Source organism: Arenimonas sp., from assembly GCF_044353605.1.
Classification (GTDB): Bacteria; Pseudomonadota; Gammaproteobacteria; order Xanthomonadales; family Xanthomonadaceae; genus Arenimonas.
In genome coordinates, this window is record NZ_JBILBO010000036.1 from 1 (window position 1) to 55776 (window position 55776).

Annotated in this window: 47 protein-coding genes, 1 tRNA gene and 1 pseudogene; 30 read left to right on the forward strand and 19 right to left on the reverse strand. The window is 50.4% G+C overall.

Annotation, left to right across the window (positions count from 1 at the left end; genetic code table 11):
• Positions 1-1560, reverse strand: a 1560-nt coding sequence (locus tag ACIQ1A_RS09650; protein WP_395770860.1) for a M14 family metallopeptidase, incomplete at its 3' end; no start/stop codon positions are given.
• Between the two features lie 75 nt (positions 1561-1635).
• On the opposite strand from ACIQ1A_RS09650, the gene ACIQ1A_RS09655 reads away from it, so the two are divergent.
• The 4 genes from ACIQ1A_RS09655 (at position 1636) to ACIQ1A_RS09670 (ending at position 5216) form a co-directional block, all read left to right on the forward strand.
• Positions 1636-2529: an acyltransferase gene (locus ACIQ1A_RS09655; RefSeq protein WP_395770861.1), complete on the forward strand. Its 894-nt coding sequence runs from the start codon at positions 1636-1638 to the stop codon at positions 2527-2529.
• A 98-nt stretch (positions 2530-2627) separates the two neighbouring features.
• The gene (gene dbpA, locus ACIQ1A_RS09660) at positions 2628-4007 is read left to right on the forward strand and encodes an ATP-dependent RNA helicase DbpA (RefSeq protein ID WP_395770862.1); all 1380 of its coding nucleotides are present in this window, start codon (positions 2628-2630) and stop codon (positions 4005-4007) included.
• Positions 4008-4016: 9 nt separating this feature from the next.
• The gene (locus tag ACIQ1A_RS09665) at positions 4017-4493 is read left to right on the forward strand and encodes an FKBP-type peptidyl-prolyl cis-trans isomerase (RefSeq protein WP_395770863.1); all 477 of its coding nucleotides are present in this window, start codon (positions 4017-4019) and stop codon (positions 4491-4493) included.
• A 3-nt stretch (positions 4494-4496) separates the two neighbouring features.
• Positions 4497-5216 (forward strand): pseudouridine synthase, encoded by a 720-nt coding sequence (locus ACIQ1A_RS09670; RefSeq protein ID WP_395770864.1) that lies wholly within the window; start codon positions 4497-4499, stop codon positions 5214-5216.
• 16 nt (positions 5217-5232) lie between these two features.
• Here the strand turns inward: ACIQ1A_RS09670 and ACIQ1A_RS09675 are convergent, their stop codons facing one another.
• Both ACIQ1A_RS09675 and ACIQ1A_RS09680 read right to left on the reverse strand, forming a co-directional pair.
• Positions 5233-5871 carry a hypothetical protein gene (locus tag ACIQ1A_RS09675; RefSeq protein ID WP_395770865.1) on the reverse strand — a complete coding sequence of 213 codons (639 nt, stop codon included), beginning with the start codon at positions 5869-5871 and terminating at the stop codon, positions 5233-5235.
• 90 nt (positions 5872-5961) lie between these two features.
• The gene (locus tag ACIQ1A_RS09680) at positions 5962-7194 is read right to left on the reverse strand and encodes a TIGR03862 family flavoprotein (RefSeq protein ID WP_395770866.1); all 1233 of its coding nucleotides are present in this window, start codon (positions 7192-7194) and stop codon (positions 5962-5964) included.
• 49 nt (positions 7195-7243) lie between these two features.
• On the opposite strand from ACIQ1A_RS09680, the gene ACIQ1A_RS09685 reads away from it, so the two are divergent.
• Positions 7244-7732 (forward strand): NUDIX hydrolase, encoded by a 489-nt coding sequence (locus tag ACIQ1A_RS09685; protein ID WP_395770867.1) that lies wholly within the window; start codon positions 7244-7246, stop codon positions 7730-7732.
• 121 nt (positions 7733-7853) lie between these two features.
• A complete protein-coding gene (locus tag ACIQ1A_RS09690) occupies positions 7854-8339 on the forward strand; it encodes a glutathione peroxidase (protein WP_395770868.1) in 486 nt (161 codons plus the stop codon).
• Here the strand turns inward: ACIQ1A_RS09690 and hflD are convergent.
• The 3 genes from hflD to ACIQ1A_RS09705 are packed head-to-tail and all read right to left on the reverse strand — an operon-like array spanning position 8336 to position 10522.
• Positions 8336-8944 (reverse strand): high frequency lysogenization protein HflD, encoded by a 609-nt coding sequence (gene hflD / locus ACIQ1A_RS09695; RefSeq protein WP_395770869.1) that lies wholly within the window; start codon positions 8942-8944, stop codon positions 8336-8338. The two genes, ACIQ1A_RS09690 and hflD, sit on opposite strands and share 4 nt — an antisense overlap.
• The gene (mnmA, locus tag ACIQ1A_RS09700) at positions 8941-10053 is read right to left on the reverse strand and encodes a tRNA 2-thiouridine(34) synthase MnmA (RefSeq protein ID WP_395770870.1); all 1113 of its coding nucleotides are present in this window, start codon (positions 10051-10053) and stop codon (positions 8941-8943) included. The genes hflD and mnmA overlap by 4 nt, the downstream gene beginning before the upstream one ends.
• Before the next feature lie 7 nt (positions 10054-10060).
• Positions 10061-10522, reverse strand: coding sequence for an NUDIX hydrolase (locus ACIQ1A_RS09705; RefSeq protein ID WP_395770871.1), 462 nt, complete (start codon positions 10520-10522; stop codon positions 10061-10063).
• Positions 10523-10621: 99 nt separating this feature from the next.
• Here ACIQ1A_RS09705 and clpS point away from each other — a divergent pair, with 99 nt between their 5' ends.
• Together clpS and clpA are read left to right on the forward strand one after the other, a co-directional pair.
• Positions 10622-10948 (forward strand): ATP-dependent Clp protease adapter ClpS, encoded by a 327-nt coding sequence (gene clpS / locus ACIQ1A_RS09710; protein WP_395770872.1) that lies wholly within the window; start codon positions 10622-10624, stop codon positions 10946-10948.
• Positions 10949-10969: 21 nt separating this feature from the next.
• A complete protein-coding gene (clpA, locus tag ACIQ1A_RS09715; protein ID WP_395770873.1) occupies positions 10970-13246 on the forward strand; it encodes an ATP-dependent Clp protease ATP-binding subunit ClpA in 2277 nt (758 codons plus the stop codon).
• A 3-nt stretch (positions 13247-13249) separates the two neighbouring features.
• On the opposite strand, the gene infA is transcribed toward clpA, so the two are convergent.
• From infA to trxB, 4 genes are all read right to left on the reverse strand, one after another.
• Complete coding sequence (gene infA, locus ACIQ1A_RS09720) at positions 13250-13468, reverse strand: translation initiation factor IF-1 (RefSeq protein ID WP_297799638.1); 219 nt, start codon at positions 13466-13468, stop codon at positions 13250-13252.
• Between the two features lie 70 nt (positions 13469-13538).
• Positions 13539-14291, reverse strand: coding sequence for a leucyl/phenylalanyl-tRNA--protein transferase (aat, locus tag ACIQ1A_RS09725; protein WP_395770874.1), 753 nt, complete (start codon positions 14289-14291; stop codon positions 13539-13541).
• The gene (locus ACIQ1A_RS09730; protein ID WP_395770875.1) at positions 14288-15403 is read right to left on the reverse strand and encodes a GNAT family N-acetyltransferase; all 1116 of its coding nucleotides are present in this window, start codon (positions 15401-15403) and stop codon (positions 14288-14290) included. The genes aat and ACIQ1A_RS09730 overlap by 4 nt, the downstream gene beginning before the upstream one ends.
• A gap of 26 nt (positions 15404-15429) precedes the next feature.
• Positions 15430-16383, reverse strand: a complete 954-nt coding sequence (gene trxB, locus ACIQ1A_RS09735) for a thioredoxin-disulfide reductase (RefSeq protein ID WP_395770876.1) — start codon at positions 16381-16383, stop codon at positions 15430-15432.
• A 152-nt stretch (positions 16384-16535) separates the two neighbouring features.
• Between trxB and ACIQ1A_RS09740 the strand changes: the two genes are divergently transcribed.
• The 5 genes from ACIQ1A_RS09740 (at position 16536) to serS (ending at position 23725) form a co-directional block, all read left to right on the forward strand.
• Complete coding sequence (locus ACIQ1A_RS09740) at positions 16536-18863, forward strand: DNA translocase FtsK (protein ID WP_395770904.1); 2328 nt, start codon at positions 16536-16538, stop codon at positions 18861-18863.
• Position 18864: 1 nt separating this feature from the next.
• Positions 18865-19479 carry an outer membrane lipoprotein chaperone LolA gene (lolA, locus tag ACIQ1A_RS09745; protein WP_395770877.1) on the forward strand — a complete coding sequence of 205 codons (615 nt, stop codon included), beginning with the start codon at positions 18865-18867 and terminating at the stop codon, positions 19477-19479.
• A gap of 15 nt (positions 19480-19494) precedes the next feature.
• Positions 19495-21033, forward strand: a complete 1539-nt coding sequence (locus ACIQ1A_RS09750) for an AbgT family transporter (protein ID WP_395770878.1) — start codon at positions 19495-19497, stop codon at positions 21031-21033.
• The gene (locus tag ACIQ1A_RS09755) at positions 21030-22343 is read left to right on the forward strand and encodes a replication-associated recombination protein A (RefSeq protein ID WP_395770879.1); all 1314 of its coding nucleotides are present in this window, start codon (positions 21030-21032) and stop codon (positions 22341-22343) included. Before ACIQ1A_RS09750 ends, ACIQ1A_RS09755 begins: the two co-directional genes overlap by 4 nt.
• A gap of 101 nt (positions 22344-22444) precedes the next feature.
• Positions 22445-23725, forward strand: coding sequence for a serine--tRNA ligase (gene serS, locus ACIQ1A_RS09760; RefSeq protein ID WP_395770880.1), 1281 nt, complete (start codon positions 22445-22447; stop codon positions 23723-23725).
• A gap of 297 nt (positions 23726-24022) precedes the next feature.
• Here the strand turns inward: serS and ACIQ1A_RS09765 are convergent, their stop codons facing one another.
• The 3 genes from ACIQ1A_RS09765 to ACIQ1A_RS09775 all read right to left on the reverse strand — a co-directional run bounded on the left by ACIQ1A_RS09765 (position 24023) and on the right by ACIQ1A_RS09775 (position 27326).
• Positions 24023-24481 carry a hypothetical protein gene (locus tag ACIQ1A_RS09765; protein WP_395770881.1) on the reverse strand — a complete coding sequence of 153 codons (459 nt, stop codon included), beginning with the start codon at positions 24479-24481 and terminating at the stop codon, positions 24023-24025.
• Positions 24482-24529: 48 nt separating this feature from the next.
• Complete coding sequence (locus ACIQ1A_RS09770; RefSeq protein WP_395770882.1) at positions 24530-25339, reverse strand: hypothetical protein; 810 nt, start codon at positions 25337-25339, stop codon at positions 24530-24532.
• Positions 25340-25685: 346 nt separating this feature from the next.
• Positions 25686-27326: an energy transducer TonB gene (locus tag ACIQ1A_RS09775; RefSeq protein WP_395770883.1), complete on the reverse strand. Its 1641-nt coding sequence runs from the start codon at positions 27324-27326 to the stop codon at positions 25686-25688.
• 387 nt (positions 27327-27713) lie between these two features.
• Between ACIQ1A_RS09775 and ACIQ1A_RS09780 the strand changes: the two genes are divergently transcribed.
• The 3 genes from ACIQ1A_RS09780 (at position 27714) to ACIQ1A_RS09790 (ending at position 34106) form a co-directional block, all read left to right on the forward strand.
• Positions 27714-28823: a DUF6538 domain-containing protein gene (locus ACIQ1A_RS09780; protein WP_395770884.1), complete on the forward strand. Its 1110-nt coding sequence runs from the start codon at positions 27714-27716 to the stop codon at positions 28821-28823.
• A gap of 65 nt (positions 28824-28888) precedes the next feature.
• On the forward strand, positions 28889-32881 hold the full coding sequence (locus ACIQ1A_RS09785) for a CHAT domain-containing protein (RefSeq protein ID WP_395770885.1): 3993 nt from the start codon (positions 28889-28891) through the stop codon (positions 32879-32881).
• 19 nt (positions 32882-32900) lie between these two features.
• Complete coding sequence (locus ACIQ1A_RS09790) at positions 32901-34106, forward strand: S1C family serine protease (protein WP_395770886.1); 1206 nt, start codon at positions 32901-32903, stop codon at positions 34104-34106.
• An 11-nt stretch (positions 34107-34117) separates the two neighbouring features.
• On the opposite strand, the gene ACIQ1A_RS09795 is transcribed toward ACIQ1A_RS09790, so the two are convergent.
• Both ACIQ1A_RS09795 and ACIQ1A_RS09800 read right to left on the reverse strand, forming a co-directional pair.
• Positions 34118-34540, reverse strand: a complete 423-nt coding sequence (locus ACIQ1A_RS09795; RefSeq protein WP_395770905.1) for a DUF4113 domain-containing protein — start codon at positions 34538-34540, stop codon at positions 34118-34120.
• Between the two features lie 50 nt (positions 34541-34590).
• Positions 34591-36528, reverse strand: coding sequence for a DUF2779 domain-containing protein (locus ACIQ1A_RS09800; RefSeq protein ID WP_395770887.1), 1938 nt, complete (start codon positions 36526-36528; stop codon positions 34591-34593).
• A 231-nt stretch (positions 36529-36759) separates the two neighbouring features.
• Between ACIQ1A_RS09800 and ACIQ1A_RS09805 the strand changes: the two genes are divergently transcribed.
• From ACIQ1A_RS09805 to ACIQ1A_RS09860, 12 genes are all read left to right on the forward strand, one after another.
• Complete coding sequence (locus ACIQ1A_RS09805; RefSeq protein ID WP_395770888.1) at positions 36760-36954, forward strand: hypothetical protein; 195 nt, start codon at positions 36760-36762, stop codon at positions 36952-36954.
• 82 nt (positions 36955-37036) lie between these two features.
• On the forward strand, positions 37037-37543 hold the full coding sequence (locus ACIQ1A_RS09810; RefSeq protein ID WP_395770889.1) for a hypothetical protein: 507 nt from the start codon (positions 37037-37039) through the stop codon (positions 37541-37543).
• A gap of 302 nt (positions 37544-37845) precedes the next feature.
• A complete protein-coding gene (locus tag ACIQ1A_RS09815; protein ID WP_395770890.1) occupies positions 37846-38667 on the forward strand; it encodes a GIY-YIG nuclease family protein in 822 nt (273 codons plus the stop codon).
• A gap of 395 nt (positions 38668-39062) precedes the next feature.
• Positions 39063-40766: a hypothetical protein gene (locus tag ACIQ1A_RS09820; RefSeq protein ID WP_395770891.1), complete on the forward strand. Its 1704-nt coding sequence runs from the start codon at positions 39063-39065 to the stop codon at positions 40764-40766.
• 6 nt (positions 40767-40772) lie between these two features.
• The gene (locus ACIQ1A_RS09825; RefSeq protein WP_395770892.1) at positions 40773-43079 is read left to right on the forward strand and encodes a hypothetical protein; all 2307 of its coding nucleotides are present in this window, start codon (positions 40773-40775) and stop codon (positions 43077-43079) included.
• A 19-nt stretch (positions 43080-43098) separates the two neighbouring features.
• The gene (locus ACIQ1A_RS09830; RefSeq protein WP_395770893.1) at positions 43099-44775 is read left to right on the forward strand and encodes a hypothetical protein; all 1677 of its coding nucleotides are present in this window, start codon (positions 43099-43101) and stop codon (positions 44773-44775) included.
• A gap of 9 nt (positions 44776-44784) precedes the next feature.
• Positions 44785-45879 carry a ribosomal protein L7/L12 gene (locus ACIQ1A_RS09835; RefSeq protein WP_395770894.1) on the forward strand — a complete coding sequence of 365 codons (1095 nt, stop codon included), beginning with the start codon at positions 44785-44787 and terminating at the stop codon, positions 45877-45879.
• A gap of 26 nt (positions 45880-45905) precedes the next feature.
• Positions 45906-46541 carry a TM2 domain-containing protein gene (locus ACIQ1A_RS09840; RefSeq protein WP_395770895.1) on the forward strand — a complete coding sequence of 212 codons (636 nt, stop codon included), beginning with the start codon at positions 45906-45908 and terminating at the stop codon, positions 46539-46541.
• Positions 46542-46578: 37 nt separating this feature from the next.
• Positions 46579-47493 carry a zinc ribbon domain-containing protein gene (locus ACIQ1A_RS09845; protein ID WP_395770896.1) on the forward strand — a complete coding sequence of 305 codons (915 nt, stop codon included), beginning with the start codon at positions 46579-46581 and terminating at the stop codon, positions 47491-47493.
• 153 nt (positions 47494-47646) lie between these two features.
• Complete coding sequence (locus tag ACIQ1A_RS09850; protein WP_395770897.1) at positions 47647-48549, forward strand: SH3 domain-containing protein; 903 nt, start codon at positions 47647-47649, stop codon at positions 48547-48549.
• A 32-nt stretch (positions 48550-48581) separates the two neighbouring features.
• Complete coding sequence (locus ACIQ1A_RS09855; protein ID WP_395770898.1) at positions 48582-48776, forward strand: hypothetical protein; 195 nt, start codon at positions 48582-48584, stop codon at positions 48774-48776.
• 12 nt (positions 48777-48788) lie between these two features.
• Positions 48789-49175 carry a hypothetical protein gene (locus tag ACIQ1A_RS09860; protein ID WP_395770899.1) on the forward strand — a complete coding sequence of 129 codons (387 nt, stop codon included), beginning with the start codon at positions 48789-48791 and terminating at the stop codon, positions 49173-49175.
• Positions 49176-49186: 11 nt separating this feature from the next.
• Here ACIQ1A_RS09860 and ACIQ1A_RS09865 read toward each other — a convergent pair.
• The 3 genes and pseudogenes from ACIQ1A_RS09865 to ACIQ1A_RS09875 form a co-directional block, all read right to left on the reverse strand.
• Positions 49187-49309, reverse strand: a pseudogene (locus ACIQ1A_RS09865) (DUF4113 domain-containing protein); the annotation flags it as partial.
• Between the two features lie 1513 nt (positions 49310-50822).
• Positions 50823-50912: transfer RNA gene (locus tag ACIQ1A_RS09870), tRNA-Ser, on the reverse strand.
• Positions 50913-50949: 37 nt separating this feature from the next.
• On the reverse strand, positions 50950-51612 hold the full coding sequence (locus tag ACIQ1A_RS09875) for an energy transducer TonB (RefSeq protein ID WP_395770900.1): 663 nt from the start codon (positions 51610-51612) through the stop codon (positions 50950-50952).
• Between the two features lie 129 nt (positions 51613-51741).
• Here ACIQ1A_RS09875 and ACIQ1A_RS09880 point away from each other — a divergent pair, with 129 nt between their 5' ends.
• Positions 51742-52380, forward strand: a complete 639-nt coding sequence (locus ACIQ1A_RS09880; RefSeq protein ID WP_395770901.1) for a response regulator — start codon at positions 51742-51744, stop codon at positions 52378-52380.
• Here the strand turns inward: ACIQ1A_RS09880 and ACIQ1A_RS09885 are convergent.
• Complete coding sequence (locus ACIQ1A_RS09885; RefSeq protein WP_395770902.1) at positions 52377-55082, reverse strand: Rne/Rng family ribonuclease; 2706 nt, start codon at positions 55080-55082, stop codon at positions 52377-52379. The genes ACIQ1A_RS09880 and ACIQ1A_RS09885 overlap by 4 nt on opposite strands.
• 315 nt (positions 55083-55397) lie before the next feature.
• On the opposite strand from ACIQ1A_RS09885, the gene ACIQ1A_RS09890 reads away from it, so the two are divergent.
• The coding region (locus tag ACIQ1A_RS09890; RefSeq protein ID WP_395770903.1) for a S4 domain-containing protein at positions 55398-55776 on the forward strand (379 nt) is incomplete at its 3' end.

Sequence of the window (55776 nt, forward strand, 5' to 3'; positions counted from 1 at the left end):
CACGTAATCTTCCATGTATTCCTTACGCTCGAAGTGGTTGTTGAACAGGCCCCAGGACAGATAGGAATCGGGTGCCTGCGGTTCCAGCAGCGCCATCACCAACCGCGCCTTCGGCTGGGCGATCGGCACGAACAGCGTACCGGAGGGGATTTCGGCACGTGCGGCCTGCCATTGCCCGGTGACGCTCAGCGTCTGACGGCTTTCGAACGAGGCTTTACTGAAGCTCGCGCTCTCGGCGCGGAATTCGGCAACGGCCGCGGTCTGCGGGGTTTTCATCGGCGTGAACGCGATGCCATGCCGGGCTAATTGCGGCCCGAGTTTCGCCGCGTACATCGGCGGAATCAGGTAGCCGCCTCGCGGCGCGGTCACGGTCAGTTTCGGCTGGATGTCATCGAACAGCGGCAGCTTCCAGATGGCCGGCGTCGTTTCATCGTAGCGCGTCATTACGCTGCCGGACACTTCGGAGGGCGTGCGCGTGTAGGCGTAACCGAGAAAGTCGATGCGGCGCGCCTTTTCGCTATGGGTGTAATCCAGCGCCACCGGCTGTCCGCCCAGTTTCATCGCGGCGGCATCGGCGGCCAGTACACGCTGGCGCCATTGTCCACCGTTGCGAGCGACCTCGCGCATCATGGCGCGGATACTGCGTGCGGTGGCATCCACCCGTTGCGGGTAGGTTTTCCAGGAATGGGTTTCCACCAGTACGCCGAAGCGGTTGCGCAGCAGGAAATAGCCGGTCGAGAAACGCGGTGTGGAGACACCGTCGGCGAAACCGGAAGCCGGGTTGTCGTTTTCGATGAATGAGGGGTAGTAGGGCAGCGGCAAAGAGCCACCCTGGCGTAAATCTTCCAGCACACCGTCCTGGAATTTCCGGCCGATGGCCTGCAGATCGGCATCGCCGGCGAATTTCGGTTCCACCTGTACGGAAATGTCATGCCGGAACTGGGCACCGTCGGTCACATGCAAATCCACGTAGAACAGCGGATCCCATGCATTGACCAGGTCGAGCATGTGCTGCATTTCCGGGGCATCGGCTTTCAAGTAATCCCGGTTGAGGTTGAAGTTCTGGCCGGTGGTGCGCCAGCCCATTTCCGCCGGACCGCGCTGGTTCGGCCGGTTCCAGGCCGCGAAGCGTTCATGGCCGTCAACGTTGAATACCGGCACGAACAGCATGACCTGGCTGCGCAGGAGATTCGGTTTTTTGGGTTCCTGCAGAAGTTCGCGCAGCACCCGGAAGCCGGCGTCCTTGCCGTCGATTTCACCGGCGTGGATACCGCCCTGGAACAGCACCACCGGCAGGTCGGCGCGCTGCGCCTGTTCCGGCGTCACTACGCCATCGGCATTGGCGGCCAGCGCCCACATCGGGCGGCCTTCGGGGCTGGTGCCGAAAGAAAAACACCGGACCTGCTCCGGATAATCGCTTTCGAATTGCTTGCACAGGTTCTCGACTTCGGCATAGCGCCCGGTTTCCCGGTACTCGCTGCGTTCGGCATGCGTGCGCAGATCGGCAGCGGGCAGGGTGGATGTGGCCAACAGAGCCAGAACGAGCGCGGAAACTCTCATGATAAAATGCCGGTTACAGGGTGCTGTCAGTATAGCCAACTCGGCGCCCGTACCCCATATCCGCCAAGGCCTGCCATGCTTGCCCGAATTCCGTTGCTGCTTCGCGTTCCGTTGATTTACCTGTTGATCATCGCCAACACCGTGATCCGGGTGTCGCTGCTTCTGCTGTGCGCGCTGCTTAAGGCCCTGCTGCCGATCAAATCCCTGCAAGTCCTGTTGGATCGCTGGATCATCGGTTTGGCTGAAGCCTGGATCGGCTTCAACAGCTGGATGATGGATCATATGACCACCTTGCAGGTGCATTACCGCGAAGACAGTGCGCTTGCGACTGACGGCCATTATCTGGTGCTCTCCAACCATCAGAGCTGGGTCGATATCCTGGTGCTGCAGAAGGTGTTCAACAAACGCATTCCGTTCATGCGCTTTTTCCTGAAGAAAGAACTGTTCTGGGTGCCGATGTTGGGGCTGGCTTGGTGGGCGCTGGATTTCCCGTTCATGCAGCGCCACACAAAATCGCAGTTGCAGAAGCGCCCGGAACTGGCGGGAATGGACATTGCCGCGACCCGCAAGGCCTGTGAGAAATTTCTCGGCAAGCCGGTGTCGATCATGATTTTTCCCGAAGGCACCCGCTTCACACCAGCCAAACACGCCCAGCAGCAGTCGCCCTTGCCGGCTTTACTGAAACCGAAATCGGGCGGCATGGCTTATGCGCTGGACGCCATGGGCAAGGGCCTGCATGCCATTTTGGACGTGACCCTGCATTATCCGAACGGTATTCCGGGCATGGCCGATCTGATCGCCGACCGCATCAAACACGTGCATGTCGAAGTCCGCCTGCGCCCGATACCGGACGCGCTGCGTGCCGGCGATTATGAAAACGACCGCGCATTCCGGGCGCAGTTCCAGCAATGGATGAACGGCCTGTGGCAGGACAAGCAAGCAATTTTGAACGGGTACGCGAAACCCTGAACGGCTAGGGAAGTGTCTGCCAAAAACAATGGGAAGCCGGCGGCAAACCCGTCATACTATGCACATTGCGCCGAATCGGCGTTTTCTGGATTGAGTACATGTCCGATTTTAGCCAATGGTCACTTCGATCAGAATTAGTAGAAGCCATCGCCAGCCAAGGCATCACCGAACCGACGCCGATCCAGCAGGCCAGTTTGGCCGATATTCTGGCCGGTGCCGATGTATTGGCGCAGGCAAAGACCGGCAGTGGCAAGACGCTGGCCTTTGCCTTGGGCATTCTTTCCGGTTTGGATGCGCCCAGTGGCGTGCAGGCGCTGGTGCTGTGCCCAACCCGGGAACTGGCGGATCAGGTCACCCAGGCCATTCGCAAGGTCGCCGTGCGCCTTCCCAACGTGAAAGTCTCGGCGTTCTATGGCGGCATACCGGTGCGGGTGCATGTCGAATCACTGGTGCATGAGCCGGCCATCGTGGTCGGCACACCGGGCCGGATTCTGGAATTGATTGAAACCGGCGCATTGAAGCTGGATGCCATGAAAACCCTGGTGTTGGACGAAGCCGATCGCATGCTTGATATGGGTTTCGAGCCGGCCATTCAGACCATTCAGAAGGCTCTGCCGAAAAAGCGGCAGACCTTGCTGTTTTCGGCCACTTTCCCGGACGCCGTGCGGGCACTTTCGAAGAGCTATCAGCGCGATCCGAAAGAAATCCTGCTCGATACCGATACCCGTTCAGAACATATCGAACAATTGTTTTTCGAAGTGCCGATCAGCCGTAAAGCCGATGCCTTGCTGCACTTGCTCGGTCAGCTGCAGCCGGCACAGGCATTGGTGTTCTGCAACACCAAAATCGATTGCCAACAGGTCGAGCAGCATTTGGCCAAAGCCGGTTTCGATGTCTGCGCCTTGCATGGCGATCTGGAGCAGCGCGACCGTGACGAGGCCATGGTGCGTTTCCAGAATGGCAGTGTGCGCGTGCTGGTGGCTACCGATGTCGCGGCGCGCGGGCTGGATGTCTCCGATCTGCCACTGGTGATCAGTTATGAGTTGGCGCATCAAGCCGATGTGCATGTGCATCGGGTCGGCCGTACCGGACGAGCCGGCAAGGACGGGCGCGCACTGGCGCTGGTGGCTTCCTCGGAAATCGGCCGGGTCAAGGCGGTGGAAGAACAGATGAGCCTGACGGCACAATGGCAGCGGATTGATTTAAGCGCCATCAAACTCGCTCCCTTGAAGGCGGATTGGAAAACCCTGGTGATCGATGCCGGCCGCAAGGATAAACTGCGTCCCGGCGATATTCTTGGCGCATTGACCGGCAAACAGCAGATCGCAGCCACACAAGTCGGTAAAATCGCCTTGTTCGATACCCGCGCCTATGTCGCTCTGCACAAAAACGTGGCCGACAAGGCGCTGCAGTTACTCAGACAGGATAAAATCAAAGGCCGGAGTTTCCGCGTGCGTTTGTTGTCCCCGGCCGTTTAGAGGATTGCCATGTTCAAATCGTTCCTTATCAGTTTTGCTTTTTTGTTTTTGACATCAACCGAGTCTGCCGCTCAGGAAAAAATGGATGCCGCGGCGCTTGCGCAACGTCTCGCGCCACCGGATAACCTGCGCCTGCCGCCGGCCAATGCCATCCGCACCGCCAGCGGTTTACGCTACGTGATTCTGCAACGCGGCAAAGACGGACCGAGCCCGTCGCCTGAAAGTGCCATCGAAATCGACTACATCGGCTGGGACTTCCAAGGCCGCATGTTCGACAGCTCCCTGCCACGCGGGGCCCCTTCGCGGTTTCCGCTGCGCGGCCTGATCCAAGGCTGGCAGGAGGGTGTTCTGTTGATGCGTCCCGGAGACACCTTCCGTTTCTGGATACCGGGCAATCTCGCCTATGACGCGATTCCCGGTGGTGATACCCCCAAGGGCAAGTTGGTTTTCGACATCACCCTGCATTCCTTTGACAGCGGCAATTGACCGGTGACGGTGCGTGTCAACAAATTCATCTCCGACACCGGCTTCTGTTCCCGGCGCGAGGCCGATGCGCTGATCAAGGAAGGTCGGGTTACAGTCAATGGCACCAAGCCGTCGCTGACCACACGGGTGGAAGATGGGGATAGTGTTTTGGTCGACGGCCAGACCTTGCGAATCCGTAAAGCCAAACCCGGTACACGCAAACATGTCTATATCGCCTTGAACAAACCGGTCGGCATCACCTGCACGACCGATCAGAGCGTCAAGGGCAATATCGTCGATTTTGTCGATCATGAGCAACGTATCTTTCCGATCGGCCGTCTGGACAAGGATTCCGAGGGGCTGATCCTGCTGACCAGCAACGGTGACATCGTCAATGAATTGCTGCGTGCGGAGAACCGCAAGGAGAAGGAATATCTGGTCGCAGTCAATAAAGCGGTGACCGAAGAATTCCTGCGCGGTATGGCCAAAGGCGTCCGTATTCACCGTGACATGACATTACCCTGCAAGACCCGGAAAATCGCGCCCTACGGTTTCGCCATTACCCTGACCCAGGGCCTGAACCGGCAGATCCGACTGATGGTGGCGGCTTTCGGCTACCGCGTCACCCAGTTGCGGCGCGTCCGCATCATCAATGTAAAGCTCGGCGCCTTGAAAGTGGGGCAGTGGCGTAATCTAACCGATGCCGAACTGAAAGGACTTTTGCCGGAGCGCAGCGACTGGTAATTCCGGTTCGCGAATCTTACAGTTTGCGCGGGTCCCGGAAATCTTCAATCTGGCGTGGATTGGGTACGATGTCGAAGCTCATGCGGAATTCGCCCGGTATGGCCTGGCCATTGAGTGTTTGCGGCGCGAATTTCCATTTGGTGATGGAGTCCTTGGCAAATCGACGGGCATCTTCCGGCAAACTGCCATTGTCCGCGGTCATGACTGGATTCAGACATTGTCCGCTAGTATCAATCTCGCATCGAATATCGATTCGACCCTGCCAGCTGTCTTCTCGATTCAGCGATTTCGGAAACGCCGCGTAGATTTCACGTACTGGCAATGGAGCCAACAATGTCTCCTGCAGACTGACGCTGGCCCCGGAAGCGGAGGGGGTAATCAAATAGGTTACGCGCACGCCACTGCGCAATGCCGCCGGTTTGCCATCCTGTTCTGGTGGGGTAATGCGCATGGCGGCAATCTTGGTCTTGACCGCATCAACGAATTTTGCAGGGTAATCGGTTTCCTTGATGATTTGGCTTTCAGCCACGCCGCCCTCAGTTGTGAATGACACATCGCTCCACACCGCAATGGTGTAGGGCGCTGCCGGTTTATCGGCGGCGCTGGCCGGCAGCGCGTTAAACAGAACAAGGACGAGAACGGCACGCAGGGTCATGGGGTGGGCTCGATTCGGTAATGGAACTTCATGATAACCCGTGTCCGTTGGGATTTCAGTCAGAATGTATTGCAATTCATGGGTTACGTATTATTCGACAGGTATACCGAGTGCGCCCAAGGCCGCACATCGCCCGCTGGCCATGCTGGCAGTCAACAGATACCCGCCAGTCGGCGCTTCCCAATCCAGCATTTCACCGGCGAAGAACAGAGCCGGATAACGACGCCACATCAAGTGTGTGTCCAGTTGTGCCAGCGCCACCCCTCCGGCAGTGCTGATCGCCTCGGCAATCGGTCGAGGCGCAGTGACGGTCAAGGGCAGAGCCTTGAGCAGTTCTGCAAGATGCATGGGTTCCGCAAATCGGCTCTTATCGCCCAACTCGTAAAGCAAAGCGGTTTTTACTCCTGAGATTCGGAAATGACGGCGCAGGAAATCGCTGAGACTCCGTCCATTGCGGGGTTTGCCGGCGGCTGCGGTGATGCGGGCCAGATCATGATCCGGCAGAAGATCCAGCAGCAAGGTGCACTTTCCGTCCCGTGCGATGGTTTCGCGGATATCGGCGCTGAGTGCGTAAATGAGACTGCCTTCTATGCCGTACTCGCTGATTACGCACTCCCCCTGCAGTCCGAGAGCATCGCCTTTGGCAAGACGGATTCGCAGGGGTTTCAGTGGCTCGCCGGAAAATTTACGTTTGAAGAAATCCGACCAGCCGGTTTCGAAGCCGCAGTTGGCCGGTTCCAGCGGGGTGATGTCCAATCCGTCCGGCATCAGGCCATGCTGCCAGCTGCCATCCGAACCCAGTTGCGGCCAGCTGGCACCGCCGAGTGCCAGAATGAATGCGTCTGCCGAAATCCGCACTTCACCATCCGGCGATTGCAGGCGCAGTTGTCGTTCGCCTTCAAAGGCGAGGGCTTGGTGATTGACGTGGAATTGTACGCCCAAGGCGCGCAGGTGTTTCAGCCAGGCCCGCAGCAAGGGGGCCGCCTTCATGTCGGTTGGGAATACCCGGCCGGAGCTGCCGACAAAGGTGGCGATGCCGAGTTGTTCCGCCCAATGACGCATGGCGGCATTATCAAACGACGCCAACCAAGTCGCTACCTCGGCGCTTTGGCTGCGAAAACGCATGCTGAAATCTTTCATCGGTTCGGCATGGGTCAGGTTCAGGCCGCCACGGCCGGCAATCAGGAATTTCCGTCCGACCGAGGCTTTGCGTTCATACAGATGGACTTCTGCGCCGCCTTCAGCAGCAGTCTGCGCTGCCATCAAGCCCGCCGGCCCGCCGCCGATGACGGCAATTTTTTTCGGTGCGGTGGCGGTGCTCATAGGGAATCCGGCGATAATGTACTTTCAGTTTAGAGGAATTGCCGTCCCCATGCCCTATTGCCCCATTCTCGCCACGCTGGCCTATGTGCTCTCACCCGATGGTCGACAGGTGTTGCTGATCCATCGCAATGCCCGTGATACCGACGAGCATCTGGGCAAGTACAACGGGCTCGGCGGTAAGGTCGAGGACGATGAGGACGTGGTCGCCAGCGTGCGCCGGGAAGTGATGGAGGAGGCCGGTATCGTCTGCGAAGATATTTGCCTACGCGGCAGTATTTCCTGGCCGTTTTTCGGCAAGAACGGCGAGCATTGGTATGGTCTGATTTTTCTGGTCAAGCGCTTCAGTGGTGCGCCGTTCAGCGCCAATCCCGAAGGTGATCTGTGTTGGGTCGATGTCGACAAGATCATGGATCTACCGATGTGGGACGGGGATCGCCAGTTCTTGCCTTTGGTCTTCGATGATGATCCGCGCCAATTCCATGGCGTCATGCCCTATGAAAACGGCAAAATGAAGTCATGGTCTTATTCAAGAATATAAAATATCCGCTTGATTTTTTATCTTTCATGGCGGTGATTTCCGTGTGAAAAACCTGAAGGGCCGGGAAACCGGCCCTTTTCTTTTGCGTTATCCTAGTTTCCTACCCGCTAAGGAGTCCGTCATGACCACTGCCTATGAGTTTTCCGCCACCGACATCGATGGCAAGGATGTTTCCCTCTCCGATTACAAGGGTAAGGTGCTGTTGGTGGTCAATACCGCCTCCAAATGCGGCTTCACCCCGCAGTACACCGGTTTGGAAGCGCTCTGGCGCAAGCACCGGGATGCGGGTTTTGCCGTGCTCGGATTTCCCTGCGACCAATTCGGTCACCAGGAACCCGGGGATGCCGAAGAAATCAAGAATTTCTGCTCACTCAGCTACGATGTGAGTTTTCCGATGTTTGGAAAAATCGAAGTCAACGGCGGCGGCGCGCATCCGTTCTACCAGTGGCTGAAAAAGGAAAAGAGCGGACTGCTTGGCATCGGTGCCATCAAATGGAATTTCACCAAATTCCTGATTGGTCGTGACGGTTCCGTTCTGAAACGCTATGCGCCGACGGACAAGCCGGAAGACATCGAAGCCGATATCCTTGCCGCGCTCAAATCCTAAACCTGACCGAGCAGGCCCCGCGTCGCTTCGTTGAGCTGGCGTCGTGACAGGAAGAAATCCCAGTAGCTGCCTCCAAGCTGCCGCCAGAGCACGGCGGCACGAACGGCGGCAAGCAGTGCGGCACGTACTTCAGAAACCACCTGCGCCTGGGCCAGATATACCGGATTGCCCTGCACCATGATTTTCGGCCCGAGCGGGCTTACTTTTTCGGCATACAAAGCCCCGAGTGCTGCCAGGATGTCCGGGTGGGTCGCCCCGGAGTTTTCGGCCTGTATTTTGATGTCCAGAAGTTTCGCATGTACTGCCTGCATTGCCTGCGGATTTCGGTTGAACTGGCGTTCGAGATGCAGCACGTTCAGGGCGATGCGGGTAATGGTATTGTCACGGGCGGCTTCGCCGTGCAGCTGATTGGAAAGACACTTCAGGCCGGCCTTGAGTTGGTGACGGTTGCCGTAAATTTGTTCCGTCTGGTCTGCATCGAAAACAAACAGGCTGTTGATGCAGGTTGCCAGCGGCTCGGTCTGGGCCTGGCCTTGATTGGCCATCAGGTTGACCTGTTCAACGGCCTGCAACAGGGCGGCAAGGGCGAGTGCGCGGTCTTTCATGCGGTGGTTTCCTGGCGAAGTCGGATTTCCATGGGGGCATCGGTTTCGGCGATGATGGCGCCGCCGAGGCAAACCTCGTCAGCATACAGTACCAGCGATTGTCCGGGTGTCACGGCGCGTTGCGGCTCATCAAAAAGCACATCCAAAGTGCCATCGGAAAGAACCTGTACGGTGCAGTAGACATCCTGCTGGCGGTAGCGGGTTTTGGCGGTGCAGCGGAACTCGGCTGCCGGCGCCGCACCGGCTACCCAGTGTGCCGTTTCGCTTCGCAGTGTGCGGGAGTGGAGCCACAGCGATTCGATGCCTTGATCGACGTAAAGGATATTCCGATGGATGTCCTTGCCGACCACGAACCAGGGCGCCGGCGGTCGGCCTTTGATGCCGCCGATATGCAGGCCTTCACGCTGGCCGAGCGTGTAATAGAAAACACCGGCATGTTCACCCACGTGTTGCCCATCGATACTTCGTATTTCACCGGCTTTGGCCGGGATGTACTGACCGAGGAAATCACGGAAATCCCGTTCACCGATGAAGCAGATGCCGGTGGAGTCCTTCTTGGCGGCTGTACCGAAACCGGCGCCGGCAGCCAGCGCACGCACCTCGGATTTCGGCAGATGGCCGATCGGGAACAGCGTGGCGGCCAGTTGCGCCTGTCCGAGTTGGTGCAGAAAGTAAGTCTGGTCCTTGCCGGTATCGGCGCCGCGCACCAGTTGGAAGAGGCCATCACGCTCGCGCACCTGCGCATAATGGCCTGTCGCGATTTTATCCGACCCCAGCGTTTTGGCTTCGTCGAGAAAGGTCTTGAATTTGATTTCGCGGTTGCATAGCACGTCCGGATTCGGCGTGCGTCCGGCTTTGTATTCCGACAGAAAATAGGTGAATACTTCCGACCAGTAGGTTTTCGCGAAATTGCGCGAATAAAACGGGATGCCCAGTTTTCCGCATACAGCAAGGGCATCCTTGCGGTCTTCTTCGGCCCGGCATTCGCCATCGTCCTCTTCGTCCCAGTTCTGCATGAACAGGCCGCTGACATCATGCCCTTGCTGTTTCAGCAGCAGCGCGGCCACCGAAGAATCGACGCCGCCTGAAACGCCCAACATGATCTTCATGCTGCGCTCACAGGCTCTGCAACAGGTTAAGCGGATGCCGCGAGCCGTTCAGGTAGTCGGCGATGACCCGGGCCACCAGCGGACTGCGGTGGCGGTCGGTCAAAGCGTCGATCTCGGATGGCAACATCCAGTGCGCCGCAACGATGCCTTCATCCAGTGTGCGTCCGGCATCATGCTGCAGTGGATCGGCGGCAAATGCCATGCGAAGATACTGCCGGCCGGTCTCGGGTGCTTTCCATTGGTAGGCGCCGATGAATGCGGTGAGACTGACTTGCCAGCCTGTTTCCTCAAGGGTTTCGCGGATGGCCGCCTGCAGGATCGATTCATCCGGCTCCAGATGCCCGGCGGGCTGGTTGTAAACCACACGACCGCTGACGCGCTCCTCGACCATCAAGAACTGTCCCGCGCGCACGACGACGGTCGCGACGGTGACGTCCGGTTGCCAGAATGTGCCGGTTCGGTAGCTCATGGGGAAGAGATGGGGCTTAAATCCTTGTTTATCAATAGTGCCATTATCGCCGATTTGCCACCCCTTGTATTTTGATGGGGGATGCCCTATTTATAAGACATGAGCGGAAACAAAACCCCAGACCAGCGCCAAGACGGCGATGCCCTGCTTGAAGCGGTACGCGCCGAAGTCGGGCCTCCGGGCCGTTTCCAAGTGATTCTGCTCAACGATGATTTCACCCCGATGGATTTCGTCGTGTTCGTATTGCAGGAATTCTTCGCGATGAATCAGGAAAAGGCCACCCAGGTCATGTTGCAGATCCATACCCGTGGCCGCGGAACCGGCGGCGTGTACTCGCGTGAAGTGGCTGAATCGAAAGTAAACCAAGTTAATGAATTTTCACGCCAGAACCACCATCCTCTGTTAAGTATGATGGAACCGCTGTAATCAAGGCAACAGGAGCAGACTATGTTCAGTAAAGAACTCGAAGTATCCATCGGTCAATGCTACAAGGATGCCCGTGAGTCGCGTCATGAATTCATGACCGTCGATCATCTGTTGCTGGCGCTGCTTGAAAACGCCTCCGCGCTTGGCGTACTCCGCGCCTGTGGCGCAGAAATCGACGAGCTCGCCAAGGGCTTGCGTCAGGCCGTCAGCGACAATGTTTCGATTCTTCCCGAGGACGACAACCGTGATACCCAGCCGACGCTCGGATTCCAGCGCGTGTTGCAGCGGGCGGTCTACCATGTGCAGTCCTCGGGCAAAAAGGAAGTGACTGGCGCAAACGTGCTGGTCGCCATATTCAGCGAAAAAGACTCGCATGCCGTCTATCTGATGCAGAAGCAGGACATCACCCGGCTTGATGTGGTGAACTACCTTTCCCATGGTGTAGCGCGCAGCGGAGAGCCGCCCGAAGAGCAGAATGAAGAAAGCCGCGGTCCCGAGGCTGCGGAGGAAGCCAAGGGAAATGCCTTGGCCGAATTCGCCGTCAATCTCAACGAGCTTGCCATTGAAGGCAAGATCGACCCATTGATCGGCCGTGAAGAAGAAGTTGAGCGGACCATCCAGGTCCTGTGTCGCCGCCGCAAGAACAATCCGCTTTACGTCGGTGATCCCGGCGTGGGGAAAACCGCGCTCGCCGAGGGCCTGGCCTGGCGCATTGTGGAAGGGCGGGTGCCTGAAGTGCTGCGCACCGCCGTGATCTGGGCGCTGGATCTCGGTTCCCTGGTTGCAGGCACCAAATACCGCGGTGATTTCGAGAAGCGCTTGAAGGCAGTGCTGGCCCAATTGAAAAAGGAGCCGAACGCTGTTCTTTTCATCGATGAAATCCATACCATCATCGGCGCCGGTTCCGCCTCCGGCGGCACCATGGATGCCTCCAATCTGATCAAACCGGTGCTGCAGAACGGCGAATTGCGTTGCATCGGCTCAACGACCTTCCAGGAATACCGCGGCGTGTTCGAGAAAGACCGCGCCTTGGCGCGGCGTTTCCAGAAAATCGACATCAGTGAGCCGACGCTGAGCGAGGCGGTGGCCATCCTCAATGGCCTGAAGCCGCGTTTCGAAGCCCATCATGAGGTGACCTACAGCAGCGATGCCATCCAGGCCGCCGTTGATCTTTCGGTCAAGCACATCAACGACCGTCTGTTGCCGGACAAGGCCATTGATGTCATCGATGAAGCCGGTGCACGCCAGCGTCTACTGCCGCCGGATATCCGCAAATCCATCATCGACCTCGAGGAAATCGAACTGATCGTTTCCAAGATGGCGCGCATTCCTGCCAAGCAGGTGTCCGCCTCCGATAAGGATGTGCTGCGCAATCTCGACCGTAATCTGAAAATGCTGATTTTCGGCCAGGATCCGGCCATCGAAACCCTGGTGTCCGCCATCAAGCTGGCACGCTCCGGGCTGGGCCATCCCGACCGTCCGATCGGCAGTTTCCTGTTCGCCGGTCCAACTGGCGTTGGCAAGACCGAAGTTACCAAGCAACTGGCGATGCAACTGGGCGTTGAGCTGGTCCGCTTCGATATGTCGGAATACATGGAAGCGCATTCCGTCAGCCGTTTGGTCGGTGCGCCTCCGGGATACGTCGGTTTTGATCAGGGCGGCCTGCTCACCGAGAAAATCGTCAAAACTCCGCATTGCGTACTGCTTCTCGATGAAATCGAGAAAGCGCATCCGGACGTCTACAACATCCTGTTGCAGATCATGGACCGTGGCGTGTTGACCGACACCAACGGCCGTGAAGCCAATTTCAAGAATGTCGTCATCGTCCTGACCACCAACGCCGGCGCCCAGATTGCCGCACGCCGTTCCATGGGCTTCGTCGAACAGAACCATACCACCGATGCCATGGAGGCCATCCGCAAGCAGTTCACCCCGGAATTCCGCAACCGCTTGGATGCCATCGTACAGTTCCAGGCACTAGGCATGGACCACATCCTGCGCGTGGTCGACAAGTTCCTGATTGAGCTGGAAGCGCTATTGCACGAAAAGCATGTGGTGCTGAGCGTCAGTCCGGATGCCCGTCAGTGGCTTGCCGAAAACGGTTTCGATGCCCAAATGGGAGCGCGACCGATGGCACGCCTGATCCAGGATCGCATCAAGCGGCCCTTGGCGGATGAGCTGTTGTTCGGTGCACTGGTCAACGGCGGTCGTGCCAGCGTCACGGTCGGCGAGGGTGGTCTGCAGGTGAACGCCTTGCCCGAACCCGAACGGCTGCTGCCGGCGTCGGTTGAGCCCTGAGGCTTATTTGGCGCGGTAGGTAATGCGACCTTTGCTGAGGTCGTACGGGGTCATCTCGACCTTGACCTTGTCGCCGGTGAGGATGCGGATGTAGTTTTTACGCATTCTGCCGGAAATGTGTGCCGTGATGACATGTCCGTTTTCCAGTTTGACGCGGAACATGGTGTTGGGCAGGGTTTCCAGAACGGTGCCGTCGAATTCAATTGAATCGTCTTTGGACATGCAGAATGGGTGCTTCGGTTGAGTAAGGCACTATTTTGACAGGTTTGGCCATGAAGTGCAAAGAAAAGCCCTATGCCAAGCGGGTTTTGGCCAGATAATCGTTGATTTCCAGACCCGGAAAATGGGCGGTCCAGCCTGCTGTGACCCCGTTTTCTGCGGCATCACGGGCCAGCAGTCCGAGATAGTCCGTCCGATCCAAGCGTTGTCCGCCCAGAAGCCTTAGATGCGGGTTTTCCATCTGCGCATCAAGCCATGACCATCGCCATCCACTCAGGGTTTCACTCAGTGCAAACAGGGCGGCCGCCGATGCCTGACTGCAGTGGCTGAACATGCTTTCGGCAAAGAAGACACGCCCCAGCGTCAAGCCATATAGCCCGCCAATCAAGGTCTCGCCATCAAAGACCTCGATGCTGTGACCGATGCCCAAGGCGTGCAACTGGCTGTAGGCCGCGATCATGTCATCGCCAATCCACGTGCCCGATTGACCGGCGCGCGGTGCATCTGCACAGGCCCGGATGACGTCCCCAAACGCCGTGTCGGCGCGAATTGACCAGCTCGTTTTCCGCAATTGCCGACGACGACTGTGGCCGAGATGGACGGAGCCGGGTGCGAATCCGTAGCGCATTTCTGGAGACCACCACAGAATCGGCTCGCCGGGATTGTACCAGGGAAAAATCCCTTGCCGGTAGGCCGGAATCAGCCATTCCGGACCCAATCCGCCGCCCCAGGCCAACAGCCCATCGGGATTGCTCAGTGCTCGGCTTACCGGTGGAAAACACCCGGGCGCATGTTCCGAAAGCTGTGGTATGCGGATAGGGCTCATGCGTAGGGGGATGCTTGTTGCAACTGCAGCGCATACTCCGCCTGTGCGTTCTTTTCAGCGGCGCACCAGGCCTGCAGGGCAGGGCGAAAGCGTGTGTCGGCGATCCAATGCCGGCTATGGGTCGGTGTCGGCAGAAAGCCGCGGGCGATCTTGTGTTCACCCTGTGCGCCGGGCTCGAAAGAGGTCAGTCCTTCGCGCAGACAATAATCAATGCCTTGGTAATAACAGGTTTCAAAATGCAGACCAGGGCTCTGCTCATCGCTGCCCCAATAGCGTCCGTAAAGCGTATCGCCGCCGCGCAGAAAAAGCGCGCCAGCACGGATGCTGCCCTCGCGTTCGGCCAGTACGAACATGATTTGTCTCGGCATGGTGTTGGCGAGATGCCGGAAAAAATCCAGGGTCAGCGCCGCGGCATTGCCGTAGGCATCGAAAGTACGTGCATAGAAGGCATACATGGCCTCAAGTTCGCTTTTGCCCAGTTCATCGCCATGCAACTGTCGGAAACGATAACCCGCATCTTGGACTTTCGCGCGTTCCTGGCGGATGTTCTTGCGCTTTTTCGGCTGCAAGGCCCCGAGGAATTCCGGAAAGTCCTTCCATCCCCGGTTGCGCCAGTGGAATTGAATATCGCCGCGCGCCAGCCATTCCGGGGAAAATGCGCCGACCTCCCTTTCCGGTAAGAAATTCACATGCAATGAAGACCAGCCGCTGCGCTCGGTTTCGGCAATCATTTCATCGAGCAGAAGACGGCGTATGTCGTCATCCGGCGCCATCATGCGGGGTCCGGTGACCGGGCTGTAGGGAATGCCAATAAGCCATTTCGGATAATAATCGAGGCCATAGCGCGCATAGGCGTTCGCCCAGGCGTGATCAAAAACGAATTCGCCGTGTGAGTTGTCCTTCAGGTAGCCCGGAGCCGCGGCCACCAAGGTGTTACCGCGCCACAGTGTCGGGTGTTGCGGCCGCCAACCCCAGTCCGCACGGAGGCAGCCGGTGCTTTCAAGCCCTTCCAGAAAGGCGTGCCGCAGAAACGGATTGCTGCCGTCATGCAGGGCATCCCACTGTGTGGATGGGATTCCGGAAAGCGCCGAACATATGCGGAATCCGGTCATCGTCGCCGCCTCTCCAGCGGCCCGGATCAGGCTTCTTTGTCGAGGAATTTCTCGGCATCAAGCGCCGCCATGCAGCCAAATCCTGCCGAGGTGATGGCTTGCCGGTAGACCTGATCGGCGACATCGCCGGCAGCGAATACGCCGGGTACCGAGGTTGCGGTGGCCCCGCCTTCCAGTCCGGATTTGATGCTCAGGTAGCCGTTGCGCATATCCATTTGGCCTTCGAACAGGGAGGTGTTCGGGGTGTGGCCAATGGCCACAAAAAAGCCTTGCAGGTCGATTTCGCGCAATTCGCCGCTATGCACATCCTTGATGCGCATTCCGGTAACGCCCGTCTCGTCGCCGAGCACTTCATCCACGGCATGGTTCCATATGATTTCGACTTTGCCGGCCTGGGCCTTGGCGAACAATTTATCCTGCAGGATTTTTTCCGAGCGCAGGCGGTCGCGACGGTGAACCAGATAGACCTTACGCGCGATGTTCGACAGGTAAAGCGCTTCTTCCACGGCGGTATTACCACCGCCGATGACCGCCACATCCTGGTCGCGGAAGAAGAATCCGTCGCAGGTGGCGCAGGCCGAGACACCTTTACCCATGAATTTCTGTTCGGAGGGGATGCCGAGGTACTTGGCGCTGGCGCCGGTGGTAATAATCAGGGCATCGCAATGGTATTCCCCCGAGTCGCCCTTGAGCTTGAAAGGCCGTTCGGACAGGTCGGCGGTATGAATGTGATCGAAGATGATTTCGGTTTCGAAGCGTTCGGCATGCGCCTGCATGCGCGTCATCAGGTCCGGGCCCATCAGGCCGTGGGCATCACCGGGCCAGTTATCCACTTCGGTGGTGGTCATCAATTGGCCGCCTTGCTGCAGCCCCGTCACCAGCACGGGTTTCAGATTGGCCCGCGCTGCATAGACGGCGGCGGTATAGCCGGCTGGACCGGATCCGAGAATGAGCAGTTGGCAGTGTTTGGGGGAGGACATGGCAAAAACCGATTTGGACAGACTCATAGCTTGGGGCTTGCACCGCGATTTATCAAGCCTGTACCGGATGCAAAAAAGCCTCCGGTCCGGCTCGAAAGCCGCGCAATCCTATGTTTTAACCGTTAAACTAGAGTCAATTGCATTCGGGTAATCTGCCTGTGGCCAGAACCACCGTTAAAAACGCATCATCGCCGGACCAGCAGCGCCAGAAGTTGTGGAAAGAACTGGCACTGGTCGCCATTGCTCCGATTCTGCTTTACCTGTTGGCCAGTCTGGTCACCTATTCCACGCAGGATCCGGGCTGGTCGCGCACCGGTAGCTTGGACGGTTCTGTGCATAACATCGGCGGATTGGTCGGAGCCTATCTGGCCGATATCAGCTTCTGGTTGTTCGGATATATGGCCTACACCGTACCCTTGGTACTGACCGGTGTCGCTTATATCGGACTGTTCGGTATGGACAGTGACGGCGATGGAAGGGTCGATTTCGGGCCGGCGCTTCGGTTGCTCGGTATTGTCGGTTTTCTGGTCAGCGGCACCGGCCTGTGCCATCTCATCGGCGGTCCGGCACCGGCCCTGCCGGCACAGTCCGGCGGCTTTATCGGCGATATGGTCGGCAGAAGCATGGGCATGCTGTTCGGTGGCATGGGCGGAAATCTATTCCTTCTGACCGTATTCCTGCTGTCGGTCACGCTGGCAACGGGTCTGTCCTGGTTCGTGGTCATGGATTGGATCGGTGCCGGTGTGTTGGCTTTGATCGGCCGTTTCTCGGCAAAGACCGATCAGGCGGCGGAATGGAGCCGCACCCGCGCCATCCGCTCCGAGCGCGAAGAGGTCCGTAAAAACGAGAGCGAACGCCGCGCCAAACGCGAACCGATCAAAATCGCCGCGCCGGCGCCGACGCTGGTCGAAAAAAGCGATCGTGCCGAACGCGAACAGCAAATTCCCCTGTTCAATGCCGGTGGCGTCAGCGAGATTCCGCCACTGTCGCTGCTGGATGATCCCAGGCCGCAGGCCAAAGGCTATTCCGAAGAAACGCTGGAAACCCTTTCACGTCAGATTGAATTCAAGCTCAAGGATTTCCGGATCGATGTTCAGGTGGTCGGTGCCTATCCGGGACCGGTGGTCACCCGTTTCGAAATGGAGCCGGCGCCGGGGGTGAAGGGCAGCCAGATTTCTTCGCTCGACAAGGACATCGCGCGCGGACTTTCAGTGAAATCGGTACGTGTGGTCGATGTCATTCCCGGAAAATCGGTGGTCGGCCTGGAAATCCCGAATACCCAGCGTGAAATGATCTATCTTTCAGAACTGCTGCGCTCGAAGGAATACGATAAATCCAACAGCCCGCTGACCATCGCACTCGGCAAGGATATCGGTGGCCGTCCGAGCGTTGCCGATCTGGCGCGCATGCCGCATTTACTTGTAGCCGGTACCACAGGCTCCGGTAAGTCCGTGGCAGTCAATGCCATGGTGCTCAGCCTGCTTTACAAGGCCAGCGCCAAGGACGTGCGCATGCTGATGATCGATCCGAAAATGCTCGAACTGTCGGTTTACCAGGGCATCCCGCATCTGCTGGCGCCGGTGGTGACCGACATGAAGGAGGCTGCCAACGGCCTGCGCTGGTGCGTGGCCGAAATGGAACGCCGTTACAAGCTGATGAGCGCGGTCGGGGTCCGTAATCTAGCCGGTTTCAACCGCAAGGTACAGGATGCCATCGATGCCGGACAGCCGATTATGGATCCGCTGTTCAAACCCAATCCTGAGCTTGGCATCGAGGCGCGTCCACTCGAGGCCTTGCCCTACATCGTGGTCATCATCGATGAATTTGCCGACATGATGATGATCGTCGGCAAGAAAGTCGAAGAATTGATTGCCCGCCTTGCACAGAAGGCGCGTGCCTCGGGTATTCATCTGATTCTGGCAACGCAGCGGCCTTCCGTGGATGTCATCACCGGTCTGATCAAGGCCAACATCCCGACCCGCATCGCCTTCCAGGTGTCCAGCAAGATCGACTCCAGAACCATTCTGGATCAATCCGGTGCCGAGACCCTGCTCGGTCATGGCGATATGCTGTACATGCCGCCTGGCACGTCGCTGCCGGAGCGCATCCACGGGGCCTTCGTCAGTGATGAGGAAGTGCACCGGGTGGTCGAGCATCTCAAGCAGCATGGCAGCGGCACAGAGTACATTCCGGGAGTTCTCGAAGAAGTGCAGATGATGGGCGATGGTGTGGTGGTCGGTGCCACCGGTCTGCCGGAAGCCAGCAGCAACGGGGATGAATCCGATCCGCTTTACGATGAGGCCGTCAAAATCGTCACGGAATCCCGCCGAGCCTCGATTTCCGGCGTACAACGCCGTCTTAAAATCGGCTATAACCGCGCCGCACGTCTGGTTGAAGCCATGGAGGCAGCCGGGGTTGTCTCCAGGCCGGAACACAATGGTGATCGATCGGTGTTGGCGCCGCCTCCGGTCAAGGGTTGATATGCGTCAAAGACTGTTGATAATCCTGCTGTTCGTGATCGCCTTTCCCGTTCAGGCGCAGACCGCGCGTCAACAGCTGAACGTCTTTGCCAGTGGCCTGAAAACGGCATCGGCGACATTCCAGCAGGTGGTGACCGGGCCGAATGGGGAGAATGTCCAGTCTGCTCAGGGGCTTTTGCAGATGAAGTCGCCCAATCGATTCCGCTGGGAGTACAGCAAACCAAACGACCAGCTCATTGTGGCCGACGGCACCAAGATATGGGTCTACGAGCCTGATCTGAAACAGGTTACTGTCAAGCCACAGGACGCATTGAATCAGGACAACCCGCTGAGCGCCTTGTCATCGCCGGAAGCATTGGAGCGATTTTACAAGCTTACTGAGTTGCCTGAGCAGCGGGGTATTCGCTGGTTGCAACTCGTTCCGAAACGTCCGGAAAGCTCGCCTTTTGATAAAGCTTTGCTCGGTTTCGATGGCAATGGCCTCAGAAGCATGCGCTTGTTCGATAACCTCGGACAGGTCTCGGAATTCCGTTTCGGCAGCTGGAAACGAAATGCCGCCATCGCCGATAACAAGTTCCGCTTTACGACACCGAAGGGCGTCGAAGAAGTTCAGTAATCCAGGAGATTTTGCATGAATGATTCCATCCGCCAAAGCCCCGTCGATCGTTTTCTCGGAATCGTCGAGAAGGCCGGAAATCTGCTGCCGCATCCCGCTACCTTGTTTTTCCTGCTCACGGTATTCGTTGTCATTGCCAGCTGGTTTGCCAGCCAATTCGACTTCTCGGTAGCACACCCCAAGACCGGCGAGCTGGTTACACCGGTCAATTTGCTCAGTGCCGACGGCCTTCAGCGCATCATGGGCGGCTTGGTCAGCAACTTCACCGGCTTTGCTCCGCTGGGGACGGTCCTGGTGGCTTTGATCGGCATCGGCGTGGCCGAGCATTCCGGATTCATCGGTGCCTGTCTCAGGATTGTCGTGCTCAATGCCCCGCGCTTTCTTCTGACCCCGATTATCGTCTTTGCCGGCGTCATGTCGAACATGGCCAGCGAAATCGGTTATGTTCTGCTTGTGCCCTTGTCGGGACTGCTGTTTGTCGCTGCCGGCCGGCATCCCATCCTAGGCATTGCCGCCGCCTTCGCCGGTGTTTCCGGCGGGTACTCCGCCAATCTGCTGCTCGGCACCATCGATCCGCTGCTATCGGGCTTATCGCAGGAAGCGGCGCGGATTGTCGATCCGGCATATACAGTAAGCCCGGCGGCCAATATGTACTTCATGCAGGTTTCAACACCAATCATCACGCTGTTGGGTTGGTTTGTTACCGAAAAAATCGTCGCCCGTCGTTTTCCGGACGGTCAATATGGCAAAGGTGATGAACGCATTGAGGCGCTTTCCGCATCCGAAAAGCGTGGATTGCTCTGGGCGGGCATTGCAACGATAGCTCTGACGGCATTGGTTCTTCTGGCGACAATTCCGCAAAATGGCATGCTGCGGATTCCCGGTGAGCCGGATCTCCTTAAAGCGCTGGCCCCTTTTCTGCATGGCATCGTGGCGCTTATTTTCTTTGCCGGCGCATTGATCGGCATTGCTTACGGCGTCGGCGCGGGAACCATCAAAAGCGACAATGACGTCATCAAGGGCATGTCGGCCTCGATGGCGACACTTGCCAGTTATCTTGTTTTGGTGTTCTTTGCAGCGCAGTTCGTAGCGCTTTTCAATTGGACGCAGCTTGGTCTGATTTTCGCGGTAGAGGGCGCGGAATTCCTGAAAGCGCTCGGTCTGCCGAAAATACCGCTTCTGCTCGGATTCATCCTCCTGACCGCTTCGGTAAACCTCGCCATGGGCTCGGCTTCGGCCAAATGGGCATTGATGGCCCCGGTGTTCGTGCCGATGTTCATGCTTTTGGGGTACTCGCCTGAAGTGACCCAGACGGCGTATCGCGTTGGCGATTCAGTGACCAACATCATTTCGCCGATGATGAGCTACTTCGCGCTGATTATTGCCTTCCTGCAGCGCTATGAACCGAAGGCGGGTATCGGAACGGTGGTGGCAACCATGATTCCGTACTCGATTACCTTCTTTATTGGCTGGTCCGTTCTTTTCGCCTTGTGGGTGTTCATGGGCTGGGATCTCGGCCCGGGTGCGGGTCTGGTATATCCGAAAGCAGGATGAGTGACCTGTTCGCCAATGCCGCCTTGCAGCCCTTGGCTGAGCGGATGCGGCCCCGACGACTGGCCGACATGGTCGGCCAGGACCGTCTGCTGTCCGAGGATGCGGCCCTGCGCAAAGCCATTGAGTCCGGCCGCATCCATTCGATGATTCTCTGGGGGCCTCCGGGCTGCGGCAAGACCACATTGGCGTTGCTGGTCGCACACTATGCCAAAGCGCGATTCATTTCGATTTCGGCGGTGATGTCCGGTCTGCCCGAAGTCCGCAAGGTGCTGGCCGAGGCCGAGCAGCATTTTCTGCGTGGCGAGCCGACCGTGCTGTTCGTCGATGAGGTGCATCGCTTCAATAAAGTCCAGCAGGATGCCTTTCTGCCGTATATCGAGAAAGGCAGTATCGTGTTTATCGGGGCAACCACCGAGAATCCAAGTTTCGAGCTTAATTCGGCCTTGCTTTCACGTTGCCGGGTTCATGTCATGGATGCGGTGTCGGTTGAAGCCATCGAAACCGCGCTACGTCAGGCGCTGATCGACCCCGACAGAGGTCTGAATGGCGGCACTATAATTTCCGAGAGCCAGATGCGCAGCATCGCGCAGGCGTCTGACGGTGATGTCCGGCGCGCACTAACGCTGCTTGAAATCGCGGCAGAGGTAGCTGGCACGGAGCAGGGCGAAGTCACCGATTTGGTTCTTCAGCAGGTATTGGCCGACCGCACGCGCCGTTTCGACAAGGGCGGTGACCAGTTTTATGACCAGATTTCCGCCCTGCACAAGTCTGTTCGCAACTCCAATCCGGATGCCGCGCTGTATTGGTTCACGCGCATGATCGACGGGGGCTGCGATCCGGGCTATGTGGCGCGGCGGCTGACCCGCATGGCGGTTGAGGACATCGGTCTTGCCGATCCCCGCGCCATTGGCATCGCCCTGCAGGCCTGGGATGCATTCGATCGTCTGGGCGCGCCGGAGGGCGAGCTGGCATTGGCAGAATGTGTGTTGTATCTCTCCGTTGCGGCTAAATCCAATGCCGCCTACATGGCCTACAACCGTGCCAAGCGCGCTATTCATGAAACCGGCAGTCTGGATGTGCCGCTGCATTTCCGAAACGCTCCGACCTCCTTGATGAAGGGGCTGGGTTACGGCAAGAACTATTCCTATGATCCGGATGTGGAAGGGGGAATTGATTATGCCCAGACCGGCTTTCCCGACGCCATGGGAGAGCAGATCTACTACCAGCCGGTGGCGCAGGGTGCCGAGTTGAAAATTGCGGAAAAGTTGGCTCGAATCCGGGAATTGCGAAAAAAGCATTCCTCCCCGTGAATGGCCTTATCACGCAACGCCAAAAACAAGAAACTCCTTGCAGAACAAGGATTTCAGCGCGATAATTAACGTCCGATTTGATTATTTCCGGATACCGACCGATGTTAGACCCGATTCTTTTCCGCAGCCATCTGCCGGAAACGGCCCAAAAACTGCAGCGCCTTCGCGGTTTCGGTCTCGATGTCGCCCGTTTTGAACACTTCGAATCCGAGCGCAAACGGCTTCAAAGCCGTACTCAGGAGCTGCAGAATCTTCGAAACACAAGGTCCAAGGCAATCGGACAAGCCAAAGCCAAGGGCGAAGATGTTGCAGCCCTGATGGCGGAAGTCGCCGCTTACGGCGATGAACTCAAGGCCTCCGAGCAGGCCTTGGATGCGCTCATGCATGACATGCAAGCGGCCATGGCGGTCGTACCGAACATTCCCAATGAGAGCGTTCCCCAAGGCCGTGATGAACACGACAATGTCGAACTCAAGAAGGTCGGGCAGCCGCCGGCATTCGATTTCGAGGTCAAGGACCATGTTGCCCTCGGTGAGCGTCACGGCTGGCTGGATGCCGGTGCAGGAGTCAAGCTCTCCGGATCCCGGTTTACCGTTCTGCGTGGTGAGCTGGCACAGCTGCATCGTGCTTTGGCGCAATTCATGCTGGATACTCACAGCAACGAGCACGGCTATGTCGAGCACAACACGCCGTTGATTGTGAATGCCGAAAGCATGCTTGGCACCGGGCAACTGCCGAAATTTGAGGAAGATCTGTTCAGCACCCAGGTCGGAGACAGCAAACGCTACCTGATTCCGACATCCGAAGTCACCTTGACCAATCTGGTCCGCGATGAAATCGTCGATGACGCCAGCCTGCCGATGTGGCTGACCGCGCACACCCAGTGTTTCCGCGCCGAAGCCGGCAGCTATGGCCGTGATGTGCGCGGCATGATCCGCCAGCATCAGTTCGAAAAGGTCGAATTGGTGGCCATCGCCCGTCCGCAGGAAAGCTATGCGGTACATGAGGCGATGACACTTCATGCCGAGGCGATTTTGGAAAAGCTGGGGCTGGCCTATCGCCGGTTGCTTCTGTGTACCGGCGATATGGGCTTCAGTGCCACCAAAACACACGATCTGGAGGTCTGGCTGCCAGGCCAGAATGCCTATCGCGAAATCAGTTCGATTTCGAACTGCGAGGCTTTCCAGGCGCGCCGTATGCAGGCACGTTGGCGCAACCCGGAAACCGGCAAGCCGGAGCTGGTGCATACCCTCAACGGGTCCGGTGTCGCTGTCGGACGTTGTCTGGTGGCGGTCATGGAAAACTACCAGAATTCCGATGGCAGCATCCGAGTTCCGGCCGTTCTTCAGCCCTATATGCGCGGTAAGGCGCAAATCGGCTGACCCCCGAAAAATTCATGTAGTCACGGCACGAAAAAAGCGCAGAATGCCTCTGTGGACGTACCGCACGGCCGGGGATGCGGAAATTCAACTCTCTCTGAATGCATCGACCGGAAAAGCCTGACAGGATGTCGGGCTTTTTTGACGAAAAAAAACGCCAGACGGAGTCTGGCGCAGGCATGTAATGACCTAAAAGGAGATAAATCTACTCAGAGAGAGTCATTGCATTGTGATTCAGACACCCTGAACGCAGGCTGATGAGGTCTTGATAAAGCTGAATGATGAATGAATCGCCAGGTTTCATCGCAGATGCTCGTCATCCCAGCCGATATTTTCCCTGCGGCGGTCGGACATTCTGCGGCGATCTGGTGCTTTGCGGTCCTTTTGCATGCGGTATGCGGTCCGGCGGTCGCTATCCTGGCGGCGTTGTCTCCAGCGACCATCAATGATGGGCCGGTATTGGCACTCGCAGGTTTTTGAGGCGCAGTCCGCCAATGGCAGGGGGGAGCAGTCTCTCGCCGACATCCGGATGCGGTTGTGGTTACGGGCGAAAGTGCAGGCCGTACCCAGGTTTGGCGCGAGAAACTCCCAAGCCACTACGGACATGATGCCGGCATAACGTGACGGATTGGGCACCTTTGCCGGTATATCGGCCAGAGTCAGGATGCCGGCAGTTTTGGATTTACCCGAGGGGACGGGTTTCAGGAAATAAAAAGCCGTGCATGCGACCACGACGATGACGAGGAGTCCGATCCACATGAATGCCTCCGGCAGGTTAGTATGGTTGAAATGTTAAAAAGATTGACATTACAACCTTTTCATAATCTGATTAGGCACTGCGGGGGAATTTTCCATACATTTTTTGAAGCTTCCAGATACCGATCCTGTCTTTTGAATATTATTTAACTCATCTTCGAAACTGGCAACTGCACTTTTTTCTCCCATATCCATCCATGCCGCTAATTCCTTTCCTTGATCAGAATTTCCTGTAAATGTTGCAAGATTACCTCCATACCTAAACATCATAATTGTTAGTATGCCGAGCGCTTGATTGGCAGATTCATTATTTCCATATTTTTGTTTGATTATCTCGTAAGCTTTAGCAATGTACATGCTACAAAAGCCAATAAACTCATCAGATCCGATTTCAATATCTTGAAATTTCTCGTCTGCCAATTTTCCAAGTAATTGAATCCTATTGCTTGCACCTAATCGCCTCGCTTCATAGAATTCGGTCCTGGACTGGAAGCTGCTCCCGCGAAACTCTTTATAATCTTTCGGATTTTCGAACCCTGCCTTGGCCATAGAGCTGTTAAAGTCCGTCCACTCATTTAAAGTAGATATACCTAATTTACGGGCAGTCAAGAAATCCTCAGGTTCTCCGAAGCCTGCCTTCTGCATGTCTGCCAGAAACCGTTCCCACTCTTCGGCAGTGCTTATTTCTACTTTTTTTGCAGCAAGGAAGGTGTCCTTATCAGAGAATCCGCCAATCTCTGCGGCTTCCATCTGTGCCTTTGTATCGTAGCCACTCAGTCGATAACCTTCTTTTACCCATGCAATTAAGATCACAGAAAAGATACAAACTGATGCTATTAAGATTATCCGAAGATTCTTCATGTCATTCCCATACGTTTAGCTGGTTTATATATATAAATCTGGGCATTCCGAAATGTCAAGTTATCGTGAGTGTTAGCCCCCTGGGGAACACTTTTGAAAGGCATCGCGCTGCGGTGTGATCGGGATAATCCGTAGATAGAGAGAATCCCACAGCCTATGAGACAGGCCTGAAACGAGGCCTGGACTTGGGGTAAAAGGTGGGGTAAATTGACTTAATTAGGTGGTGTAATTGCTTTTAAGTTATTTTTTTAAAAGCCATAAAAAATGGCGGAGAGAGTGGAAGATGTTGTCCTTGGTGTTCAAGTGGCGGCCATTCCCACAATAAAACGACAGCGCTTAGTCTAATTTAATCACTCAAGCGATAAGTAATACGCTGCGAATAGTTACCTGTAGTTGGATAGCCATCATAATCCAATGCCGGCTCAAAGCGAGCGTAACGCTCCATAGATTCGCACGCCGCCTGATCTAAAATGTCAAAGCCGCTTGATTCTGTGATCGAGCAGGCAACTGCGCGCCCTTCGGCAGTGACGGTAACCCGCACGCCAACTGAACCCTGAATTTCATCACGAAGTGCTCTGGTGGGATAGTTCTCCTGAATACGCGCAGCCCATCGGCTTATGCCTTTAGCTCGAGCAGCACGTGCCTGAGAAACACTTTGAGGTAAATTTTTCTGGGCGAGAGTATTTCCACTGCTTTGGTTCTTAGGGCGAGCAATATTGGGTGAATCAGTTTGCTGAGTTCGTAAATCCATTCTGTTTAGGCTTTTTGTGTGGACGGTGCTCGCATCAGAAATTGAATTATTCAACGCCTGGTTAATAGTAAAATGCAAGCGTCCAAAACTTCCTTTCTCTCTTAGAGGAAACGAAAGATTTTCAATTGTCTGATAATATTTTCGGTCGCATTTTCGTAACACCGAGTATCCTGCTTCTGGCTCATCTGGCATGATTCCATACCTGTAAAATTCGGTCGGCTCGATGTTAGGACGAACCTTATTCATAATGTCAGCCATTTCAAATAGATTTTCAGAGGAACCAAAAATCTTTCCATCACGTTGTAAAACACCTCTTCGCACGTTTCCGTCATTGCTAATTTCCCACAAACTAAATCTGGTTATAGGTGAATAGAAAAGATAGTGATTTGGAGATTTCTTGCTGCGCCAGACCGGCCAAAGTCGGTTCACGTAAACTTCACGTTGATCAATTTCCTCATTAAACATGAACATATAAACTGACTGAGTCGTTGCGTTATATATAGTTGGGTAAGCGCGTCGTATAGTACGTTTCTTGTAATCTGACCATTTGGCTTCAATCAATTTTTCACATCCATTTTCTACCTCTGACATGCTGAAAGAAAAGCCTGACATGGCTGCTGGCCATTGCTGCATTTGTTCCCAGTCCGCATTGGCTAAAAACTCTACACGCTTTCTCTGCATCTCGGCCAGCCAGTCGCTACGGCTATGGTACCCTTGCTCCTTTGCGCTTTCATACTCTTCTTTTGTTTTCCAGCCGCCTGTAATAAATTTTTCGTGATCTTTACGAGCTACGAATTCTTTAGCTGATTCCACCCAGATGGTTTCTTTGACATTTATGTCAGGGTAAATGGTGTTTTCAGGCCCTATTTCAGTAAATACCTTCACGCACTTGTCTTTATATTTTTCAGAATATTTTAAGTCGAGATTTGCTGCATCGACACTGAATAGCTCATCCTTGCTATCACAACGGGTGCGTATACTCATGCGTACGCCATCGCTCGAATAATGGTTGACAATAGCAGTCAAGGTTACTGTCTTCCCCTCGCACTCATCGCTATACTTATCGCTGTCTCCTGCACGACAAGCAGAAAACTGCTCGGTCGTGACATCTGGATTGTCTGGACTGCCGCTGCAGGCTGAAAGCAGAGCCGCAAAGATGAGCAATATCAACAAAGACCACTTCGGCGCTGTGTTGATATTTCTAGCAAAGGTTAAGTGTTTAACATAACCAGACATAAGGCTGCCTTCGTTCAGCTAATTACATAGTATTAAGAATATATAACTGATGAAAAATAATCCAATCAAGATGATTGCCGTGGGTGCGAGCCCCCGGGAACACGGTGGCAGCGTAATGCGCTGCGGTGTGACTGGGTTAATCCGTGGTTAGAGAGAATCCCACAGCCTATGAGGCAGGCCCGAAAACAGGCCTGGACATTGGGGTAAAAGTTGGGGTAAATTGACCTAATTAGGCGGTGTAATTGCTTTTAAGTTATTGTTTTAAAAGCCATAAAAAAATGGCGGAGAGAGTGGGATTCGAACCCTTTCCGCATTTAAACTACCTATAAAACAATAATATACCAGTAAATATGTCATTTTTCAGGTGATGTATTTATTGGGGTAAATATGTTCAATTTGGAGATAGTAAGGGGCACTTACTACGCATCTTGGAAAGTCCCAAAGCGACTCATTCCCTTGTATGGGAAGACTAGGCTGCGACAAACTCTCAAAACAGACAGCTACAGACAGGCTGTGCGCCTCGTCATACCGATCGTGGATGCCTGGAAGAGGCAGGGTAAGTTATCTCCTGTTGAAAGTGAAGCACTTCAGGTATTACCAAGGCCGTCTATTTCAACTAATTCAGCTAAATCTAATGTATCACTGTCTTCAATTCATACCCATATAGATCCCTGGATAATGTCTCTCGGGAGACAAGGGCTAAAACCGAAAACGATTAAGGGCCTGGAGCAGGATGTCCGTAAAGCCCTAGATGCCGGACTTGCCCTAGATAAGCCCAGCCTTATGGCCTATCTCAACAAGGCTGAGGAGCAGGGTAAGAGTAGAGTGAGGATACAGGGCTCAATTAGGAGCTTTTGGATGTTCTTGAAAGCTACGGATGTAGTCCAATTGGATTGGCCTGTGTTGCCCCCAGTTCGAAGAAAGTTCAAAGGCAGACAAGCCAATATCCCCTATACCGCTGCGGAGCTGCAAAGGCTCCTTACCAAGCTTAAGAACGGAAAGGATAAAGAGGTATACCGTGCCTGCCTAATAGCGGCCTATACAGGTTGTCGGATCAATGAGGTAGTGAATCTAAAACGCCAGGATATATGCCTCAATAAGGATAGGCAGTCTCTTATCATCAAAGAGAGTAAGACAGGGGCAGGGGTAAGGGAGGTTCCCTTGCATCCACAGATCTTCTCTGTTTTTGGAGGGGATTGGGAGTTTAAAGACAGTTCGGATGCTCTCAGTAAGCGCTTTGGCAGGTTGACCCGATCCATACGAAAGGAGGGACAAACCTTTCACTCACTGCGGTCATCATTCATAACCTTTTTAGAGCAAGGAGGTGCACCTGAAAACATTACGGCAGCAATAGTAGGCCATAAAATCCAGACTATGAGTTATGGCCTATATTCAGGAGGGCCAAGTTATGATCAAAAAAAGATAGCAATTAACTTAATTCCGAATATTTGGCCTATTACTCATAATTCTAAAACTAAGAATTATTCTTATGTTTAGTAAGAACAATGTATATATGATTTTAAATAATATATATTTATTAAAGCTAATAATCGAGGTGGCGTATGAAATTCGATCATTGTTTGTTTGTATTCAGTCTTGTTTCAGGTTTAATAAGCCAATCAAATGCGGCCACTCTGAATGAAGTAGAAAATGAATTAGCAAAATCAACATCAATTAATTCAAGTAATAATATGAATTTAGAAAGTGTTGCGCCACACTCTGACTTACCTAAAAGTATCGAAAGCCTATTATTAGCAGGAAAAGGCATTCAAGCCTTAAGTAAAGCAGAAGAAAGAATAAAGCAATCAAATAATTCTGATCAAGAATTTGAACTTATTGGAATTGCAATTGATTTATGTTTAATGATGCAAGACTTAGATTGTTTTAATAGAATATATTCCAAATATAGAGAGAATCTTGAATCAAACTTAGATTCTTACTTTAAAAATCAAAATTCAGATAAAATTTCAGACGTTGGTGTACAAAAATTTCATAGATTCAGTGCATATGACGAGCTTTATAATTATTACTTTGCAGATATCGCCGGGTCTTGGGATGCTGATATTGATAATGAAGTTGTTGGTTTAGGAATACAATCAAAATACGCTGCGCTTCATCATTTAGCTTTGGCAGGCCGAAATAATAGTAAATTTAAAACAAAAGATGCTATTCAGCAATTACGAATTGCTAGAGCATTAATGGTCGAAAATGATTTAAATGATTTGATAACACAATGGCATTATGCAGAGCTTTTAGATTTATCTGCGCAGATGTTTAATGATCTGGATGATATTAGATATTTTATTGAAATTAAAAGATCATTTAAAAAAATACATAATATAAACATATCCGAAAAAATTAATCCTTATGCGCTAGCAATAATATACGGATCAGTACTAGATTCTGGACTGCTAACTGAAAGTGAAGAAATAGAAATAAGATCTGAGATATCTAAAATATTCGATAGTATTGAAATACCGAAAGGCTCCATGCTGGAGTATCGAAAGACCAGCTTCTATGCATATTCAATTTTGGAAAAAATCATAATAAATAAAGCTGTAATAGATGGTAATTCAATAAAGCAGCTTGAAAAAGTGCCAGTATCAAATGCATCCCTGGCAGCGTTCGCGCTGACATCAATTATTGCAGGTGATAAAAATAATCTCAATAGATCAAATCTACAAACACAAATTAATTATCTTGAAGGGCTAAAATTAAACTTCAAAGATGATGGTATTTCTTATCTTGATTTTGAGCTCTCAGTTAGTATCTTAAAAGCACTGGCATGTAGGTTTGATGAGGATTCTGCTTGTGAAATTAAAAATTTAATACATACAGCCGAAACATATTTGCGTCTAAGAAACAAAAGTGCAGATAGCATAAACTCAGGACGAAAGGGTATAAAGACAGATAGAATTCTGTCGTTATATGTAATAAATCGGTTTGAAGAATTAGGCTATAAATCACCTGTTACGGATAATTATATTTATGTAGTAGTGAATTCAATATATGAATTGCGAAATAGTGAGTTAGTCATATCTAGGTCACTATCTGCTTCATTTGATGACGAAATGAATTCAATAGCTTCAAAGCAATATGTAGTTGCAAGAGCTTCATACAAAGAAAGTTTATATAAATCATATTATGACTTTTTTAATAAGTCATACGCCAAATCTAAGATATCAGGTAATGACAGTAAAACATCCAGGGAGTTTATTGGCCCATTTATAACGGCTTTATCTGAAATGGAAAATAACTGGCTCTATATATCTGGCCGGAATATTTTGAAAGTTGGCAGCATTGAGGACTTGCAGAAGAGCATTCATCCAGATGAGCTTATTATGCTTTCGTCATATGCAGATGGAATTCAATACGTGCTTTTTGTTTCTAAAATCGGGGCATCAATTAAAGTTAATAATTCAGATAATCGTTACGTCAATGATCTAAACAATCTAATTGTTAGTGGTGATATTCACAAAATAAAAGCCGAAGAAATTAATAGCAAATTGCTTTACTCGTCTAATGTATTATTCGGAAATACTGATTTTTCGAAATATAAAAAAGTATTTATGCTTACCGGGCCGCAGGTTGCAAATATTCCATACACTTTATTTAAGTATAAAAAAGGATTAAACAATCGCTTTATTATTGAAGACGCATCAATTATAGTTTTTGATACAGTCAAAGAGTATCAAGTTTTTCGCGCAAATAAAGATGATAGTTCTAAATTCATATCTCCAAGAAGTACAAACTATTTAGCATTTGCAAACCCTCAATTTACACAATCATCACAATCAGATGAATATGCGTTAGTTATAAGGGGTGGGTCGGGAGCTTCAGTTAGTAATCTAGCTATGCTGCCAGAGACTCAGATCGAGGCAGTCAAATTTGCATCTAATATTCCAGGTAAACATAAATTACTTTTTGGAAAATCGGCAAATACAAAAGAGTTTTACTCTCAAAATTATAATGATGTAGAAATCCTTACTATTGCAACCCATGCTGTTATGTCTGGGGAAGTCTATGAAGCAATCTCGCCATCAATTGTTTTAACGCCCTATGAAGATTCGGGTTTAATTGATGTAAATTCACTTTTCAAGACATATGGCGCACCACGCCTAGTTATTCTATCAACATGCAATTCAGCAAGGCCTGAGTTAAATATTAACTACTCACAGATTTCGTCGCTTTCCAACTCATATCAAATGAAAGGGTCAGAGAGCGTGATAGCCAGTTTATGGCAGGTAGATTCGATTTCAACTCAAAATCTGATGATTAATTTTTCTAAATACTTGAGCAAAGGCATGGATTCGCCAGAAGCAATGAGGCTAGCTCAAATTGATATGATCAATTCTGAGTCATCACATCCAGCTTTGTGGGCAGCTTTTATCGTTAGTGGTGTATATGAACCCAAAAGCTTAAATAATAAAAAGTTACAAGATGATCTTATTGTCCAAGTGATTCCAAATAAAAGACTAATTAGTAGTGCGGCATCTGGAGACTATCAATATTTATCTGTATACGATAATAAAGATCTAAAGCAAGCACTTTATTCGAGCATGAAGAATGATAAATTTGAGATAATTTCAGAAGGTGGCTATTTGCTGGCGAGTAATAATCATAATTCATATTATCTCAAAGACATGGGAAAAGAGATAATTGTTGGGATGCTAAACAAAAGTCAATTACTCGAACTCTGTAAGATTGATTATCTGCCAAAAATGCCAATTGAATTTGCTGTAATGGGAGATAGCATCTATTTGTTGTACAAAATAGAGACTGAAGTTACTACAAATTACATACTTAAGGTTTCGCTCGATAATTGCGTAAATACATCCCAATCAAATTCACAGTTTGCGCTCAAGAATGCAACCTCACGACTTATAAAGTCCAGGGATGGAAGTCGAATATCTGTAGTTAGTACTATAATTTTAGATAAGCCTTTGAAGTCAGTAGAGTCAACTATTGGCGACATTGAATTTAAGATTTCTTGTGGAATTGTAGATTTCGTTAATTTATCTGTTTTCTCTAACGATCTAAAACCTATGGGAATCTATGATTTGCCAGGCTATGCTTATCATATGCAGCCCGATAAATATGATGACAACATAACTTTATACAAAGGCCATAATTGTTTGAATTTGTTTTCTTCTCTGGTTAATGTAAACATCCAGCCTTTACTTGATCAAGTTTCTAAAAATAATGATGTCATTCAGAACATTAAAACTGTAGAAGAGGCTAGTAAAATAGTAAATATGCAACCTATACCCTCAGTCTTCATTGAGCCCGTTATAGGTGTTAAGTCTGATTCGAATAGTAAGGTATTATTATTTAGGACCAAGCAGATATACGAGATGGCAAATAAAGAGGATAATAAATTATCATTTACTATTTTTGAAGAGTTATATTTTTATAGCAATGAGAGTAATTCATGGATTACAGTTAATCGTAGTTTATGTAATTTTCCAGTTGTGGTCACAGGTGGAAACTACACAAAAGCTTTATGTAGTAACCACGACGGAATCGAAGTCATAAGCAGTAAATATTTTCACTAAGTACAATTTGGAGCATTTTATGTATAAATTAGTATCAAAAATATATTTTACTGCTGTGCTTATTATTCCAGGGGTTGCTTATGCAGCTGATGCTGTATCATCAGACGATATGCAATCTAAATATAAATCATATATCGGCAGTTATGATAGTAATTCAAATACCAGTAAAACTGTTTCTAACGGCCTAAGCATTCCCGGGCTCAACAAGTTATCTATTGCAGCTGGACTTCTGACTTCTAAGCAAGAACAGTCAACAACATTGCGTGGAAGTGCCGAGGCTAGCATCTTTCAAAAAGGTGCATTGGCAACAGTAATCATTGCTACTGATGATGGCATGGGTAGTGGTGTAATAATAAGTAATGATGGATACATCTTGACAAATAAACATGTTGTAGGCAGTGAAAAATATGTAGAGGTATTTTTTAAGCCTCTTGGATCATCAATTGATACTAAAGATATTCAATCTAAAATAGGTGAGGTTTATAAATACAATGACTATAGTGACTTGGCTTTAATCAAAGTAACCTCGATCCCTAGTTACATTACACCTATTCAGATTGAAACTAAATTAGTGCCTAATGTTGGTGATGACGCACATGCTATCGGTCATCCCAAAGGTGAGATTTGGTCATATACAAGAGGGTACGTAAGTCAAGTTCGCAGTGACTACACATGGAAAACAAGCGATAACTCAATCACCTATAAAGCAAGTGTAATTCAGACTCAAACGCCTATTAATCCGGGTAATTCTGGCGGCCCATTGTTAGACAAAAATGGAAGGTTGATTGGCATCAACAGCTTTGGTAACCCAAGTGCTCCAGGTATGAATTATGCAGTTTCTTCTGCTGAAATAGTCAATTTTCTAGCTCAGGATGGCTCTAAAGTAGCCGCATCTCCAAGCAAAGTATCTAAGTGCAAAGTTACTGAACTCAGTACAGAACGCGAGAACGATAAAGACTGGGGAATGACGACTGTATCTAATATTGACTCTGACTGTAATGGTACCGTCGATATGCTAATGGTTGTCCCGGATAATAAAAAGTTTGGAATTATGTACATTATTGAAGATGAAAGTTCGTCTACAGTGATAGTTGCTTTTGATGCCGATCGTGATGGATATCCAGAAGTAACTCTCATGGACGTAGATGGCGATGGTAAGTTTGAATACAGCGGTGAAAATAAACCTGGTGAATATCTAGCATCTAACATGAAGCCAATAAAATAGATCATTGGATACTAACAAAGTGTTGTTGGAATATCCCCCCAATTGGTTGTGAAACAGGGGGATATTTTTTTTTGTTTCATTCCCCAGGCCGGGTTGGTCTTCCAGCCACTGGCAGCAAACCCCACCGTGCCCCGTCCAAACTTCCGATTGATGGCATCCAGGGTGTCCATGACAGCCTTTGAGCCCATTGTTGGGCTCTGGAACAGGTCTCCCTGTAAATCCTCGGGTCGGCTCAGATCCAGTAACCCGACCCCGCATTTCTTGTAGGCGTAGCCCTTTTTGAGCATTCCTCTGAGGAGAGCCCGAACAGCCTCCAGGACAAGCCGGGTATCCACCGTGGGTTGGGGGAGGGCTACAGCCCGACTGGGGTAGTGCTGGGGCAGGTCCAGCCTGAACCCATCGGTCTGGGCAAATACCCAAACTCCAGAGGCCACCAGGCCCCGTTTACGGAGTTTTTCACAGGCACGGATGGCGAACGTGGCTGCTATCTGCTGCAATCAGTCCAAGCCTCGGCAATCATCACCATAGCCAGGGTATCTACCTCGCAATAACGAAGTAGACCCAGCTTGATAGCCTGTCTTTCTGCATCATCCAGATCCTCGAACTGGAGGCGGCTGAAGGCTGCAATGGCTGCTCCGCCATCAGCAATGTCAAGGTCTGTCGCACTCCCAGACAATTCTCTACTGAGCTCCTTAAGCAGATCATAGGGTCCGACGGCTTGGCCGTCACGCTCAACCCACCAGATATGATCAACATAGTTAATGCTGGGGATTCCCTGAGAACTTCCATAAATGGGCTTCGAGTACTTCGTCTTGAGAAACTCCGAGGACTTCAAGACCGCTGGCAGCACCACCTTGATGGACGAACTGCCTTTGGTATCAGGATGGTAGTACGCGCGCTTGGCCAGGTCACACAGATCGACCATGGCACGGTTGCCATCCTTGAGAATGCTTTCGATGAATTCAATCAGAGCATCCTTGTCCTCAGGCGGGTTCTTTGACGCATTCAGCTGCTTGAGCACATGGCTGAGGATGGTGTTTTCATGGGTCGCCCAGCGGAATACAGTGCCATTATCCTTATCCAACTCGGCTTTCAGAGCTCTCACGAATGCGATATTAGGATTGGCGTTCGGTTCGGCCATGAGGAACTGACCCACATGCTCAACCCTACCGTCGGCATGAATGATGTGATGCGAGAACTGGAATGCCGTGCTTTCATAGGGACGCATCCCCTTGAAGAAGGGAAGTGCCGTTGTAGAGGTTTCGAAATCAATCATGTGCCACGGGAAAGTCCAGGAGGTCATGGCCTTCTGAATCATGACCGTATCCAGGTAAAAGCCACCTTGATTGTAGGGCACTGGGATTTCCCCCGTAATCTGCATCCATTGCCTTTCGGTAATGGTCAGTCCCTGATCCCCAGTCTTGTATCCGATGTCATCCTGAGACAGGGTCTTGGTATTGAGGAGGATCTTTCCCTGCTGGAGAAGTGCCGTCTTCCTAGCACTGGAATAAAGGTCTAAGACTGTGCCCTGGTTGACCTGTTCGTGACTCAGTCCAAAAGCCTCGTTCAGGCATTCATGAAGCCCGCTTTTGAGTTTAGACCCTGGTTTCGCCCTGTACTGGCATTTGGCACATTCAGAGGTGGGGACGGGGCTGATCTTCCTGTCCGCTCGATATGCCTCAGCCCAGGCTTCCGAAAGCTCGGGTAGCACACCGAAACCGCCTGGAAACTCGATTCCCTCCGAAAAAATGGTATTGATGTATTCGTCAACAGGTACACGAAACAATAAATCCCTGCATTGCAGGGCGATAGTGGCTGCATCGTGGGCAAGAATGACCTCGGCACCTTTTGAGTGACGCTTGATCTTAAAGAGCTGATTCAGACCACCGATAGGGGAAACCTTCGATTTATCCGCCATCATCAAAAAGCTTTCGATCTGAGCCTCAGGATGGGCGTTGCTGAGGACATAACGCTGAAAGGCAATGTCTTGAAGGTAGGGTAGGTATGAGGTACTGATTCCACCCCGCTTGCCGAGGATATCGGGCTCATTCGGGTTATAGGACTTTGCCTTGACCTCAATCAGCTGGAAATGATTGCCCGTCTTGACCAGGATATCGACACGGATAAACAGATTCTTAAACAGAAAGGCAGGCTCATAGAGCACCACCGAGTCCTGGCGGAGCAAATCAGCCGTCTGATCGAGCGCCTCCTGATGGACCTTGCTGGTGATCTCATGGCCACCTGGGTACAGCAATTTCGCCATTTCACCCACCTGGAATCCGCCCTCGGCAAGAGCCTGCAGAAAGGCATCCTCGGCACTGGTGTCCATATACTCTTTGGGCTTTCCGTAATAGAAAAGCTTGGTCGGACATTCAATGGCCAGCTTGAAGCGGGACTTAGTGAGATAACGCGGTTTAGCCATTAATGAAGCCTCAGTGTATTCAATTCACTATAAACCAATCAGCGCATACCATTGATAACTAATTGATTTTATGTGCAATGTATCTTCTTGATATATAGGATAAATACCTAGAGTTAGTGCTACACAATACAGACTATAGTAATTGTCTAATAATTGCCGTATTGTTTATGAAATCAATTAGTTGTGTGTTTTTGAGCGACCAGTGTATTTATAATAAAAGGATTTGAAGCAATGCCCAATAAAGTCAAAATTCAGGTCCAGGATCAATTCGGTAAATGGCAGAACTACAGTACCGTGTCAGGCTACCCATCGAGCATTAAGCAGGGTATGGAAGCTGCCTTAAAAACCGCCATGGGTAAAAATTCAGGAAAGGCCAGAGCAATAGATGCGGAAACTGGCGCAATGATTGACATGCTTTTTGACTAATGAGTTCGTACAGACTAATGAACTACTTTTGAACTAGAAAGCAAATACAGGCAATAAAGTTAAATCATAAAAGGAAAAAGACATGGATTTGCAAACTGTAGTCGGTTTTTATATTGATAGTCACGATGGCCTCTCTACAAAACAGGTTGTAGATAAGGTTCAAAAGCTATCAAATCATCTAATTAGTATTCATGAATTATATCAATGGGGAATAAAGGATCTCCCAAAACAAAGCACTGAAGATTTATCAGACCAAGAAGATGACGAATTTTGGATAACTGATGTTAATAAATCAAAAGAAGCATTCGATGATTTTATCAAATACATTGAGACAAATGGCTTTGATGATGAAGATGGTTGCTGTATAGTCACTGACTCTTCAAATAGGTATAAGTCCCAGGAAATTGATATTGAAGAAGGCAATATTGAGTTTGTGCGGTCTTTTGAAATTGACGAAAATAGATTCTGTATCTATATCAATATAGAAGTTTTATATGCATCTGAGATTGAAAAAATTCCTTCAGCTGGATTAGATATATTTTGTGATATGAATGACGTTGATAACGATTATTTTGAGTTCAGAGTCTAAAAAGCATCATATGGTCAGGCAGATTTGCCTGATATGTCAGCAAATAATAGCTGTGAATATGGTGCAAATGAGCCCTTGAAGTGCGTGAGCCGCCAAGATCAGCCTGCGATGTGTTCATGTAATTACTCTATTTGCGGCTCGCCAAGATTACAAAAGAAGCTTTCAAAGTCGAGCTGCAGCAACAGAATTACATGCGATGGAGAGAATAGTTAGATTATCGTAACGACTGGCTGTCGGGCAGAATTTGTACTGAGAGTAAATAGTTTCTTACTAACATTAGTTGCATTTTTTGGATAAATTCTATGAATCTTCTTCAAATATTAAAAATGTCATATCCACAATTTGATGATTCTGACTGCAAGGTTCACTTAGCAGTAAAAAATACAGTTGGAGAAGACCCATTAAATGAATTTTTATCAGGTAGGTTTAAGGAGTGGCAAGAGATACAAACCAAAAAAAACTTTTCGAATAAATACATTCTTTCTTTAATTCAGATACCTGATAAGAAAAATATGTGGCTCTTCGCTGGACTTTATATATCACATGGAAGCAAAGTATTTTATGAGAAAAATGCACGTCGTTATAAATATAGCACTCAACAGCTTGCCGATGATAATTTATTGGCTGGAAGAGCTATTATCAGTTTTGAGAGATCTAGTAGGCAGTCATATCCTTATTTCAATAAATTGAAAGATAAATTTAAAATTAATGAAATTAAGGCTAACCGTATAGCAGTTCAAGACTTCCCAGGTCATGAAAATGTAAGAATAAAGAAAGAAATTCTTGACCTTATAGTCAGCCAAGGAGTAGATAGCTGGCGAGGAGGATTAGGGATTCCAGGCATATATCTAATCACTGACCTTGCTACTGGAAGATTTTATGTTGGAAAAGCTGATGGTAGAAAAGGAATCTGGCAAAGATGGTCAGAATACTCTAAAAGCGGCCATGGCGGCGACGTTGATCTTAGAAAGCTCTTGAGCGAAAAAGGATCTGACTATGCAAAAAACTTTCAATTTTCAGTGCTTGAAATTACTGATACTCAGTCATTATCAGAAATTGACGTTCGTGAAAGTCATTGGAAAGAAGTTTTAGCTAGCCGAACTCACGGTTATAACAAGAACTAAATTCTATTAAATTTTCAGTATATTGCTCTAGGCAACTCAGCTCATCTCATTGTAAGCACGTGAACACATTCTTCTGCCTCATGCCACAGGCTGGCTTCTCCTTGCAGTCAGTGGCAGTAGGCCCAGAAGTCACTTGTCCAACGCCTCCCAGTGAGCGCAGGATCTTCTACACGCTGCCTGAATGAGTGGGAGAAAATGCTCAGGTCTATATTGCTGAGGGTCTTTGGGCTGCAAATTGTGAAGTAACTGTTAACTAAAGAAAATTCGGGGGTGTAGCCTAAATTTTTGTTTGTTATACTGTTAATATTCAATTATCTATTGGCATTCTCATTTTTTGAGATATTGAATACGTACTATGTATTCAATTAGTTAGTTATTTATAGAAATCGTATTCAATGTTCTGTACTGGCTGCGGTAAAAAAATATCGATAGAAAAATATTGCAGTGCTTGCGGTAAGCTTAATCATGGCCATCTTGCTAATGATGGCTCGATTAAACATGAGCTTACTGAGCAAGACAAGCCAATCTCAACGAATGCTTACGGACCGATAATTGCAAATCAAGAGGTCCGGGCGCTGTTCGTCCTTGGCCATGATCTACATGGCGAGCATTTAGAATGGCTGAAAGCTAAATATCCCAATTCGTCAGTCGAGCGATTCTCGACAGTCGGTGGAGTGCGGCAGTCGGCTGCAAATCTAGCAAGCCAGGGAGCCATTGATTGTCTCTGTCTTATTGGCTCATCAAAATCTGTACCGACATGCCGGATCTCGGAAGGGTCACATGAAATCGATTTGGAATCCGATTTGTTTTATGCAAGTCAAAGAATGGTTGTCGATTCTGTTGTTGATTTTCAATCTGAGAGAACCTTCAGCAAGGGTGTTAAATACAGGGAGTCATTAGCCCGGATTGGCGTTGACGAGATTGTTGGGTTTGTTCCTGTTGGCCGTATACCATTTGACGATTTTACAGTCTGGAGCGAGTACTTGACTTCCCTTGACCGCATGGATCATGGTTCAGGCGGTGAATGGATTGCTTTATCGAATTTCGATTCCCACTGGGTTAATGAATGTGAAGCGCTTTTCAAGCGAATTGGCGGCGAGGACTTCGGTCATGTCTTCACGATACCTGATGAACAGATTCTGATAGACGGAAAGTTCAAAGACAATGGTTTCAAAAGGTCATCGAGGCTGGTAATCAACCTTCACGGAGGCATACCAAATTCTGGAAATGATGGGCAGATGTTCAGCACCGAATACATGCCCCCGCAAAAACATACTCTGGTTGACCCTTCAGATTATGGCCCATTTCCTGAATCAATCGTCTTTTTATTTGCCTGTTTCGGCGGCAGTTCGAAGTGGTGGAATACAGGGTTTATTCCCAAGTTTTTCAAGTCCAGTGGTCTATCCATTTTGGCTTCATCCAATACCGTCTGGGTGACTGATGAGGATGATTTTGACTGCTCAAAGCCTTCCAGTGTTAAATTGTCGGCTGAGTTTTTTATAGCAATAGAGAAGCATGGTATGCCTCTTGGAGGCGCTTTTTCATATGCGAAACAAAAAGTCTTGGCCGATGCGCTTCAGGAAAGCGACCATAGGTATTTCTTCAAAACGCTGAAGGAAATCCTCCAGTTTTCCCTTTATGGTGCTCCATGGGTCGTTCCCGTTGGCAGACGAATGGAAGACAGCCTGGAAACCCATGATGCAAATGCTTCTGGCGGCCGCCTTGCGGGCGGCAGTGTTCTCGGCCGGGTGAGGTCGGGCGGGGGTCTTCAGTCATTCAGGCAAAAGAATACCTTGTTGTCTGAGGTGCGGCAGCGGCTCAAGCAGTCCCTGGGGGCGCAGGGCGTGTCATATTTTGGCCTGAATAATTCCTATTTTATTGATAATCTTATAGAATCAGGAAGGTATGCTGCAATCAAGCATGAAGTCGGCGTCAGCGGATTCGGTCCCGAAAATGCCAAGTTCGGTGTTTTGGAGTTTAATGGGCGTTCGTATGTCTCCGGCGAGATTGACGCCAAGGGAGATGGATTTAATCAGAAAATCATGATTTTCCTTGATGAGGATAATCAAGTGGTCAAGACCTTCAAGTCAAAAGGATGAGCGAATATGAGTGCCGGTATTGAAAACAATGATACAAAGCAGATGTATTTTGCCCGCAAGCTGACTCCCGAGGTTCTCGCGGAGTTATTTCCTGATCATAAATTCGAAAAGGATGCTTCTTCCGCTTCGAGGCTTCAGAAGGTAAAAGAGGGAGCGACTTCCGCAACTTCGGGCTTTTCAGGCTTCATACATGCACTTCTGTTCAGCGAGAAGCCGAAAGAAACGAAAAATGAGCTTAAATTCCCCAACCTTTACGGCTACTTTATAGTTGTCAAGGAGGATAATAAGCTCAGGGTTTTCAGCAGCGCAGTCTCTGCTCAGTATCCCAAGAATGCCGAGCTATATCTTGTCGCCGATCTTGTAGGTCTGCCGATTGCGCGAATCACAGGAAAACACAAGCCAAATCCTTTCTCTCCAGTTTCCGCTCCAGGGCAATCCGTTGATAGCGAGTATGCCATTGATCTCTGGCTCGATCCGGGAAGTCTTGCCAAAGACGGCACAGTTTCCGACGAAGTGTCGGACCGGATAGGTCGTTTTATCCAGCACTATTTCTCGAATAACAATCAGCTGACAATCGAAGATTTCTGCCGTCATTCTGAAACGATTCTCCGCCCTCTGATTGACAGGATGTGCGAGGTTCCTGCTCCTGCAAACGCCTGGCAGACCGGGCAGGCTTTGCCATCCAATACCCAACAGCTGCAGGCCTCATTGGATGAACTCCGATCCAGTGCGCTCAGTCATTCAGGTATTTCCACCCGCATTATTTTTCGGCCAGGTAGCCGCATATTCCGTCACCAATTGACGATCGACGAGAACATCCTTTCCAACCTCAATCTATTAGCAGCTAAAAATTATGTCGATTGGGACGATTCATCATGGAAATGCAATCGCTGTTCAACGATGAATGATTTTGGATCAGCGTTCTGTTATGAGTGCGGAAACCCCAAGCCGTCCGGAGTAAAGTTGGCATCTCAGCGCGATGCTACCGTTAACAAAATCCTTACCAAAGATGGCGATGAGCTGGTCTTCGATCTCAATTTCGTAAGTTACAATCAGCCTTCCGTCAATTTCGATGATATCGCCGCCAAGTGTATCGAAGTGCTGCGGCCTTATTGCAGGAAATTGACAGTAGAGAACATTGACAGTGAATCGGTAATAGCAAGTATCAATGGTCTGCTGAATACGAATCTCACAACAGGCGAGAATGGCCCGGTCGGTGAGTTTGCGGTTGTAGATTTCAAAACGGTCGATTCTGATTGGAAGATACAGACCCGCGCTCTGCTTAAAGAGCGGCTTCGCAGCCTGGATAGGGAATATGCTGATATCGAGATGGATGAGGCTCGATTTGCATTTAGGGAAGCTCAGCTGATCCGCAACCGCAAGGACAGAGGGTTGGTCGAGAAGGAAAATGCTTTCCAGATCGAGCAATTAGCTACAGACCTCAAGCACGACGTGAACATCGAAAGGATTGCGGCTGCCAATGAAACCGAAAAAAGAAAGATTGCGGCTGAATCGCAGATTTCGGCTGATAGAATCGACCGGGATGTAGAACGTTCGCGCCGTGATTTGGACAAAGAAGATTTCAGCGATCAGAAACGTTTCGCACGCAATGACGAAGTTGAAACCCTCGATCATGAAATTACACTCGAGCGGAAAGTATTTGAACACGATCTGACCAAACAGCAGGCACTCGATGCCGCGCAGTTGAAAAAGTCTACTAAAGAGATTGAAGTCGAGTCACTAAAAGCAAAGTCCACTCAGGAGCTTGAAATTGAAAGACTTCGCGTTGAGCATGAATTGCAGCGCGAAAAATTACAGGCCATGGCCAGCATAGACCTCGCCCAAAGAGATCAGCTGAAGGGAATGTCAGCTGCGCAGATGCTTGCCATGCAGGCTACCGGTTTGGCTGAAAAGGGCGCAACAGATGCGCTCACAAAGCTGGCCACAAGCGATGCTGATTCGCGTGAAGCATTTGTCAAGGCTGAAATGCTCCAGAAGATGCTTGATATGCAGTCAGAGTCAAGCAAGGCCTCTTCCGAGATGCAGATGAAACTGATGATGGCATCGCTGGAAGCTCAAAAAGAAGCCAGTTCACGTATTGAAAAAGCACATGAAAAAACGGCTGAAAGCGCTGAAAAATGGAATGAAAAATCCATAGACGCGATATCAAAAGTCGCAATTTCAGCATCTGGAAAATCACGAATGAATGAAAACGATAAATCCGGAGCATCCAAGAAACAATGCGGAGTCTGCAATGGCGTTCTTTCCGATGGTGCAAAATTCTGTATAGAGTGCGGCACCAAGGTTCCATGACCTGCCTGGACACAATCAAATGAATGGCATGTCATGCGCTGGCTGTGGCGCGGCATTGATTGAAACCGCCAAATTCTGCGGCGTTTGCGGAGCTATGGTGATGGCGTCTGAGTGCCAGGATGTTGACGCGGACCGGAATGAAGACCTGGATTCATCGGTCGATCTGTCCGATGCCGATCGGGATTTCATTGAAATCGCAACGGCGGTATTCGACAACAGCATCGATCCGGATGAGGCAAAAGCCATTCTTTTGGATAATGCGGCTGATCTTCACATATCAGACGCCAGGGCTTTGCACCTCATATCAATGGTCAGCGGATCCTTAGATCGGGAGACAGCCGTTCCGGTCAAATTGGAATATGATGCTGCGTTGGCCGTATCCGGTTCGGCCAAAGGCAATACATTGCTTGTACTTAAAATCGAGAACAGGCAATCCAAGCTCATCAAAAGTCTCAATGTGTATTTTAAGCACCCAGAATCCAGAGAAGTGGTCGAGTTTCCCGCGCTGACTACGTTGGTGAAAGGAATGCCAAAACATACTGAGTTTCCTATCGTCCTCAATCGTGTTGGTTACCACTCCATGCGAGAGGGTTTCATCAAAATCAGGACAATTTCAGGTGCAGAGCAATTTCTCAAGGTATCAGGTGTAGTTAGGTTGTCGGCTGAAAACAGCGATGTCAGCAGGGCCAACATCAACAGTTACTCTTCCACGATTCAGACCCATGGCGGTGGCGTCATTGATGCCAGCGGCAATCCCGGCCGACAGTTCCTTGATTTCAATAAAGGACAGGCGTCAAGCAGCGGCATGGCCTGGGAGGCCATCAATCTAGCACTTTCACGGGCCGAAGATTTCGAAACGTTCATCGGAATGACTGCAATTGTCCAGCCTCCTGTACCCGTTCAAAATTCCGTTATAGAAGAATCTGTAAATGATGCTGCCAAGACTGAAGCAAACGAACGTAAATTGCCCCTAGGAATTCATTCTGGTTCAAAGGATGATGCCCGCGTTGTTAACATTGGCGGTGTTATTGACATTGTACAAAGTTCACAATCTAACAATGACTTTCCAATTTTAGATTCTTCTCCCAATACGATTCAACAACAAACTCACGAAATTACGGTTGAACCAATCATTATTGATAACTTCGAAGAAAGGTTCAATGCAGTCCATGCTTTTTTCTTAGCATATTCATTTGTCTCCCAGCGATGCCAAGAAAGCACAGACCGGTCTGTGCATGTCGTACAGTCGGGCTCTACAGGCCGCGGCAACATCAGCGAAGATTTGCTGACTAGGATAGAAGATTTGCTGCCAGGAAGTCCGGTAATCGCAATCTGCGAAGATGACAATTCGAGCCTGCATGACGAAAATTCAGTCTTGTCAACATGGGTTGGGCTCGCGTCTGTGATTACCGCCGACGGTGTGTTTCATGTCAAATCATTACGTGGAGATGTCTTGCTCGATGGCGAGCTTAATTTCCTGAGTTGGAATAGGTTTTTTACTCAAATTAATGGCAGACTTGTAGTTCGGGACAATGTACCGGATATCTGGCTTGGAACCAAGGATCATGAGCTCATCAAAGGCTCTTATGTGGATTACTCTACTGATATTGATGCATGGATTTACTATCACAACTTCATCCGCAAGGATTTCATTGATAAATTCAACAGATTCAAATATGTTGTTTCAGGGATTTGAGGTATACGTATGACATTCAATGGTTTCTTAGACCCAAGATCGCCCAGTTTGTCACCAGCAGGCTTTGAGGAGCTCCAAATATACTGCAATTGGATAACGGATAACTCATTAAAAGACTCCGAAGCGAATTTTATTCATTTTGCCATCCACAGAGCTGAGCTAAAATGCGCTAGACATTTATTCAAGGTTTGGGAAGCAGTAACAGAACATGACTATGTGCCGCTTGATTCAAAGCTTCAGATAATGCGTTTTTTCCTGAATCCGTCTACAGACAATTTCCGTAGGGCAGATGTGTCTGGATGGTTTGATTTCATTCCGTTAGCTCATGAGACAGGTCAAAAAATTATTGCGCCCTTAATTACCAGGCCTGAATTCAAAAAGGTTGGTTTCAATAAAGAAGATACCAAATCATTGGCGTCAGTCTCTAGAGTAATAACTGATGCGATTTCCAATAGATACAAAGATACGCCTGTCTTAATGTATTTCTGGGCTGAGTGGTGCAGTCCATGCAAGAAGCATGGACCGATATTAGAAAAGATTGCTGAAGATTTTAATAATGGTTTCTTATTAGTAAAAATTGATGTCGACAAAGAGTATATGCTAGCAAAACATTTCCAAATTAAAACAGTTCCTGCCACAGTGCTCGTTAAGAAAGGTGAAATTATAGAGTCACAAGTAATTAAAGATTATGACTGGATGGGCTATCACGATTGGGAAATGTACTTTGCGAGTGTTGGAATTTCTGCCATTCCAATTCAGAATGTATTTGGGCCTGATGGTTCGAGCGATAGCGCGGCTATAGACTCTGGTACTCCAGTCTTACCAAAATCCATTTCCGAAGCCAACATTGCCATATGTTCCAAGAAGATCACTGATAACATATTTGAAATCAGTGTTGGAAACGTTATAAAGATAAAGACTGTTGGCGCAAATAAAATAGAGGTTATTAAATTTATTCGCGCTTTTACGGGCCTAAGTTTAGCTGAAGTTGCAAACCTAGTTAATAACACACCATGTACTATTAATAAATCTGTTACAAAGACTGATGCAGATAGTATAAAAAATGATTTGGAGTCCTTGGGCGCAACAGTTGAAGTAATCTAATTTAAATATTTATTTAAGAGTAATTTATGAAAACCTGTGTAAATTGCAGTTTCAAAATCCTTGACTCAACGAATTACTGCCCTGAATGTGGCTCAGTTATTCCAGGCTTTATTGCAGAGCCACAATTGACGCAAAATAGTGCCGCCATAACAAATAATGTTCAATCAGATGAGACCTCAAAAATCGATACAAAGTCAGAGTCAAATTCGTCATTAAATTCGACAAGAGTCATTCCGCCCCCGCCATCAAGACGACAGCCAGTTCCATTAAATAGTGATTACCTGGAGAATAGTAACGATGGCCAATTGGTGGGATCCAAAAATGAGCCGGTAGTTCAACAAAAAAATGGAAATGAAATAAGCCCCCATAAAATCGTAGAAAACAGACCAATAAATCGCGGTAAGAGCAAAAGTATTGCTGCGTTATTAGGATTTCTATTTGGTACCTTTGGAGTCCACAGATTATATTTAGGTAACTGGGGTATTGGTTTATTAATTCCAGCAGCTTGGATGTTTAGTGCAATCATTGACTCGCAGGGACTTTTCTTTATAGTAATTATTTTGATAGTAGTAGATATAGTGCGATTGATAACATTAAGTGATCATGAATTCAATGCAAAGTACAACAGTAAAGAAGTGCATCCATTTCAATTCATTTGGTAGTGTCATCTAGCTTAAATTTAGGTCAATTGATAAAATTATGAAAAACTGTCCTTTCTGCAATAATTTAATTCAGGATACTGCCAAGTTTTGCCCGAAATGCGGGGCAAACGTCCAAAGCGCTAATTTAGAACTCAAAGCTCCAGCTGAGTCTTCACCAATTAGCGGTACGGATTCTGCCCGATCTATACCGCCGCCACCACCAAGTCGTTCCGCGCCCGGTAGTATCTACTCACAGCCGGCCACTTCAGGCTCAAACCAAAAGCAAAAGAACGATTCTATCGGTTATCAATCAAGGCCAGACCACAGTAAGCTGAAAAATGATGGTGGTGTTGGAAAGGCATTGCTGAAACTTATTACCATCTCGTTTGGAATTATCTTTGTATTTGTGATTATTGCTGTTCTAAGTGATTCTGATAATACCAATAATGGAAATCAACCGCAGGCTGAAGCACCTGCGTCTTCTGATTCTAACAGTGACAAGCCTAATTCCGAATCTGACAGCTATTATAATGCCACGCAAGAAAAATATATGGCCATACAGGCAGAAGAGTCCAGAAGAGCGGCTGAAGAAGAGTCCAGAAGAGCGGCTGAAGAAGAGTCCAGAAGATTGGCTGAATTGGAGTTGGCCAAAGCTAAAGAGGCGGCGGCCGAGGCAGAACGAGCTCTGATCGAAGAGCGTCGGAAAGCTGCTGACGAACTTACAGCCCAAGAGCTCTCCAGGACGCCCGCCAGTACAACCTGTCCTTATGACAAGGCTAATCCGCTTTTGTGCGAAAGTCGAGGAAGAAAGCAGGTTACTTGCGATTGGGACTATGCTGCCTGTGGTGAGCCAAGTATACAGAAAACACTATCAAAAACTAGTTGTTCTACTAAAGCAAAAACAGATCGCCAAAATAATCAGATTATCCTTTCAGATGGATGTCGTGCACAAATTGTTCCTCAAGATAAATAAATCCAAATTTAATTTATTTTCACATATTGATTCGGATAAAGTTACGGCACCTCGATTTTATAAGGATTTTAAATGAGAAAATGTTCCTCTTGCAGCAACTCTATCCATGATAATGCTAAGTTCTGTGCAAAGTGCGGAGCTACCATTTCTGAGATGAAGTTGCCGCACCAAAGCGATGAGGACTCCCTCTTAATCAGCGGTTCTGAAAGTCCGTCACGCCATATTCCTCCGCCACCACCTGGGCGCTCTGTTTCAGGCGCTGCAGTAGGAAAGACTCAGTCCAAAAGCAATCTGGCTCCAATTTTAGCTTTTATCGGATTGATACTTATTCTGTTGATTGGCGCCGTCGGTTATTTTGTCGTTTCCAGATACGATTCGGGTATGGAACAGGCCGAGCAGGTTCCGGCTACGGCCGATGCCTTATCGTCCCAACTCGCGGCTCCATCTCAGTCCCAAGTTTCTCCTACCTCTACGGAAACCATGCAAAAATCCACGGAAACCGAGGTTTTAAGCGGTTCCGACATGCGTTATTACTACGTCACGGGTCTAGATCCTAATGGCGATAACTGGCTTGCTCTTAAAGAGTTGCCTAATCTAGAATCGGCCCGCTTGGATAAGCTGCCAGGTGGAACTCTGTTAAAAGTTACGGGTTCCAAAGTAGGACGTTGGGTCCCAGTCGAAACTACTTCTGGCAGGCAGGGCTGGGTTTCCGGCGAATTCCTCGCCTGCTGCCAAAGGCTCGGTGATCCACCAGACATGCTGCAAAAATCAGCTGTCATCAAGCCAAGCTTTGATTGCAATAAGGCTTCATCTATTTCTGAAAAATTAATCTGTGCGGACCCCGAGCTGGCAAGAATGGATCTGGAATTGGCAGGCCTCTACCGTAAAGCCAAGTCGCTGGCCTCGGATAGAAACGAGTTCACCCGCCGAAGTACCGGCCGTTGGAAAGATCGTGAATCCCAATGTTTTGACAAAAGCTGCCTGGTTGACTGGTATGTTTCGAGAAAGCAAGAGCTGCAAAACGACATTGATTCGAACCAGTCCAGTCAGTTTTGATACGAAATAGCTCAGTAAAATGAAATCAGACAATGGCCAATAAAGTTAAAATCCAGGTCCAGGACCAGTTTGGCAAATGGCAGAACTACACTACCGTGTCCGGCTATCCCTCAAGCATCAAGCAGGGGATGGAGGCGGCGTTGAAGACCGCGATGGGCAGAAACTCAGGCAAAGCAAGAGCTATTGATGCCGAAACCGGCGTCATGATTGATATGTTGTTTAAATAATTGGAGTAGCCAATGGCTCTTGATGCATTTTTCCGTAAGCTTGATGCGCCCTTGAAAAACTCACGTTGGTCATGGGGTGCTATAGGCCATGATCAAAATATATACTTACGCGTATGGCAGGACGAGACTAAAAAGATAGAAGGAAAGCTTCATGTCCGCATTTACTTGAGTGGCGAGCATGAAGATAGTAATCCCGGAAATAATGAGCGCAAGAGCCACATTGAAATGATTGAGAATGGGTCACAATGTTTTCTGGTCATGTGTTTGGCCAAAGATCCTAAAGCCACAAAGCGTCAAATCCAGCATTACAACAAAAATTGTTTGTTCTTAGGCGGCAATATGATGAAATCGGACGATGACATCTGGATTGAAATCGTAGGCAAAAAACCACTTAAGTGACATTCGTATATTCAGCAGCTCGCCCCTGGTAATTCCGACCACCAGGTCGTGTAATGGGGTGATATATTCCTCTGCATCATGCTCCAGTCGGGGCGAGCATTCCAGCCACTAGCAGCAAACCCGGCGCTGTTGCGTCCGAACTTATGGCTGAGGCATCTAAGGTGTCCATTACCGCCATATTGCCCACCACAGGGCTCTGGAACAGGTCACCCTGGAGATTCTCAGGGCGGTTCAGATCCAGGAGGGCAACCCCGCACTTCTTGTAGGCATAACCCTTTTTGAGCATGCCCTTGTGGATTGCCCGAACATCCTCAAGGACGATAAAGGTATCTCTATTAGCCTAGGGGAGTGCCGACCAGGAGCTCAGATACATAAATGAGTTAGTCAGATTGAATCGAAGGGGATCCAATATTCAACAACAAAGTATGTATATTAAGATCAACAAGATAAATAAATTGTTGCTGTCTTAAAGAAAAATTACATTACAGAGTATAAAGTGCTTGTATTAACCCCCTTATTACACCTCAGAGATTAGTAAGCCCCCGCAGTTCGGTCATCAATGTTTCTCAAGAAACAATTGGATTGAATCTATATAGATCTTCACATGCACTAATTGGGTATTGATTATTTGTCACTTAGGCTCATATAAAGCTATATATAAATATATATAAATATATAAATATATAAATATATAAAGCTATATATAAATATATATATATATATATAAATATATAAAGCTATATATAAATATATATATATATATATAAATATATAAAGCTTTATAAAAGCTATATAAAAGCTATATAAAGGCTTTATAAAAGCAATTTATGAAGCAGCTTTGATTAAATTAAAACCTAAACACTAAAGTCCTCTATCCTCCCTGTGTAAAACCCCCGAAGGGGGTGGGGTGGTCACCAGGCCTCGGACAGAGAGGCGCCCCTCCCCGTTCCGCGGCCCCCTCCCCGAACTTGCGGGAGCTAGTTCCGTTTCGCTGTTTTAAATGCGCTTATTTCTGCCTGTAAGCTCGTACAAGCCATTTGATGAGGTGGGGTAGGTACACCCCTACGTGCCATATGTAATAACGGCTTAGAAGGCAATTTATGGCAATCTAGAGATAACCCAATTTTATAGTTATTTTAGGTTTCTCGGATAGTGAGCTTTAAATAATCAAGACAGGCCCACACGACGGCTAACCAATCGAATCATACCACCAATTTTTACACAATGTATAACGCACAACGTGTTGGATTTGACCTGGGTGCTTAACCTTATAAAGGTATGTCCAATTCAAAGGTGGGTCTCAACTTGTACTTAGTTATCTGACGTTATCGTTCACACAAATAACAATTTGACTTAAGTCACTTCTTAATTTTTGTGGGATATTTTCGAGGTGCAGTTCTACTACTTAGGCATGCCCATGTCCCCCCTTCTGGGGTAGGCGTCTGCCGTGGGTGCGAGCCCCCGGGAACACCTTGGCAGTGAAATGCGCTGCGGTGTGATCGGGATAATCCGTGGATAGAGAGAATCCCACAGCCTATGAGACAGGCCCGAAAACAGGCCTGGACATTGGGGTAAAAATTGGGGTAAATTAGGCTAATTAGGCGATATATTTACTTACAAGCCATTGTTTTATATAGTATAAAAAAGTGGCGGAGAGAGTGGGATTCGAACCCACGGTGGGCTCACACCCACGGCAGTTTTCAAGACTGCTGCCTTAAACCACTCGGCCATCTCTCCGAAGCTACATTTTAAACCCAATTGCAGGTTTCGGGTGTCATTCACCCAGCTTGAATTCAACCGGTATGAGCAGTTCGGAAGCAACAGGTGCGCCGTTTTCTATTTTCGGACTGAATTTCCACTGCATGACGGCTTCCCGGGCGGCACGGTCCAACTCACGCGATCCGCTGCTCTTTTCAATCCGGATCCGGTCCGGATGCCCTTTGGCATCCAGCTGGACGTTCAGGGTGACGTTGCCGCTGTCATTGTTGCGAAGTGCCGTTGCCGGATATTTCGGTGCGACGCGCTCCAGAACTGCGGCGTCATGATTGCCTTGCGGTGATTGCGCTACCGTCTGGGCGGATTCCGGAGCCGGAGCGGTTTCGAGTGGTCCAGACCCTTCAGTGGCGGTTATGGGAGGCGGAGCAGGGCGGCGCGCCTTCGGGTTCGGCATGTCGGTAATGCTTCCGGAAAGACTTCCGGGAACGCGCAGGGGGTCGGAGCTTTCCAAGGCGGCATTGTCATCAGTGCTGAAGTAGGCATGATTGACCCAGCGACTGCATTGCCAGGGCACCGAAAGCAAAAGTCCGATCAGTAAAGCCCTCAGAAACAAACTGCGCGGACTATGCGTTTCCAGCCAATGCACCAGACGTGGCCATTCCCGCTGCCGGATGCGCAGAGCGGTGTCGTGGCAATGCTGTTTCAGGGTTTCGAAAGTCATGATGGGGCCGGTGGCGGTAGGCCCCCATTATAGGAAAATTCCTAGTGACGATGCAGAAATTCACCGATTACGGACTTTACGTGCTCCTATTAATCTGAACTCATCTTCCCTTGGAGTTGGAGCAAAGACATGATTTCGGTATTTATTCTTGATGATCACGCCCTCGTACGTTCCGGTTACCGCCTCATTCTGCAGCAGCATCTGGATATCCAAGTCGTTGGCGAAGCCGAAAGCGGGGATGACGGACTCCAGAAAATCAGGGCATGCAAGCCCGATGTGGTGCTCTGTGATCTGCACATGCCCGGTCTCAGCGGTCTTGAAATTACGGAGCGTCTCAGCCGCGGCAGCGTGACTGCAAAAGTCATCATCGTTTCAGTACAGCAGGATGGTCCAATGCCAAAGCGCCTGCTTGAGGCCGGTGCCTGCGGTTATCTCGGGAAGGCCTGCGATGCTGATGAACTGGTGCGTGCCATCCGGGATGTGGCCAGAGGAAAGCGGTATCTGGGGAACGCGCTGGCACAGAAAATGGCCTTTGAAGGGTCAAATGATTCCCCCTTCGAGCGCCTCAGTGCCCGGGAAATCGAAATTGCCTTGCTGTTCTGCCAGGGATGGCGTGCCGAAGATATGGCACGCAAACTTTGTGTCAGCTCGAAAACTATCGCAACCCACAAATACCGGATACTTGAAAAACTAGGAATCCAGGATACGATTTCGCTGGCCCGGTTGGCCGCACAATACGGCATCACCGAGCCTACGCAGCAGGTTTAATCTTCCCTGTTTTCCGGACTGATTCGCACTGTGAAGTCGAATCCGGAATTCGGCGTATTCGGCATCGAAAACGATGGCGGTGCGACCGGAACATACCCCGTCTGTTTCGGTTTCGGTTCGATGAACTCCGCTTGTGCGGCTGGCGCGGGCTGGGTGACCGGCTCAACGACAGAGTCTTCTGCGGCGACAACCGGTTCCGGCGCCAACGGCTCTTCGACGGCTGAAGTGATGTCTGATTCTGCAGATGCTTGCATCGAAGCGGCATACTGCGGTTCGACAGACGTTTCTAGATCGGTGAAGTCCGATTCGGCGGCAGAAACCGGAATGGCCGACACGATAACCGGTACAGTACGCGGCATGGCCGACTGCTGCTGGCGGCTGCCGTTATCGGCATCAACCGCTGCAGGCGCATCGACGGCATCCTGCTCCGGTGATGTGGCATCGAAAAGCACATCATCAGCATCTTCGAAGTCCATTTCCGACTGGTCGTTGGCCGCATCCACGGCCCCTGCGGTTTCACCTTCCTGACGGCGACGACGACGGCCGCCACGACGCCCACGACGGCGACGCGGGGTGCCATCGGCCTGCAGTTCGTTATTGATGGGATTGGCCTCGCCATCTGCAAGCTTGGTCACGGTTTCAGCAGCCGTATCAGCGGTTTCCTCGGTCTGAGCATTGAGTCCGCCAGCGTCACGTGCGGCGGCTTCGGCTTCGCGTTGCGCGCGTTTTTCGGCCTCGCGGCGCTGGTTCTCCGCACGCTGGGCTTCCTTGCGTTCGGTTTCACGCTTCTGCTGCTCTTCGCGACGCTGTTTGCGCTGTTCATCGGCAACTTTGCGCTCTTCTTCAGTGCGTTCAGGGCGCTCAGGACGATTGCCGCGTTGTTGCTTGTTCTGGGCGTTGCGCGCATTGCCTCGGTTATCGGGGCGATCGCGGCGGCTATTATCATTGCGACGCACCGGCGCCTGCTCGGCTTTCTTCGGCTCATCCGCAGCATCACCGGCAAAGATGGCGAGAATTTTGCTGAACAGGCCGGCTTTCTTGGCGGCCGGAACTTGCTTGGTGGATTCTTCAGTGCCAGCGCTGGTTTGGCGTGGCGGTGCAATTTGTGCTGGTTTCACATGAGTGACCGCCGGTTCAGCGGGAACATTGAGCTGTGCTTTGGTCAGCGCATGCACTTCCAGCTTGCGCGGCACGCCACGCTGGTAACTCGGCTTGCCGGTATCTTCAGGCTGATCGCCTTCACGGATACGGGTAACGTTGAAATGCGGAGTTTCCAAGGCTTCATCGGCAATGATGATGATGGGAGCTTCATGGCGGCTTTCGATTTCAACCAGGGCCCGGCGCTTTTCATTCAGCAGGTAATTGGCGATTTGCGGTGGTGCCTGCACCAATACCTGTGCGGTTTTATCCTTCATCGCCTGCTCTTCGGACAGGCGAAGGATGGACAGCGACAGGGATTCGACGCTGCGCATGCGACCATGGCCGTCGCAACGCGGGCAGACGATCTGGCTGGATTCACCCAGTGACGGACGCAGGCGTTGACGTGACAATTCGAGCAGGCCGAAGCGGGAGATCTTGCCGATCTGCACGCGGGCGCGGTCGAGTTTCAGGGCTTGCTGCAGACGATCTTCGACCATGCGCTGGTGTTTGCCGGAGCTCATGTCGATGAAGTCGATGACCACCAGGCCGCCGAGATCGCGCAGACGCATCTGGCGGGCCACTTCTTCAGTGGCCTCGAGGTTGGTGTTGAGCGCGGTCTCTTCGATGTCGCCGCCCTTGGTGGCGCGCGAGGAGTTGACGTCGACCGCAGTCAGCGCTTCAGTCTGGTCCAGAACGATGGAGCCACCGGAGGGCAGACGCACGGTACGTTCATAGGCCTGTTCAATCTGCGATTCAATCTGGAACCGGTTGAACAGCGGAATATCATCCTGGTACATCTTCAGCTTGCGCAGATTGTGCGGCATGACCAGCTGCATGAAATCCTGGGCCTGCTCGAAGATTTCGTCGGTATCGACCAGTACTTCACCGATTTCGGGACGCATGTAGTCGCGCAGGGCGCGGATGATGAGGCGCGATTCCTGGTAAATCAGGAAGGGCGAGGGCTTCGACAGTGCAGCCTGGCTGATGGCTTTCCAGACCTGAATCAGATAATCGAGGTCCCATTGCAGTTCATCGGCATCGCGGCCCATGCCGGCGGTGCGGATGATCACACCCATATCGTCCGGAATGTTCAGAGCATCCATGGTCTGTTTCAGGGCCTGCCGGTCATCGCCTTCGATGCGGCGGGAAACGCCGCCGGCGGTCGGTGAATTGGGCATCAGCACCATGTAACGGCCGGCCAGGGATATATAAGTGGTCAACGCGGCGCCTTTGTTGCCGCGTTCTTCCTTATCAACCTGAACGACGACTTCCTGGCCCTCGCGCAGGTATTCCTTCATGCCGGCCTTGTTCGGGTCGACGCCTGGCACGAAATAATCGCGGGAGATTTCCTTCAGCGGCAGGAAGCCGTGACGGGGGCCGCCGTAATCCACGAACGCCGCCTCGAGGGACGGCTCCAGCCGCACGATGCGGCCCTTGTAGATGTTGGATTTCTTCTGTTCTTTGGCGGGTTGCTCGATATCGATATCGTAAAGCTGCTGCCCATCCACAATCGCCACGCGCAGTTCTTCAGCCTGCGTGGCATTGATCAACATACGTTTCATTGTAATATCCTCACGCGCTCTACCGTAAGGATCGCCGAGTTCGGCATGCTTTCAAGGCACTTCCGAATTGTTCAGCGCTACCAGACCATAAGCGAACTTACGGGAGCGCAAATCTGTTGTTTCGTTAAAGGGGCCAAACCACGCCGAGCGTCGTTCGGACTATATGCAGGTTCGATGAAGCCCGCCAAGCGCTTTACATGGTCACTCCCTGGGAGTGTGGGGCGCTTATTGGGATACACTAGGCACTGGCTTTCGGCCGGCAACAAGTGAAATCAACATCTTACTTGCCCGCCTAGTTTAACAGATGGAACGAAAATGAACAGAGTTTCCTTGAATCCGGGCGTGAAAATGGTCAAAGTCCCGGATGACAGGGCCGGGCAACGGCTGGATAATTTCCTGCTTGGGCAACTCAAGGGAGCCCCCAGAAGCCTGATTTACAAGATAATCCGTGACGGTCAGGTGCGGATCAATGGCAAGCGGGCCAAGCCCGACAGTCGTCTGGAAGCGGAGGACGAAGTCCGTATCCCGCCGGTCAAGATCGACCAAGCGGATCCTGACCGTGCTCCACCCAAGTCCATGCTCGAGCGCCTGGCGGCCAGTGTCGTTTTTGAGGACAAAGCCTTGTTGGTCCTGAACAAGCCCTCCGGGATTGCCACTCATGGCGGCAGCGGGGTGTCCTTCGGGGTCATCGAGG

Excerpts from the sequence above, each read along its gene's own strand:
- ACIQ1A_RS09655 (WP_395770861.1), top strand. The coding sequence starts at position 1,636 with ATGCTTGCCCGAATTCCGTTGCTGCTTCGCGTTCCGTTGATTTACCTG.
- dbpA (WP_395770862.1), top strand. The coding sequence starts at position 2,628 with ATGTCCGATTTTAGCCAATGGTCACTTCGATCAGAATTAGTAGAAGCC.
- ACIQ1A_RS09665 (WP_395770863.1), top strand. The coding sequence starts at position 4,017 with ATGTTCAAATCGTTCCTTATCAGTTTTGCTTTTTTGTTTTTGACATCA.
- ACIQ1A_RS09675 (WP_395770865.1), bottom strand. The coding sequence starts at position 5,871 with ATGACCCTGCGTGCCGTTCTCGTCCTTGTTCTGTTTAACGCGCTGCCG.
- ACIQ1A_RS09680 (WP_395770866.1), bottom strand. The coding sequence starts at position 7,194 with ATGAGCACCGCCACCGCACCGAAAAAAATTGCCGTCATCGGCGGCGGG.
- ACIQ1A_RS09685 (WP_395770867.1), top strand. The coding sequence starts at position 7,244 with ATGCCCTATTGCCCCATTCTCGCCACGCTGGCCTATGTGCTCTCACCC.
- ACIQ1A_RS09690 (WP_395770868.1), top strand. The coding sequence starts at position 7,854 with ATGACCACTGCCTATGAGTTTTCCGCCACCGACATCGATGGCAAGGAT.
- hflD (WP_395770869.1), bottom strand. The coding sequence starts at position 8,944 with ATGAAAGACCGCGCACTCGCCCTTGCCGCCCTGTTGCAGGCCGTTGAA.
- mnmA (WP_395770870.1), bottom strand. The coding sequence starts at position 10,053 with ATGAAGATCATGTTGGGCGTTTCAGGCGGCGTCGATTCTTCGGTGGCC.
- ACIQ1A_RS09705 (WP_395770871.1), bottom strand. The coding sequence starts at position 10,522 with ATGAGCTACCGAACCGGCACATTCTGGCAACCGGACGTCACCGTCGCG.
- clpS (WP_395770872.1), top strand. The coding sequence starts at position 10,622 with ATGAGCGGAAACAAAACCCCAGACCAGCGCCAAGACGGCGATGCCCTG.
- clpA (WP_395770873.1), top strand. The coding sequence starts at position 10,970 with ATGTTCAGTAAAGAACTCGAAGTATCCATCGGTCAATGCTACAAGGAT.
- infA (WP_297799638.1), bottom strand. The coding sequence starts at position 13,468 with ATGTCCAAAGACGATTCAATTGAATTCGACGGCACCGTTCTGGAAACC.
- aat (WP_395770874.1), bottom strand. The coding sequence starts at position 14,291 with ATGAGCCCTATCCGCATACCACAGCTTTCGGAACATGCGCCCGGGTGT.
- ACIQ1A_RS09730 (WP_395770875.1), bottom strand. The coding sequence starts at position 15,403 with ATGACCGGATTCCGCATATGTTCGGCGCTTTCCGGAATCCCATCCACA.
- trxB (WP_395770876.1), bottom strand. The coding sequence starts at position 16,383 with ATGTCCTCCCCCAAACACTGCCAACTGCTCATTCTCGGATCCGGTCCA.
- lolA (WP_395770877.1), top strand. The coding sequence starts at position 18,865 with ATGCGTCAAAGACTGTTGATAATCCTGCTGTTCGTGATCGCCTTTCCC.
- ACIQ1A_RS09750 (WP_395770878.1), top strand. The coding sequence starts at position 19,495 with ATGAATGATTCCATCCGCCAAAGCCCCGTCGATCGTTTTCTCGGAATC.
- ACIQ1A_RS09755 (WP_395770879.1), top strand. The coding sequence starts at position 21,030 with ATGAGTGACCTGTTCGCCAATGCCGCCTTGCAGCCCTTGGCTGAGCGG.
- serS (WP_395770880.1), top strand. The coding sequence starts at position 22,445 with ATGTTAGACCCGATTCTTTTCCGCAGCCATCTGCCGGAAACGGCCCAA.
- ACIQ1A_RS09765 (WP_395770881.1), bottom strand. The coding sequence starts at position 24,481 with ATGTGGATCGGACTCCTCGTCATCGTCGTGGTCGCATGCACGGCTTTT.
- ACIQ1A_RS09770 (WP_395770882.1), bottom strand. The coding sequence starts at position 25,339 with ATGAAGAATCTTCGGATAATCTTAATAGCATCAGTTTGTATCTTTTCT.
- ACIQ1A_RS09775 (WP_395770883.1), bottom strand. The coding sequence starts at position 27,326 with ATGTCTGGTTATGTTAAACACTTAACCTTTGCTAGAAATATCAACACA.
- ACIQ1A_RS09780 (WP_395770884.1), top strand. The coding sequence starts at position 27,714 with ATGTTCAATTTGGAGATAGTAAGGGGCACTTACTACGCATCTTGGAAA.
- ACIQ1A_RS09785 (WP_395770885.1), top strand. The coding sequence starts at position 28,889 with ATGAAATTCGATCATTGTTTGTTTGTATTCAGTCTTGTTTCAGGTTTA.
- ACIQ1A_RS09790 (WP_395770886.1), top strand. The coding sequence starts at position 32,901 with ATGTATAAATTAGTATCAAAAATATATTTTACTGCTGTGCTTATTATT.
- ACIQ1A_RS09800 (WP_395770887.1), bottom strand. The coding sequence starts at position 36,528 with ATGGCTAAACCGCGTTATCTCACTAAGTCCCGCTTCAAGCTGGCCATT.
- ACIQ1A_RS09805 (WP_395770888.1), top strand. The coding sequence starts at position 36,760 with ATGCCCAATAAAGTCAAAATTCAGGTCCAGGATCAATTCGGTAAATGG.
- ACIQ1A_RS09810 (WP_395770889.1), top strand. The coding sequence starts at position 37,037 with ATGGATTTGCAAACTGTAGTCGGTTTTTATATTGATAGTCACGATGGC.
- ACIQ1A_RS09815 (WP_395770890.1), top strand. The coding sequence starts at position 37,846 with ATGAATCTTCTTCAAATATTAAAAATGTCATATCCACAATTTGATGAT.
- ACIQ1A_RS09820 (WP_395770891.1), top strand. The coding sequence starts at position 39,063 with ATGTTCTGTACTGGCTGCGGTAAAAAAATATCGATAGAAAAATATTGC.
- ACIQ1A_RS09825 (WP_395770892.1), top strand. The coding sequence starts at position 40,773 with ATGAGTGCCGGTATTGAAAACAATGATACAAAGCAGATGTATTTTGCC.
- ACIQ1A_RS09830 (WP_395770893.1), top strand. The coding sequence starts at position 43,099 with ATGAATGGCATGTCATGCGCTGGCTGTGGCGCGGCATTGATTGAAACC.
- ACIQ1A_RS09835 (WP_395770894.1), top strand. The coding sequence starts at position 44,785 with ATGACATTCAATGGTTTCTTAGACCCAAGATCGCCCAGTTTGTCACCA.
- ACIQ1A_RS09840 (WP_395770895.1), top strand. The coding sequence starts at position 45,906 with ATGAAAACCTGTGTAAATTGCAGTTTCAAAATCCTTGACTCAACGAAT.
- ACIQ1A_RS09845 (WP_395770896.1), top strand. The coding sequence starts at position 46,579 with ATGAAAAACTGTCCTTTCTGCAATAATTTAATTCAGGATACTGCCAAG.
- ACIQ1A_RS09850 (WP_395770897.1), top strand. The coding sequence starts at position 47,647 with ATGAAGTTGCCGCACCAAAGCGATGAGGACTCCCTCTTAATCAGCGGT.
- ACIQ1A_RS09855 (WP_395770898.1), top strand. The coding sequence starts at position 48,582 with ATGGCCAATAAAGTTAAAATCCAGGTCCAGGACCAGTTTGGCAAATGG.
- ACIQ1A_RS09860 (WP_395770899.1), top strand. The coding sequence starts at position 48,789 with ATGGCTCTTGATGCATTTTTCCGTAAGCTTGATGCGCCCTTGAAAAAC.
- ACIQ1A_RS09875 (WP_395770900.1), bottom strand. The coding sequence starts at position 51,612 with ATGACTTTCGAAACCCTGAAACAGCATTGCCACGACACCGCTCTGCGC.
- ACIQ1A_RS09880 (WP_395770901.1), top strand. The coding sequence starts at position 51,742 with ATGATTTCGGTATTTATTCTTGATGATCACGCCCTCGTACGTTCCGGT.
- ACIQ1A_RS09885 (WP_395770902.1), bottom strand. The coding sequence starts at position 55,082 with ATGAAACGTATGTTGATCAATGCCACGCAGGCTGAAGAACTGCGCGTG.